This is a genomic window from Methylobacterium sp. J-090 (assembly GCF_022829345.1).
GTDB lineage: Bacteria > Pseudomonadota > Alphaproteobacteria > Rhizobiales > Beijerinckiaceae > Methylobacterium.
In genome coordinates this window covers 1-57,671 of the sequence record NZ_JAKSXV010000044.1, presented here as the reverse complement: position 1 = coordinate 57,671, position 57,671 = coordinate 1, and the positions used below count along the sequence as shown (strand labels likewise).

The 57,671-nt window shown below is 70.1% G+C and carries 43 protein-coding genes (1 of these 43 running past the window's edge); 15 read left to right on the top strand and 28 right to left on the bottom strand.

Annotation, left to right across the window (positions count from 1 at the left end; translation table 11 throughout):
• Positions 1-5: the 3' end of a manganese-binding transcriptional regulator MntR gene (gene mntR, locus MKK49_RS07325; RefSeq protein ID WP_244027418.1), read on the top strand. The gene continues 448 nt to the left of window position 1, outside the view; 5 of the gene's 453 nt are visible here — the last part of the coding sequence; its start codon lies off the left edge, out of view; it ends in the stop codon at positions 3-5.
• Positions 6-53: 48 nt separating this feature from the next.
• On the opposite strand, the gene MKK49_RS07320 is transcribed toward mntR, so the two are convergent.
• From MKK49_RS07320 to MKK49_RS07295, 6 genes are all read right to left on the bottom strand, one after another.
• Positions 54-1,355 carry an alanine racemase gene (locus MKK49_RS07320; RefSeq protein ID WP_244027417.1) on the bottom strand — a complete coding sequence of 434 codons (1,302 nt, stop codon included), beginning with the start codon at positions 1,353-1,355 and terminating at the stop codon, positions 54-56.
• Positions 1,348-2,850: an AMP-binding protein gene (locus MKK49_RS07315; protein WP_244027416.1), complete on the bottom strand. Its 1,503-nt coding sequence runs from the start codon at positions 2,848-2,850 to the stop codon at positions 1,348-1,350. The genes MKK49_RS07320 and MKK49_RS07315 overlap by 8 nt, the downstream gene beginning before the upstream one ends.
• Before the next feature lie 16 nt (positions 2,851-2,866).
• Positions 2,867-3,154 carry an acyl carrier protein gene (locus MKK49_RS07310; RefSeq protein ID WP_409565030.1) on the bottom strand — a complete coding sequence of 96 codons (288 nt, stop codon included), beginning with the start codon at positions 3,152-3,154 and terminating at the stop codon, positions 2,867-2,869.
• Between the two features lie 120 nt (positions 3,155-3,274).
• On the bottom strand, positions 3,275-4,192 hold the full coding sequence (locus MKK49_RS07305; protein ID WP_244027414.1) for a transglutaminase family protein: 918 nt from the start codon (positions 4,190-4,192) through the stop codon (positions 3,275-3,277).
• Positions 4,189-6,708, bottom strand: coding sequence for a circularly permuted type 2 ATP-grasp protein (locus tag MKK49_RS07300; RefSeq protein ID WP_244027412.1), 2,520 nt, complete (start codon positions 6,706-6,708; stop codon positions 4,189-4,191). The genes MKK49_RS07305 and MKK49_RS07300 overlap by 4 nt, the downstream gene beginning before the upstream one ends.
• Positions 6,705-9,974 carry a DUF2126 domain-containing protein gene (locus MKK49_RS07295; RefSeq protein WP_244027410.1) on the bottom strand — a complete coding sequence of 1,090 codons (3,270 nt, stop codon included), beginning with the start codon at positions 9,972-9,974 and terminating at the stop codon, positions 6,705-6,707. The genes MKK49_RS07300 and MKK49_RS07295 overlap by 4 nt, the downstream gene beginning before the upstream one ends.
• Positions 9,975-10,346: 372 nt before the next feature.
• On the opposite strand from MKK49_RS07295, the gene MKK49_RS07290 reads away from it, so the two are divergent.
• Complete coding sequence (locus tag MKK49_RS07290) at positions 10,347-11,507, top strand: putative zinc-binding metallopeptidase (RefSeq protein WP_244027408.1); 1,161 nt, start codon at positions 10,347-10,349, stop codon at positions 11,505-11,507.
• Between the two features lie 10 nt (positions 11,508-11,517).
• Here MKK49_RS07290 and MKK49_RS07285 read toward each other — a convergent pair whose 3' ends face one another.
• From MKK49_RS07285 to MKK49_RS07260, 7 genes are all read right to left on the bottom strand, one after another.
• Entirely contained in the window at positions 11,518-13,140 is a 1,623-nt protein-coding gene (locus tag MKK49_RS07285) for an ABC-F family ATP-binding cassette domain-containing protein (RefSeq protein WP_244027406.1), read from the bottom strand.
• A gap of 71 nt (positions 13,141-13,211) precedes the next feature.
• Complete coding sequence (locus MKK49_RS07280) at positions 13,212-13,631, bottom strand: acyl-CoA thioesterase (protein WP_244027404.1); 420 nt, start codon at positions 13,629-13,631, stop codon at positions 13,212-13,214.
• Positions 13,632-13,705: 74 nt separating this feature from the next.
• Positions 13,706-13,834 carry a hypothetical protein gene (locus tag MKK49_RS24480; protein ID WP_279595379.1) on the bottom strand — a complete coding sequence of 43 codons (129 nt, stop codon included), beginning with the start codon at positions 13,832-13,834 and terminating at the stop codon, positions 13,706-13,708.
• A gap of 191 nt (positions 13,835-14,025) precedes the next feature.
• The gene (locus MKK49_RS07275; RefSeq protein ID WP_244027402.1) at positions 14,026-14,319 is read right to left on the bottom strand and encodes a hypothetical protein; all 294 of its coding nucleotides are present in this window, start codon (positions 14,317-14,319) and stop codon (positions 14,026-14,028) included.
• A gap of 171 nt (positions 14,320-14,490) precedes the next feature.
• Positions 14,491-14,676, bottom strand: a complete 186-nt coding sequence (locus MKK49_RS07270; protein ID WP_244027460.1) for a YegP family protein — start codon at positions 14,674-14,676, stop codon at positions 14,491-14,493.
• 130 nt (positions 14,677-14,806) lie between these two features.
• Positions 14,807-16,300, bottom strand: coding sequence for a DEAD/DEAH box helicase (locus MKK49_RS07265; RefSeq protein ID WP_244027401.1), 1,494 nt, complete (start codon positions 16,298-16,300; stop codon positions 14,807-14,809).
• Between the two features lie 275 nt (positions 16,301-16,575).
• The gene (locus MKK49_RS07260) at positions 16,576-17,472 is read right to left on the bottom strand and encodes a LysR substrate-binding domain-containing protein (RefSeq protein ID WP_244027400.1); all 897 of its coding nucleotides are present in this window, start codon (positions 17,470-17,472) and stop codon (positions 16,576-16,578) included.
• A gap of 66 nt (positions 17,473-17,538) precedes the next feature.
• Between MKK49_RS07260 and MKK49_RS07255 the strand changes: the two genes are divergently transcribed.
• From MKK49_RS07255 to lpdA, 8 genes are all read left to right on the top strand, one after another.
• A complete protein-coding gene (locus tag MKK49_RS07255; protein WP_056092818.1) occupies positions 17,539-17,850 on the top strand; it encodes an FtsB family cell division protein in 312 nt (103 codons plus the stop codon).
• A gap of 149 nt (positions 17,851-17,999) precedes the next feature.
• On the top strand, positions 18,000-19,055 hold the full coding sequence (gene pdhA, locus MKK49_RS07250) for a pyruvate dehydrogenase (acetyl-transferring) E1 component subunit alpha (protein ID WP_244027399.1): 1,056 nt from the start codon (positions 18,000-18,002) through the stop codon (positions 19,053-19,055).
• Between the two features lie 49 nt (positions 19,056-19,104).
• Positions 19,105-20,541, top strand: a complete 1,437-nt coding sequence (locus MKK49_RS07245) for a pyruvate dehydrogenase complex E1 component subunit beta (RefSeq protein WP_244027398.1) — start codon at positions 19,105-19,107, stop codon at positions 20,539-20,541.
• Positions 20,542-20,622: 81 nt separating this feature from the next.
• Positions 20,623-20,898: a DUF5076 domain-containing protein gene (locus MKK49_RS07240; protein ID WP_056175852.1), complete on the top strand. Its 276-nt coding sequence runs from the start codon at positions 20,623-20,625 to the stop codon at positions 20,896-20,898.
• A gap of 13 nt (positions 20,899-20,911) precedes the next feature.
• Positions 20,912-21,511 carry a Uma2 family endonuclease gene (locus tag MKK49_RS07235; RefSeq protein ID WP_244027397.1) on the top strand — a complete coding sequence of 200 codons (600 nt, stop codon included), beginning with the start codon at positions 20,912-20,914 and terminating at the stop codon, positions 21,509-21,511.
• A 4-nt stretch (positions 21,512-21,515) separates the two neighbouring features.
• Positions 21,516-22,904, top strand: coding sequence for a pyruvate dehydrogenase complex dihydrolipoamide acetyltransferase (locus MKK49_RS07230; RefSeq protein ID WP_244027394.1), 1,389 nt, complete (start codon positions 21,516-21,518; stop codon positions 22,902-22,904).
• A gap of 182 nt (positions 22,905-23,086) precedes the next feature.
• Positions 23,087-23,503 (top strand): endonuclease domain-containing protein, encoded by a 417-nt coding sequence (locus MKK49_RS07225; protein WP_244027392.1) that lies wholly within the window; start codon positions 23,087-23,089, stop codon positions 23,501-23,503.
• A 9-nt stretch (positions 23,504-23,512) separates the two neighbouring features.
• Complete coding sequence (gene lpdA / locus MKK49_RS07220) at positions 23,513-24,952, top strand: dihydrolipoyl dehydrogenase (protein ID WP_244027391.1); 1,440 nt, start codon at positions 23,513-23,515, stop codon at positions 24,950-24,952.
• 95 nt (positions 24,953-25,047) lie between these two features.
• Here the strand turns inward: lpdA and MKK49_RS07215 are convergent, their stop codons facing one another.
• A complete protein-coding gene (locus tag MKK49_RS07215; RefSeq protein WP_244027390.1) occupies positions 25,048-25,488 on the bottom strand; it encodes a PRC-barrel domain-containing protein in 441 nt (146 codons plus the stop codon).
• 243 nt (positions 25,489-25,731) lie between these two features.
• Here MKK49_RS07215 and lipA point away from each other — a divergent pair, with 243 nt between their 5' ends.
• Together lipA and MKK49_RS07205 are read left to right on the top strand one after the other, a co-directional pair.
• Complete coding sequence (gene lipA, locus MKK49_RS07210; protein WP_244027389.1) at positions 25,732-26,706, top strand: lipoyl synthase; 975 nt, start codon at positions 25,732-25,734, stop codon at positions 26,704-26,706.
• Between the two features lie 56 nt (positions 26,707-26,762).
• The gene (locus MKK49_RS07205; protein WP_244027388.1) at positions 26,763-27,221 is read left to right on the top strand and encodes a type II toxin-antitoxin system RatA family toxin; all 459 of its coding nucleotides are present in this window, start codon (positions 26,763-26,765) and stop codon (positions 27,219-27,221) included.
• On the opposite strand, the gene MKK49_RS07200 is transcribed toward MKK49_RS07205, so the two are convergent.
• From MKK49_RS07200 to MKK49_RS07165, 8 genes are all read right to left on the bottom strand, one after another.
• On the bottom strand, positions 27,203-27,796 hold the full coding sequence (locus tag MKK49_RS07200) for an HAD family hydrolase (protein WP_244027387.1): 594 nt from the start codon (positions 27,794-27,796) through the stop codon (positions 27,203-27,205). The two genes, MKK49_RS07205 and MKK49_RS07200, sit on opposite strands and share 19 nt — an antisense overlap.
• On the bottom strand, positions 27,793-29,724 hold the full coding sequence (locus tag MKK49_RS07195) for a lysylphosphatidylglycerol synthase transmembrane domain-containing protein (RefSeq protein WP_244027386.1): 1,932 nt from the start codon (positions 29,722-29,724) through the stop codon (positions 27,793-27,795). The genes MKK49_RS07200 and MKK49_RS07195 overlap by 4 nt, the downstream gene beginning before the upstream one ends.
• 9 nt (positions 29,725-29,733) lie before the next feature.
• The gene (locus MKK49_RS07190) at positions 29,734-31,491 is read right to left on the bottom strand and encodes a hypothetical protein (protein WP_244027385.1); all 1,758 of its coding nucleotides are present in this window, start codon (positions 31,489-31,491) and stop codon (positions 29,734-29,736) included.
• Positions 31,488-32,327, bottom strand: a complete 840-nt coding sequence (locus MKK49_RS07185) for a hypothetical protein (RefSeq protein WP_244027383.1) — start codon at positions 32,325-32,327, stop codon at positions 31,488-31,490. The genes MKK49_RS07190 and MKK49_RS07185 overlap by 4 nt, the downstream gene beginning before the upstream one ends.
• Entirely contained in the window at positions 32,324-34,279 is a 1,956-nt protein-coding gene (locus MKK49_RS07180; protein ID WP_244027381.1) for a methyltransferase domain-containing protein, read from the bottom strand. Before MKK49_RS07180 ends, MKK49_RS07185 begins: the two co-directional genes overlap by 4 nt.
• A 63-nt stretch (positions 34,280-34,342) precedes the next feature.
• A complete protein-coding gene (gene glpK, locus MKK49_RS07175; RefSeq protein ID WP_244027380.1) occupies positions 34,343-35,866 on the bottom strand; it encodes a glycerol kinase GlpK in 1,524 nt (507 codons plus the stop codon).
• A 24-nt stretch (positions 35,867-35,890) separates the two neighbouring features.
• Positions 35,891-37,414, bottom strand: a complete 1,524-nt coding sequence (locus MKK49_RS07170) for a glycerol-3-phosphate dehydrogenase (protein WP_244027379.1) — start codon at positions 37,412-37,414, stop codon at positions 35,891-35,893.
• A gap of 128 nt (positions 37,415-37,542) precedes the next feature.
• Positions 37,543-37,788 (bottom strand): hypothetical protein, encoded by a 246-nt coding sequence (locus MKK49_RS07165; protein WP_244027378.1) that lies wholly within the window; start codon positions 37,786-37,788, stop codon positions 37,543-37,545.
• A gap of 389 nt (positions 37,789-38,177) precedes the next feature.
• Between MKK49_RS07165 and MKK49_RS07160 the strand changes: the two genes are divergently transcribed.
• Complete coding sequence (locus MKK49_RS07160) at positions 38,178-39,071, top strand: SMP-30/gluconolactonase/LRE family protein (RefSeq protein WP_244027377.1); 894 nt, start codon at positions 38,178-38,180, stop codon at positions 39,069-39,071.
• Positions 39,072-39,146: 75 nt separating this feature from the next.
• Here MKK49_RS07160 and MKK49_RS07155 read toward each other — a convergent pair whose 3' ends face one another.
• From MKK49_RS07155 to MKK49_RS07140, 4 genes are all read right to left on the bottom strand, one after another.
• A complete protein-coding gene (locus MKK49_RS07155; protein WP_244027376.1) occupies positions 39,147-40,754 on the bottom strand; it encodes a PepSY-associated TM helix domain-containing protein in 1,608 nt (535 codons plus the stop codon).
• 18 nt (positions 40,755-40,772) lie between these two features.
• Positions 40,773-43,073: a TonB-dependent siderophore receptor gene (locus MKK49_RS07150; protein WP_409565029.1), complete on the bottom strand. Its 2,301-nt coding sequence runs from the start codon at positions 43,071-43,073 to the stop codon at positions 40,773-40,775.
• Between the two features lie 545 nt (positions 43,074-43,618).
• Positions 43,619-43,825, bottom strand: coding sequence for a hypothetical protein (locus MKK49_RS07145; protein ID WP_244027375.1), 207 nt, complete (start codon positions 43,823-43,825; stop codon positions 43,619-43,621).
• Positions 43,825-46,434, bottom strand: a complete 2,610-nt coding sequence (locus MKK49_RS07140) for an EAL domain-containing protein (RefSeq protein WP_244027373.1) — start codon at positions 46,432-46,434, stop codon at positions 43,825-43,827. The genes MKK49_RS07145 and MKK49_RS07140 overlap by 1 nt, the downstream gene beginning before the upstream one ends.
• A gap of 1,023 nt (positions 46,435-47,457) precedes the next feature.
• Between MKK49_RS07140 and MKK49_RS07135 the strand changes: the two genes are divergently transcribed.
• Positions 47,458-47,865 (top strand): helix-turn-helix domain-containing protein, encoded by a 408-nt coding sequence (locus MKK49_RS07135; protein ID WP_244027371.1) that lies wholly within the window; start codon positions 47,458-47,460, stop codon positions 47,863-47,865.
• 76 nt (positions 47,866-47,941) lie between these two features.
• Here the strand turns inward: MKK49_RS07135 and MKK49_RS07130 are convergent, their stop codons facing one another.
• Together MKK49_RS07130 and MKK49_RS07125 are read right to left on the bottom strand one after the other, a co-directional pair.
• The gene (locus MKK49_RS07130) at positions 47,942-49,312 is read right to left on the bottom strand and encodes an HlyD family type I secretion periplasmic adaptor subunit (protein ID WP_244027370.1); all 1,371 of its coding nucleotides are present in this window, start codon (positions 49,310-49,312) and stop codon (positions 47,942-47,944) included.
• On the bottom strand, positions 49,309-51,081 hold the full coding sequence (locus tag MKK49_RS07125; protein ID WP_244027369.1) for a type I secretion system permease/ATPase: 1,773 nt from the start codon (positions 51,079-51,081) through the stop codon (positions 49,309-49,311). The genes MKK49_RS07130 and MKK49_RS07125 overlap by 4 nt, the downstream gene beginning before the upstream one ends.
• A 452-nt stretch (positions 51,082-51,533) precedes the next feature.
• Between MKK49_RS07125 and MKK49_RS07120 the strand changes: the two genes are divergently transcribed.
• Positions 51,534-57,671 (top strand): beta strand repeat-containing protein (locus MKK49_RS07120; RefSeq protein ID WP_279595376.1); only part of this gene is annotated, 6,138 nt, incomplete at its 3' end.

The following is a 57,671-nucleotide window of genomic DNA, read 5'->3' as shown; positions in this document are numbered from 1 at the left end:
CCTAGAGCATCGTCTTTCCCCGAAAGCCGGAAGCCACCGTTCGGGACGAGGTTCTAGCGATCCGCCCCGGAGCGCCACGGCCCGATCGCCGTCGCCTGCCCGCCATCGACCAGGATCTCGGCCGGCAACGGGTGGCTCAGAAAGCCCGTCGGGCTCGCGGTGAGGCCGTAGGCGCCCGATTGCAGCACGGCGACGAGGTCGCCGGCGGCGAGATCGGGCAGGAGGGCGGCCCGCGCCAGCATGTCGAGGGGCGTACAGAGGGGCCCGACTACGGCGCAGGGCGTGCGCACGGCAGCCTCGGCCTCCAGGACGGCGACCACCGGATAGTCGCGCTTGACGATCTGTCCGAGGTTGCCCGAGGCGGCGAGGTGATGGTGCATGCCGCCGTCCGTGATCACGAAGCGCTGCCCGCGCGAGATCTTCACCGCCCGCACCCGCGCCACGTAGAGGCCGGCGGGTCCGACGAGATGGCGCCCCGGCTCCAGGACGATGCGGGCGCCGGCGAGTCCGGGATCGGCGGCGACCGTCGCCCGCAGGGCCGGGATGCCGGCGCGGATCGCCTCGAGGTCGAGGGGGACGTCGCCGGCGAAGTACGGGATGCCGAGACCGCCGCCGAGGTCGACGGTGTCGAGGGGACGCCCGATCCGTGCGGCGACCCGGGACGCCAATCGCAGGCCGTAGGCCCATTGCCCGAGGAGGACGGCCGCCGACAGTCCCTGCGTCCCGGCGAAGAGGTGGAGGCCGGTCAGGTCGAGGTTGGGCTCGGCCTCGACACGGTCGACGACGGAATCCAGATCCTCCTCGTCGAAGCCGAAAGGCGAGGGCTTGCCCCCCATCCGCATGGCGCCGCCCTGGGCGTCCGGCCCCGGATTGACCCGGATCGCCACGGCCGCGCGCCGCCCGTGACGCGCGGCGGCGGCGGCGACCCGCGCCATCTCCTCGGCATTCTCCAGGTGGATCTCGCCGATGCCGCCGGCCACGACCCGGTCGAGATCGGCGTTGCTCTTGCCCGGCCCGGCGAACAGGATTTTTCCCGGCGCGACGCCGGCGGCCAGGGCCGCCGCGAACTCGGCGCCCGAGGCGATCTCGGCGCCGGCGCCCTCGTCCGCGAAGACGCGGATCACGGCCGGGCACGGGTTGGCCTTGACGGAGTAATCCACCGCCGCGAAGCCCGCGACGGCCCGCGACAGGGCGCGGTAGGCCCGGCGCATGAGGGCGGCGTCGTAGACGAAGAGCGGTGTGCCGTGGGTCCGGGCGAGGTCGGACGGATCGAGGCCGCCGACCCGGATCGCCCCGTCCCGGCGGGGGAAATTCTCCGCGATCAAGCGTCGGGCGAGGTCGTCGGCCTCAGGCATTTCGGCGCTCCGCGGCGAGGCGCTTGTAATCGACTTTGCCGTTGGGGGTCACGGCGAGGGACGCCACCGCTTCGACGGAGCGGGGTACCATGTGCGGCGCCAGGGTTTCGCGCAGGGTCCGAAGGGCGGCCTCCGGCGCCGGACCGCCCTCGGCGGGGATGACGACGGCGTGGATGCGCTGCCCGAGGCTCGCGTCGGGCAGGCCGATGACCGCGACGGCCCGGAAGGCGCCCGTCGCCATCAGGGCCGCCTCGACCTCGCCCGGGCTGACGCGAAACCCCGACGTCTTGATCATGGCGTCGTCGCGCCCGACGAAAGTGAAGTAGCCGGCCTCGTCCTCGACCACGATGTCGCCCGAGCGGCACAGGGGCGGACCGTCGGGAGCCTGGGGATCGGGCACGAGCACCCGGATGGTGTCCTCGGGCCGGTTCCAGTAGCCGAGCGACACGGTGGGGCCGCGATGCATCAGGATGCCGGGCTCGCCCGGCCGCGTGCGCCGGCCGTCGGCGGCGATGGCGAAGATCTCGGTCTCCGGAATGGCGCGCCCCATGGAGCCGGGCCGGGACTCGAGTTCGCCCGGCGGGAGCCAGGTCGAGCGGAAGGCTTCCGTGAGCCCGTACATCAGGACGATGTTCGTCCGCGGCAGGGCGCGGCGCAGGCGCGCGACGGTCTCCAGCGGTACGGCCCCGCCCGAATTGGTGAGGTAGCGCAGGCTCGCGAGATCGGCCGTGGCCAGACGGGGGGCCGCCCGCGTCAGGAGGGTCCACAGGGTCGGCACCCCGGCGAGCCCGGTGATCCCGTGGGTCTCGATGGCGCGCACCACTTCGTCGCCGAACCGGACGTCGAGGAGAACGAGGCGGGCGCCCTGCTCGACGGCGGTGAGGAGCTGGTTCAGGCCGTAATCGAAGGCCAGCGGCAGCACCGACAGGATGCGCTCGTCCGGCGTGAGGTCGAGATAGGTCCGCACGATGCGGGTGCCGGCGAGCAGGTTGGCGTGGGAGAGCATCACCCCCTTGGGCAAGCCGGTCGACCCCGAGGTGTAGAGGATCGCCGCGAGATCGCCGGGCGGAGGTGGTCCGTCCCGTCCCGCAAGGGTCATGAGCCGCAGGTCGTCGTCGTCCCCCGACGCCTCGGACTCCACCGCGAGGGTCTCGCCGAGGGCGGCGCGCAGACCGGAATCGGTGACGAGGGCGCGGGCAGCGCAATCCTCGACGATGTGGCGCACCTGGGCCGGGCGCAGGCTCGGATGGATCGGCACGAAGGCGGCGCCGGCCCGCGCGACGGCGAACAGGGCCACGCATTCGCCGATGGATTTCGGCAGCCAGCCCGCGACCCGGTCGCCCGGCGCGAGGCCCGCCTCGATCAGCCGGGCCGCCAGGGCGGCGACGCGGATGCGGAAGGCGGCGTAAGTCAGGTGCTCCGCGCCGGCCACGAGGGCGATGCGGTCGCCGGCCGGCCCGTCGAGGAGGTCCTGGACCTGCGTCGGCGCGCTCATGGGGGTCCTCATGGCGTCAGGCTTGGTGCCGCCTCGACGCGACGTAGGCCGCCAGGGCGTCGATGCTCTCGAAATGCGCGAGGGCGAACGCGTCCTCCTCGATCTCGAAGCCGAAGCGGTCGCCCAGCTCCATCATCAGATCGAGGACGCCGATGGAATCGAGGGCGTCGCTGGTCACCAGGGAGGTCTGTCCGGTGACGGAATCCGGCGCGAGGCCGAGATTGCGCCCGAGGATGAAGGCGCGGATCGCCGCGCGCGCGTCACTCTGCAACGTGCCGTCGTGTGTCTCGACCAAGGTTTCCACTCCACCGGACGTCCGCCGGGACGCAAGCCGCGCTGCCGCAAGCCCTCCTGACGTAAGCCGCGCTTAAGCCATGCGGGGCGCGCGTGTCCATGCGGCCGCGGCGGTTCGCCGAGGGAGGGCTCAGGCCGGTTCCGCCTCGACGGCCGGGGCGTGCTCGGGCATCGGCTCGCCGTCCGGCACCACATCGACCTCGACCTTCAGCTTCTGCGCACCGGAGGAGGAGACGATCCCGTCGATGGGCGAGACGTCGGTGTAGTCGCGCCCGCGCGCCACGACGATGTGGTCGTCGCACATGCCGATCCCGTTGGTGGGGTCGAGGCCGATCCAGCCGTCGCCGCACCAGACCGAGACCCAGGCGTGGCTGGCGTCCGCCCCGCGCAGGCGCGGGCGTCCCACGGGGGGGATCGTCCGGAGATAGCCGCTGACATAGGCCGCCGGCACGCCGAGGCCGCGCAGGCCCGCGATCATGATGTGGGCAAAATCCTGGCAGACGCCGGCCCGCAGGGCGAAGGATTCGGCGAGCGGCGTCCGCACGGAGGTCGCCTTGGCATCGAACCGGAAATCGCCCCGGATGCGCTGCATGAGGTCGAAGGCGCCGCCATAGGCGCTGCGTCCGGGCGGAAAGCTCGCGCGCGCGTACTCCGTCACCTCGGGGACGAGGGGCACCCGGATGCTCGGAAACAGGTAGTGCACCGGCGCGTCGGGTGCGAGGGACCGCCGCGCCAAGGCTTCGTCGCGAACCCGCTCCCAGGACGGCCCGGATTCGGGAGCGGGCAGGGGCGGGCGCTCGACGAGAACCCGCGACAGCGATTCGACGCGCAGCTCCGTGTGGGGCGTGTCGATGGTCACCGCCACCACGTCGAGGCCGAAATAGTCGCGGCGCACCACGCGCTGGCGCGGTTCGGGCGAGATCGTGAGGGTACTCTCCAGAACCGTCTGGCCCTCGCCGTCCGTCGGCCTCAGCCGCAGGCCGCAGCGGGCGAAGCGCACGGGCCGGGCGTAACGGTAGGTGGTGAGGTGGCGCAGCGTGTAGATCACCCGAGCCCCACGAGCTTTTCCGGCCGCAGGGCGTGCGGGCCATTGGGGAAGTAGCGGGTCGCGATGGCGTCGGCCAGGCGCTCGAACTCGTTCTCCAGGCGCGCCAGGGCGGCCCCGTCGAACTCGGACGCCTCGCCCGTGGCGAATTCCGCGGCCAGCTTGGCGGCGAGGCGCTGATGCGGCTCGGGCAGGCCATCGACCCGCAGGATCGGCAGGCTGGCGAGATGGCGCTCGATGGCCTCGACCTGGAAGGCGACGGAGCGGGGGTTGAACGGATCGAGGAGCACCATGTCGCGCACGGGATCGAGGGCGGCGCCCTGCATGTAGCGGGCGCCGAAGGCGATGTGCGAATCGCAGAGCGACAGCATCACGCCGAAATCCTCCGCGGTCGCGGCGTCGCCGGCGAAGCGCGTCGCGAAGGCGCAGGTGTTGATCACCCGCTCGATGCGTCGCCCGAGATCGACGAAATGCCAACCGGCCGTCCGGTTCATGTTCTCCTGGGCCAGCCCCGCCAGGGCGGCGATGAGGCCAAGAGCCCGCTCGGCGAGGCCGACGAGTTCGGCCTCGGAATAGGGCCGCTCCGTGCCGATATCGAGGATGTCCTTGAGGTCGGCGAGCACCCGCCAGGCCTCGCCCGAGAGGCGTTCGCGCAGGATCGCGGCGTTGCTCCGTGCGGAGAGGCCGTGGCTGAGGGCCGAGCCGTAGACCTCGCGCCCGCTCAGCGCTTCCCGGGCCAGGGCGGCCGTGGGCAGATCCGGGGCGGAGATGGCGCCCCACTCGTCGAGGAGGGCGCGGATGCGCAGGGAGGTCGGCGAGTTGGCGTCCCCGGGCAGATCGGTGATGACGGCGGCGCCGACGCTGCCGAGATGCGCGATCACGAGGCGGATCACCGCCTCGGCCCGCTCGACGTAGCGGCCGAACCAGAACAGGTTGTCGGCGGCCCGCGACGGCAGGTGGCCGGCGATCCGCCGGACCTTCTGGGCGGCCGGCTGGATCAGGGGGCCCGATTCGACGGGCCCGTCGGACATGATCCACACGTCGGCGGCCTTGATGCCGGCGCGCATCTCGATGGGATCGATGTCGGCGCGCTCGGAGATGCGGCAGAAGCCGCCCGGCATCACCCGCCAGCCATCCGGCGTCAGGGCGGCGAACACCCGCAGGGCGAAGGGGCGCGGCACCAGGCGCAGGGTGCCCCCGGTCCGATCCCAGCCGGGCGTGGTCGCCAGGGGCGCGCGTTCCTGGGCGACGTAGTCGAACGGCCGGTCGCGCAGGGCCGCGACCACGCGCTCGCGGTCGGCCCCGAAGGCGAGCGGCCCCATGATCGCGTCGCGGGCCATGCCCTTGGGCGGCGTCGCCACGGGCCGCAGGGTGAGGGCATCGAGGTTGTCGCGCACATGGGCGAGGCTGTCGGGATCGCCGCACCACCACGTGCGCGGCCCCGAGAGCCGCGGCTCGGCCCCGAGGAACCGTCGGGCGATGCCCGGGAGGTAGGCGGCGAGCGCCCCCGATTCGAGGATGCCGGAGCCCGGCATGTTGCCGACGACGAGGCTGGCGTTGCGCAACCCGTCGATGAGACCGGGCACGCCGAGGCGCGAGGCGGGGTTCAGCTCCAGGGGATCGACGTAGTCGGAATCGATGCGCCGCCACAGGACGTCGGCCCGCTTCAGGCCAGACACCGTGCGGACGTGCAGGGCCCCGTCCTGCATCACGAGGTCGTCGCCCTCGACGAGGAGAAGCCCGAGGTAGCGGGCGAGGACCGCCTGTTCGACATAGGTCGAGCTGAACGGCCCGGAGGTGAGGAGGCAGATGCGCGGGTCGCTGCGCTGCGCGCCCAGCGCCAGCCCCTGCCGGAAGGCCTGGAAGAAGGGGGCCAGGCGCTCGACGTGGAGATCGGTGTAGAGATCCGGGAAGGCGCGGGTCAGCACCATCCGGTTCTCCAGGGCATAGCCCGGACCGGACGGGGATTGGGTGCGGTCGGCCAGGACCTGCCAGCGCCCGTCGGGCCCGCGCGTGACGTCCGCCGCGTAGAGCTTGAGGAAGCGCCCGCCCGGCGGCGCGATCCCGGCGACGGGCCGCATGAATTCCGGGCTCCCGGCGACGACGGCGGCCGGGAGCAGCCCGTCGGCCACGAGGCGGCCGGGGCCGTAGATGTCGGCGAGGATCGCCTCCATCAGTTCGGCCCGTTCGACGATGCCGGCGCTCAGATCCTTCCAGTCGGCCGCCTCCACCACGAAGGGGAGGGAGCCGAGCGGCCAGGCGTGATCGCGCTTGTCGCCGTAGATCCGGTACGAGATTCCGGTGTCGCGGATGTGGCGCACGGCCGAGACGAAGCGGGCGGCGATGTCCACTTCGGTGAGGTCGCCGAGACGGTCGAGAACCCGAGTCCAGGCGGCCTGCGGCGTGCCGGCCTCGTCCATGAACGCGTCGGGAACCCCCGGATGCGGCCGGTAGCCGGAGGTCCAGCGCGCCAGCCGTTCCGCCCGCCCGGAGACCTCCGCCTCGGCCGCCTCACTCATCGCGGGCCTGGGCTCCGCAAGTCGAGGGTCATCGGGAACTCGCGGTTGGTCTCCTCCACCGGCATCTCGATCCGGCCGGCGGTGTGGCCATGGGCCTGGAAGCGGGCGAGGCGGCGCCCCTCCGCCTCGTAGGTGTTGACCGGGAAGGTCTCGTAATTGCGCCCGCCCGGATGGCTGACATGGTAGCGGCAGCCGCCGAGCGACCGGCCGCTCCAGGCATCGAGGATGTCGATGGTGAGCGGTGCGTGGGCGGGAATCGTCGGGTGCAGCGACGAGGCCGGTTGCCACGCCTTGAACCGCAGGCCCGCCACCGCCTCGCCGGAGACGCCGGTGCCGGTCATCGGCAGGCGTCGGCCGTTGCAGGCGATCACGTGCCGGCCGGGGACGAAGCCCTCGACCTTCACCTGCAGCCGCTCCACGGAACTGTCGACGTACCGCACGGTCCCCCCGATGGCCCCCTCCTCGCCCAGCACGTGCCAGGGCTCCAGGGCCTGGCGCAGCTCCAGCTTCACGCCGCCATGCTCCACGGTCCCGAACACGGGGAAGCGGAACTCGCGCTGCGCGACGAAGGCGGCGGGGTCGAAGTCGTAGCCGGCGGCCCGGAGATCCTCCAGCACGCCGAGGAAGTCGGCCCACAGGAAGTGGGGCAGCATGAAGCGATCGTGCAGGCCCGTGCCCCAGCGGACACAGCCGCCCTCCTGCGGCTCGCGCCAGAGCCACGCCACGATGGCGCGCAGCAGCAATTGCTGCGCGAGGCTCATGCGCGGGTCCGGCGGCATCTCGAAGGAGCGGAACTCGAGCAGCCCGAGGCGGCCCGTGGGACCGTCCGGCGAGTAGAGCTTGTCGATGCAGATCTCGGAGCGGTGGGTGTTGCCCGTCACGTCGACGAGGATGTTCCGGAAGATGCGGTCCACCAGCCAGCGCGGGATGTTGGGCTCGTCGGGTTTGGGCACCTGCGCCATGGCGATCTCGAGCTCGTAGAGCCCGTCGTGGCGCGCCTCGTCCATGCGCGGGGCCTGGCTCGTCGGGCCGATATAGAGGCCGGCGAACAGGTACGACATGGCCGGATGGCGCTGCCAGTACAGCACCAGGCTCTTCAGCAGGTCGGGCCGGCGCAGGAACGGCGAGTCGTTGGGCGTCGCGCCGCCGAGCACCACGTGATTGCCGCCGCCGGTGCCGGTGTGGCGCCCGTCGGTCATGAACTTCTGCGCGCCGAGACGGATCTGGCGGGCGTCCTCGTAGAGGTCGGTGGTGATGGTCACCGCGTCGCGCCAGGACGGCGCGGGGTGGACGTTGACCTCGATGACGCCGGGGTCCGGCGTGACCTTGATGACGTTCATGCGCGGGTCAAAGGGCGGCTCGTAGCCCTCGATATGCACGGCCTGCTTCAGCTCGGCCGCCGCCGCTTCGAGGTGGCCGAGCAGTTCGAGGTACTCGTCGACCCGCTGCAGGGGCGGCATGAACACGTGGAGCACGCCGTCGCGCGGCTCGACCGCGAGGGCCGTGCGGACGGCGACCCCGGTGACGCCGGAGCCGTTGACCGCTTCCGTGCCCGGATGGCCCTCGGGCAGGGCATCGCGGTCTTCGAGAGGATCCTGCGGCTGGTAATAGGGATAGTTCGCCGACGGCACGTAGGGCAGGGACGACAGGGGGAGACGGTAGCCGACGGGGGAATCCCCGGGGGTGAGGAAGGCGTGGCCGCGCCGGAACTCCCAGGCCTCCGAGATCCACACCCGATCCGCGGCGCCATCCTCGCCGACGGGCAGGCTCGCCAGGGGAAGGGCGTAGCCGGCGGCCTCGCCGAGCCCCCGCTCGAACACCCGCGCCATCCGGGCATTGGTCTCGGGATTCGGAAACATCGGTTCCGACGTGGTGACGTTGATCGGCAGCTCGTCGCGCTTCTCGGTCCAGTAGACCGGGTCCTCGAAGGCGGGGAACACGTAGGGCCCGAGGCCGAGACGCCCGGCGACGCCGTCGATGAGGGCCTTGGCCTGGGTCGAATTGGCGGTGCGCGGGCCGTCCTCGGCGGCGATGAGGCCGGCATCCTTCCAGACGGGCACGCCGTCGCGGCGCCAGTACAGGGCGAACGCCCAGCGCGGCAGGCTCTCGCCCGGGTACCACTTGCCCTGGCCGTAATGCAGCATGCCGCCGGGCGCGAAGCGGGTGCGCAGGCGGCGGATGAGCTTGTCGGCGAGACCGCGCTTGGTCGGCCCCACGGCGGCGGCGTTCCATTCGGCCGATTCGAAATCGTCGATGGAGACGAAGGTGGGCTCGCCGCCCATGGTCAGGCGCACGTCCTGCTCGGCGAGGTCCACGTCGATGCGGTCGCCCAGCGCGTCCATGGCCGCCCAGACCTCGTCGGAGAACGGCTTGGTGATGCGCGGCGCTTCGGCCACGCGGGTCACGGTCATCTCGAAGCCGAACTCGACCTCGGCCGGCTCGGCGAGGCCCGAGATGGGCGCCGCCGAGTTGTAGTGCGGCGTCGCGGCCAGCGGAATGTGGCCCTCGCCGCAGAGGAGCCCGGAGGTGGCGTCGAGGCCGATCCAGCCGGCGCCGGGCAGGTAGACCTCGGCCCAGGCGTGCAGATCGGTGAAATCGGTGGCGGTGCCGACGGGGCCGTCGACGGCGGTGGTGTCGGGGACGAGCTGGATGAGGTAGCCGGACACGAAGCGGGCGGCCATCCCGAGGCGGCGCAGGATCTGCACCATCAGCCACGCCGAATCGCGGCACGAGCCGCTCTTCAGGGTCAGGGTCTCGGCGGCGGTCTGAACGCCCGGCTCCAGGCGGACGCCGTAGGTGATCTCGCCCGCCACCTGGGCGTTGAGGGCCACGAGGAACAACACCGTGTTCGGCTCGGCCGGCAGGCGGGTGAGGAATTCGTCGACCTCGGGCGCCATGGCGTCGTCGAGGACGAGGTAGGGCTTGAGCTCCGCCGTCAGGTCGTCGGCGTAGGTGAACCCCCGCGCCTGGGCATACTCCTCCACGAAGAAGTCGAACGGGTTGATCACCGACATGTCGGCGGTGAGATCGACCTCGATCTTCAGCTCGCGGGTCTTCTCGGGGAAGATGAGCCGGGCCAGCCAGTTCCCGTTCGGATCCTGCTGCCAGTTGATGAAGTGGTTCTCGGGCAGGACCTTCAGGGAATAGGCCGGCACGGCCGTGCGCGTATGCGGCGCCGGCCGGAGTCGGATCACCTGCGGTCCCAGCGCGATCGGCCGGTCGTAGGTGTAGTGCGTGACGTGGTGCAGGGCGGCTTTGATCGACACGGGGACTCCCGCAGTACCAGGGCGTGGAGCCGCGCGGGCGATGGAACGCCCGTTGCGGCTGCGAGGGGCCGGGCCACCGCCCTGCGGTGCACCCGGGGATGCAGTCTTCCAGCCATACGCCAACGGTGTCCCGCGGGCGATGGGGTCGGCGGCGGTGCGCCGTCGCGTCGTGCTGGCGGCGCGAGAGCACCGCCGCACACCGACGTCGCATCGAAGCGACTCCGTAAGCAAGTTCCATGCATGATCGGACCACAACGAACCGCGCGGGAACTTAGCCGGATGGGACGGCTTTCCTCCCGTTGCCGGGGGCGGAGCACCCGCGGCGGCACGCGGCGCGCAAGGGTGGTAGGGTTCGGGCATCGAGACGGCAGCATGAAGATCTTCCAGTGCCAGGCCTGCGACCAGCCGGTCAGCTTCGAGAGCACGGATTGCGAGAGCTGCCAGCGGCGCCTTGGCTACGTCGGCGAGCTGCACGAGATGTCGGCGCTGGAATCCGTGGGCACGCACTGGCACGCCTACGCCAATCCGGCCCGGAAATACCGATTCTGCGCCAACGCCGCGCACGGGGCCTGCAACTGGCTCGTGCCCGACGACATGCCGGAGGCGTATTGTACCGCCTGCCGTCACAACCGCGTGGTGCCCGACCTCGGCATCACCTGGAATCTCACGCGCTGGCGCCAGATCGAGGCGGCCAAGCACCGGCTGTTCTACTCGCTCCTGCGCCTGAACCTGCCGCTGATGACCCGGGCCGAGAACCCCACCACGGGTCTCGCCTTCGATTTCCTCGTCGATCCGTCCGAGAGCTACCGCATCGGGCCGCCGGTGCTCACGGGCCATCGCGGCGGGGTCATCACCCTCAACATCGCCGAGGCCGACGACGTCGAGCGCGAGCGTCGGCGGACGCTGTTCGGCGAGTATTACCGCACGCTCCTGGGGCACTTCCGCCACGAGATCGGGCATTACTTCTGGAACGTGCTGGTCCGCTTCGACCAGAGCCTGTGGACGTTCCGGTCCCTGTTCGGGGACGAGCGCGACAATTACGGCCGGGCGCTCCAGCGGCACTACCGGGACGGTGCGCCGGAGAACTGGGAGGAATCCTACGTCAGCGCCTACGCCACCAGCCATCCGTGGGAGGATTTCGCCGAGACCTGGGCGCAGTATCTCCACATCGTCGATACGGTGGAGACGGCCGGCACCTTCGAACTCCACGTGCGGCCGCGCCTGCGCAACGGCCCGGCGGATTCCGTGGTGATCGACTACGATCCCTACCAGATCCCGGATTTCAGCCGCCTGGTGGAAGCGTGGCTGCCCCTCACCTACGCGGTGAACTCCCTGAGCCGGAGCATGGGACAGCCGGCGCTCTACCCGTTCAAGCTGACGCCGGCGGTCATCGCCAAGCTGTCCTTCATCCACGAGCGCATCGTGTCCATGCGCTCCATCGGGCACGGGATCGACAGCGACGAAGCCGGCTCGGAGATCCTGAAGGCGGTCATCACCGGCCTCCGGAAGCGGGTGGCGGCGCCGAACGTGTGAACTCCCGGCGTCAGCTCCGCAGACCCGGCGCCTCCTGGCCGGTCCGGGCGACGTATTCCGTGTAACCGCCGCCGTACTGGTGGATGCCCTCGGGGGTGACTTCGAGCACCCGGTTCGACAGGGCGGCCAGGAAGTGGCGGTCGTGGCTCACGAACAGCATCGTGCCCTCGTAGGCCGAGAGCGCGGCGATGAGCATCTCCTTGGTGCCCATGTCGAGGTGGTTGGTCGGCTCGTCCAACACGAGGAAGTTCGGCGGGTCGAACAGCATCAGGGCCATGACGAGGCGGGCCTTCTCGCCGCCGGACAGCACCCGGCAGCGCTTCTCGACATCGTCGCCGGAAAAGCCGAAGCAGCCGGCCAACGCCCGGAGCGAACCCTGCGCCGCCTGCGGGAACGCGTCCTCCAGGGTCTGGAACACCGTGCGCTCGCCGTCGAGCAAGTCCATGGCGTGCTGGGCGAAGTAGCCGAGCTTGACGCTGCCGCCGACGGAGACGGTGCCGTCATCGGCCTGGGTCGAGCCGGTGACGAGCTTCAGCAGCGTCGACTTGCCGGCGCCGTTGATGCCCATGACGCACCAGCGCTCCTTGCGCCGGATGGCGAAATCGAACCCCTCGTAGATCCGGCGGCTGCCGTAGCTCTTGTGGACGTTCTTGAGCATCACGACGTCGTCGCCCGAGCGGGGCGGGGCCTGGAACTCGAACGCCACCGACTGGCGGCGCTTCGGGGGCTCGACGCGCTCGATCTTGTCGAGCTTCTTCACCCGGCTCTGCACCTGCGCGGCGTGCGAAGCCCGGGCCTTGAAGCGCTCGATGAACTTGATCTCCTTCGCCAGCATCGCCTGCTGGCGCTCGAACTGGGCCTGCTGGTGCGTCTCGTTGAGCGCCCGCTGCTGCTCGTAGAAGACGTAGTCGCCCGAGTAGGTCGTCAGCGTCCCGCCGTCGATCTCCACCACCTTGGTGACGATGCGGTTCATGAACTCGCGGTCGTGCGAGGTCATCAGCAGGGCGCCCTCGTAGTTCTTGAGGAAGGCCTCGAGCCAGATCAGGCTTTCCAGGTCGAGGTGGTTGGAGGGCTCGTCCAGCAGCATCACGTCGGGGTTCATGAGGAGGATGCGGGCGAGCGCCACGCGCATCTTCCAGCCGCCCGACAGCTTGCCGACATCGCCGTCCATCATCTCCTGGGAGAAGCTCAGGCCCGCCAGAACCTCGTAGGCCCGGCCTTCGAGGGCGTAGCCGTCGAGCTCCTCGAAGCGCGCCTGGACCTCGCCGTAGCGCTCGATCAGCGCCTCCATCTCGTCCATGCGATCGGGATCGGCGAGCCCCGCCTCCAGGGCCTTCAACTCCGTGCCGACGACGCTCACGGGGCCCGCGCCGTCCATCACCGCCGAGACCACGGAGCAGCCGGACATCTCGCCGACATCCTGGCTGAAGTAGCCGATGGTGATGCCCTTGTCGGTGGCGACCTGCCCCTCGTCGGGCTCCTCCTCGCCGGTGATCATCCGGAACAGCGTGGTCTTGCCGGCGCCGTTGGGGCCGACGAGCCCGACCTTCTCGCCCTTCTGCAGGGCGGCGGACGCCTCGATGAAGACGATCTGCCGGCCGTTCTGCTTGCCGATTTTTTCGAGGCGGATCATGCGGGCACGGGACCTTGGCTACGGTCCCGCGCCTTTACGGCATGGCGCGGCCAAGCGGAAGGGAAGGGCGCTCAAACATCGGGCGCCGGCCCGTCGACCGGGCGCGGCCGGCCGGCGTCGTCGATGGCGACGAACGTGAAGGTCGCCTCCGTCACCTTCTCGCGGACCTGCGTGCGGAAGCGCCGGGCCCAGGCCTCGACCTCGATCTTCATGGAGGTGCGGCCGACATGGCCGACGCGGGTGTAGACGCACAGGACGTCACCGACGCGCACCGGCCGGATGAACGTCATCGCCTCGACGGCCACGGTGACGACGCGCCCCTGGGCCCGGTCGACGCCCGCGATCCCCCCGGCCTGATCCATCTGCGACATCACCCAGCCGCCGAAGATGTCGCCGTTGGCATTGGTATCCGCCGGCATCGCGCTGGTGCGGACCGTGAGCTCTCCACGCGGACCGCCGCCCTCCTCCTGCGTCGTTTCCTGCACCGTCATTCCGTCCCACCCCGCGATTCGTTCGGACCGACCCTACGCGGATTCGCCGGCGCCGCGAGGCGGTATCCGAACCCTCAGGGGAGAAGGCCGGCGAGCTTGAGGCCACCCGCGAGGATGATGGCCGCGACGGAGACGAGAAGATCGAGGGGAACCGACCGCCAGAGATCGCGCGGCGGGGCTTCGGTGGCTGCGAGTTCGGTCATGGCGTGCCTCCGGGGAGCCCAGGGATGCGGCTCGCGGTGACCAGAACTACAGCAACATTGTGCACTCCTTCAAATCAGAAGATGCATTTTCTTGCACAAAAGCCTGGCACTCCGGGGGAGTGCCAGGCTTTTAAGCAGGATTGGCTCTCGCCGCAGCGCGGTGCCGCCCGAAGCGGCACCGGACCGAGGTCTCAGTAGTAGAAGCGGCGCGGGCCGTAGAACCGACGCGGACCATAGAAACGGCGCGGGCCGTAGAACCGACGCGGGCCGTAGAAGCGGCGGCCGTAATACGGACGACGGTAGAAGGGGCGCGGGCCGTAGAAGCGACGGCGGTAGCCGTAATACTGCACGGTCTGCGCGACGGCCGGCGCAGCTTCGCTCTGAAGGGCGAGGGCGGGACCGATGGGAGCGGCGGAGGCGCCTTGCGGTGCCGTCGCGGCAAATCCTAAGGCCAGCAGCGCGGCCAGCACGAGTTTCCTCAGCACGTTCTCAAACTCCTTGAGATTCAGTCGGCGGGACGTGAGGAGCCGACGGTTCCGGGCACGGGTCCGGGTCTTGCCCGGTCGCATCAAACGCACGACGGCGCGAAGCGTTGCCGGTCCGGCTCGTCTCACCGGAAATTGAGTCAACGAAGGCCGGCGGGCGGTCGCGACCCGTCAGGCGATCCTGAGGGTCATGTCCACAATGGGCGCGGCCTGGCTGCCCTTCACCAAGGCGATGCCGTGCTCGCAATCCTCGCGTCGCCCGTAGCCTTCGGCGGAGTCGGCCACCACGTTGCCGTTGGTCGCCCGCAGGCGCCAGCGCCATTCGCCCGCCGCGTCCCGGTAGAGTTCGAACCGCATGCTGTCCTCGCGCATCGACGTCGCCCCTTGAGATGGCGCGCCGCACCGGTGCGGCAATGGGGTGTCCCGCAAACGAAAACGCCGTCCCGGAGGTCCGGGACGGCGGCATGGTCATGACGGGATGGAAGGCTCAGCGCGGGAAGCGATCGAGCCAGCCGATGGCGCGGCCCTCACCGGCGCCGGCGCCCTGCGGACGCGACGTCCGTTGGCGGTTCTCGCCGCGCGGCTCGGACCGGTTCTCACCGGCTCCGGCCGGACGACGCTCACCGCGACCGTCCTGCGGCCGGGCGGCCCCATCGGGACGGGCGTTGCGGCCGGGCGCGCCCTGTCCGCCGCGACCACCCTCGTTGCGGCCCTGGCCGGGGCGTCCGCCACCGGGACGGCCGCCGCCGGGGCGCTGGCCCTGGCGCTGACCGGGCCGCTGGCCCTGGGGCGCCGGACGGCGCTCCTCGGCCTGGGCGGCATCCATGGCCTCCTGGCGCGACGGGGGCGTGAAGCCCTCGGGGAAGGCGCCGACGGGGATTTTCTGGCGCGTGGTGCGCTCGATGTCCCGCAGGTAGGCCTTCTCCTCGTCGTTGCAGAACGAGATCGCGAGGCCGTTGGCGCCGGCGCGCGCCGTCCGACCGATGCGGTGGACGTAGCTCTCCGGCACGTTGGGCAGGTCGTAGTTGATGACGTGGCTCACGGCCTCGACGTCGATGCCGCGCGCGGCGATGTCGGTGGCCACCAGCACCCGGCACGAGCCGTCCTTGAAGGCGGCCAGTGCCCGCTCGCGCTGCGGCTGGGACTTGTTGCCGTGGATGGCGGACGCGTTGATCGTCACCTTCTCCAATCCGCGCACGACGCGGTCGGCGCCGTGCTTGGTGCGGGTGAAGACGAGGACGCGCTCGATCTTCGGATCGCGCAGGATGTGGTTGAGGAGCGCCTGCTTCGCACCCGTATGGGCGAAGATGACCTCCTGGGTGACGCGCTCGGCGGTGGTCGCCACCGGCGTCACGGCAACCTGCACCGGATCGCGCAGGTACTGGTCGGCGAGGCCCGCGATGTTCTTCGGCATGGTGGCCGAGAAGAACAGGCTCTGGCGCTCCTTCGGCAGCATCTTCACGATGCGCTTGAGGGCGTGGATGAAGCCGAGGTCGAGCATCTGGTCGGCCTCGTCGAGGACGAGGATCTCGACGGCCTCGAGGGTCAGCGAGCGGCGCTCGATGAGGTCCATGAGGCGGCCCGGGGTGGCGACGAGGATGTCGACGCCGCCCGCCAGCGCCTTCTCCTGGCGGGAGATGGTGACGCCGCCGAACACCACGGTGTTGGTGAACGAGAGGTGCCGGCCGTAATCCGAGAAGCTCTCGGCGATCTGGTTGGCGAGCTCGCGGGTCGGCGAGAGCACCAGCACGCGGCAGCCGCGGCGGATGGCCTTGCGCGGGTTCTGGGCGAGGCGGTGGAGGATCGGCAGCGCGAAGGCCGCCGTCTTGCCGGTGCCGGTCTGGGCGATGCCGCAGAGGTCGCGGCCTTCCATGGCGGGGCGGAGGGCCTGGGCCTGGATCGGGGTCGGCGTCTTGTAGCCGGCCTCCTCCAGCGCCCGCAGCACGGGCTGGGCGAGGCCGAAATCGGTAAACTGGGTCAAGTCGAATCTTTCAAGGCAGCGGGACCGTGGCGCACGCCATCCAACGATGGTCGGTGCGCAGATCGAGAGGAATCGGTCCGTTGAGCTGGAGCCGCCCGCGTGCCGGGGCAGTCCGGGTGCATGCACGTTGAAGAGAGGGGCTCAGGTCGGTCGGAATTCGCGCATGGCGACCCGTCGATCCGTCACGCAGCCCTCTCAAGCGGAACCATGACGGCCGCTGACGCTGCAACCGCCATATGCGACTTCGCAAGTGCGAAGTCAATCATCGAATCCGATCAGGCTGTCGGCGGCGCGCGCAGATGCGCGACGAAGTCCCGTGCGAAGGCGGGGAGGGCGGCGAGCGCGCGCACGCAGATGGTCAGATCGCGCACGGCCCAGGGGTCGAGGAGCGGCACCACCGCGATGGCCATGGTGCGCGCCGCCCGCGCCGCCGTGGTCTCGGGCACGATGCCGAGGCCGACGCCGCACTCGACGAGGCGGCAGACGGCATCGAAGCTGCGCAGCTGCACCCGCAGCCGCATGGGCCGCCCGGTGCGCGCGGCCTTGTCGGCGAGGAAGCGGGTCAGGGCGGAGGTGCGGTCGAGGCCGACGAGGTCGTGCTCCAGAACGTCGGCGAAGGCCACGGACGGGTGGGTGCTCACCGGATGGCCGGCGGCGGCCACGACGACGAAGCGGTCCTGCCGGAACGGGTAGGTCTCCAGCGCGCCGGTATCGACGGTGCCGGCGACGATGCCGAGATCGGCGCCGCCCTCCGCCACGAGGCCGACGATCTCGTCCGAGGTCCGCTCCTCGATGTCGACGCTGACCCCGGTCTGGCGGGCGAGGAAGGCGCTCAGCACCTCGGGCAGGAATTCGGTCAGCGCGTTGGTGTTCGACAGGACGCGGATCTGCCCGACGGTGCCGCCGGAGAAGGCGGCGAGCTCGCCCTGCATGCGGTCGATCCCGTCGAGAAGATCGCGGGCATGAGCGAGCAGCGCGCGCCCGGCGGGCGTCGTCGCCACGCCCTGGCGGCCTCGGGTGAGCAGGGCGGCCCCGAGGGACACCTCCATGGCGCGGATGCGGGCGGAGGCGGCGGCCAGCGCGAGGTTGGCCCGCGCCGCCCCGTGGGTGATGGACCCGGCCTCGACCACGTGGCGGAAAAGGCCGAGATCGACGAGGTCGAACCGCATCATCGCGGGGCCCCCGCGAGACGACGCGTTGAAAGGACTTTCTTAACCGTGCGGCGCGATGGTCTGGCCATGGTGATCCGTCGTCGCGTCCGTTCCGTGCTGATGCCCCTGGCGTTGTACGCCGTCTCGGGGCTCGTGGTCGGCTATTTCGTCCATCAGGCCGAGGGCGGCAATCGCGGCCTCGAAGCCAAGCGCGCCCTCAAGATCCAGGCCTACGGGCTCAACCAGGAACTCGCCGCCGTGAAGGCCGACCGGGCCGAGTGGGAGCATCGCGTCACGCTCCTGCGCAGCGACCAGATCGACCGCGACCTCCTGGAGGAGCGCGCCCGCGTGGTCCTCGGCCGGGTGCACGCCAACGACGTCGTCATCATCAACCCGTGATTCCGGCACGCCGTGCGTTTCGGCCCGGATCGGCGGCGATCCGGCGCACCTGACAACGGTCCCGATCTGTCGGCGGGCCGGCCTCGCTTTCGTGAAATCGCTGTCCTAGAACCTCGGGGGAGAACAGACGGTCCCCGGGGAGAGAGCCGATGGATTCCGCAACCGAGGCGGGCCAGACCAAATCCGACCTGACACCGTCGGAGGCCGCCCACGCGCCGGCACCGAACACACCGCAATTCACCCGCGACGAAGACCTCCACGCCTACCACGAGATGCTGCTCATCCGCCGCTTCGAGGAGAAGGCGGGGCAGCTCTACGGCATGGGCCTGATCGGCGGATTCTGCCACCTCTACATCGGCCAGGAAGCCGTCGTCATCGGCATGCAGATGGCCTCCATCGACGGCGATCAGGTCATCACCGGCTACCGCGACCACGGCCACATGCTCGCCTGCGGCATGGAGCCGAAGGGCGTGATGGCGGAACTCACCGGCCGCCGTGGAGGCTATTCCCGCGGAAAAGGTGGGTCGATGCACATGTTCAGCCGCGAAAAACAGTTCTTCGGCGGGCACGGCATCGTCGGCGCCCAGGTGTCCCTCGGGACGGGCCTCGCCTTCGCCGACGCCTACAAGAAGAACGGTCAGGTCAGCCTGACCTATATGGGCGACGGCGCGGCGAACCAGGGCCAGGTCTACGAGAGCTTCAACATGGCGCAGCTCTGGAAGCTGCCCGTGGTCTACGTCATCGAGAACAACCGCTACGCCATGGGCACCTCGGTGGCCCGCGCCTCGGCCCAGACGGATTTCTCCAAGCGCGGCATCTCGTTCGGCATTCCGGGCGAGCAGGTCGACGGCATGGATGTGCGCACCGTGCGGGAGGCCGCCGCCCGTGCCATCGAGCATGCCCGCTCGGGCCAGGGGCCGTACATCCTCGAGATGCAGACCTACCGCTATCGCGGGCACTCCATGTCCGATCCGGCCAAGTACCGGACGAAGGACGAGGTCTCGAAGATGCGCGACGAGCACGACCCCATCGAGATGGTGCGCAAGCGCCTGATCGAGGCGCACGGCGTGCCCGAGGCCGATCTGAAGGCCACCGACGCCAAGGTGCGCGAGACGGTCAACGACGCGGCCGAGTTCGCCACCCACGATCCCGAGCCCGATCCCGCCGAGCTGTGGACGGACATTCTGCTGGAAGCGCGCGCCTGACACGCGTCCGAACGGACCGCGCCCCCACCACTCGATCGACGAGTCTTTCATGGCGACCGACATCCTGATGCCCGCCCTGTCTCCGACCATGGAGGAGGGCAAGCTGGCGAAATGGCTGAAGAAGGAGGGCGACCCGGTCAAATCCGGCGACGTCCTCGCCGAGATCGAGACCGACAAGGCGACCATGGAGGTCGAGGCCATCGACGAGGGCGTCCTCGCCAAGATCCTGGTCGCGGAAGGCAGCGAGGGCGTGAAGGTCAACACGCCCATCGCGATCATCGCGGCCGAGGGCGAGGACGTGTCGGCCGCCTCCGCGCGCAAACCCGCCGCCGACGCGCCCGCTCAGGCGGCCCCGACGCCGACCATGCAGGCCGAAGGACAGGCGGGCGCACCCGCCGCGACGGCGAAGACCGGCGACGACGCCCCGAAGGCGCCGGCCTCGCCTGCCACCATCACCAACAAGACGCCCGCTCCGGTGATGGCCGAGTTCCCGGAAGGGACCGAGATGGTCAGCATGACCGTCCGCGAGGCCCTGCGCGATGCCATGGCGGAGGAAATGCGCAGCGACGAGTCCGTCTTCGTCATGGGCGAGGAAGTGGCCGAGTACCAGGGCGCCTACAAGATCACGCAAGGGCTTCTGCAGGAATTCGGCGCGCGCCGTGTGGTCGACACCCCCATCACCGAGCACGGCTTCGCCGGCATCGGCGTCGGTGCGGCGTTCACCGGCCTGCGCCCCATCGTCGAGTTCATGACCTTTAACTTCGCCATGCAGGCCATCGACCACATCATCAACTCGGCGGCGAAAACCCTGTACATGTCGGGCGGCCAGCTCGGCTGTCCCATCGTGTTCCGCGGCCCCAACGGCGCGGCGGCCCGGGTCGGCGCCCAGCACAGCCACGACTACTCGGCGTGGTACTCCAACGTGCCGGGCTTGAAGGTCATCGCGCCCTACACGGCGTCCGACGCCAAGGGCCTGCTCAAGGCCGCGATCCGCGACCCGAACCCGATCATCTTCCTCGAGAACGAGATCCTCTACGGCCAGAGCTTCCCCGTGCCGAAGCTCGACGATTTCGTCCTGCCCATCGGCAAGGCCCGCATTCACCGCCCCGGCACGGATGTCACCATCGTGTCGTTCTCCATCGGCATGACCTACGCCCTCAAGGCGGCGCAGGCGCTGGCCGAGCAGGGCATCGAGGCGGAGGTCATCGACCTGCGCACCCTTCGCCCCATGGACACCGACACAGTGGTGGAATCGGTGAAGAAGACCGGTCGCTGCGTCACCGTGGAGGAGGGCTTCCCGCAATCCGGCATCGGCGCCGAGATCGTCGCGCGCCTGATGGTCGATGCCTTCGACTACCTCGACGCCCCGGTCCTGCGGGTCACCGGCAAGGACGTGCCGATGCCCTACGCCGCCAACCTCGAGAAGCTGGCGCTCCCCAACGTCGCCGAGGTGATCGAGGCGGTGAAAGCGGTCTGCTACCGGTAGCGCGCTCGGGATCATCATCGCCGTCCCATCCCTCGGGGTGAGGTCGGGGCGGACAACCCCTTCGTTCGGACGCGACAGGACATGACGAAGACCTTCGTGGAACTCTCCGCCCCGCCCGACGCCATCGAGAATGGCGGCATCGAGGTTCTGCGCGCCGCCGTCGTGGACGGCGCGGTGAGCGTGGCCCTGCGCCGCTCGTTCGACGATCCGGCGACCTGGGGCCGGCTGCTCATCGATCTCGCCCGGCAGGCGGCGCGGACCTACGCCCTGGAGACCGAGATGTCGGACGAGGAAGCCTTCGAGCGCATCCGCGCCGGGTGGGAGGCCGAGGGCCTCGATCCCGGCGACCTGAACTAGCGGGGGACCCACCATGGCCGAGGCCGCCTTCCGCCGGGCCACCTACGCCGACCTCGAAGCCGTGCCGGATCATCTCGTGGCCGAGATCATCGACGGCGCCCTGGAGACCCATCCGAGACCGCGCCCGCGGCATGCGATGGTGGCGATCGGCTTGGCCGGTGAACTCCAGCCACCCTTCGGTCACGGACGCGGGGGACCGGGTGGCTGGATCTTCATGGTCGAGCCGGAACTCCATCTCGGTCCCCACGTCGTGGTGCCGGACCTCGCCGGCTGGCGCCGCGAACGGCTCTCCGCCGAGCCCGAGACCGCCTATGTCGAGACCCCACCGGACTGGGTTTGCGAGATCCTCTCGCCCGCCACCGCCCGGCTCGATCGCGGCCCCAAACGCCGCATCTACGCGGAGGCCGGTGTCGGTCACCTCTGGCTCCTCGATCCGAGTGACGGCGTGCTCGAAGCATTCGCGCTCGCCGGGCGCCAGTGGCTGCTTCTCGGAACGGTCGAGCGCGGCGAAACCGTCGGCCTCCCGCCCTTCGACGCCGTGACGTTCCCCCTCGACAGCCTGTTCCCCTTCGACGATCCGGCCGCCCCGCCGTCCCCCTCGCTCGAGACCTGATGCCATGCCCGTCAACGTGCTGATGCCCGCCCTGTCGCCGACGATGGAGAAGGGCAACCTCGCCAAGTGGCTGAAGAAGGAGGGCGACGCGGTGAAATCCGGCGACGTCCTCGCTGAGATCGAGACCGACAAGGCGACCATGGAAGTCGAGGCCATCGACGAGGGCATCCTCGCCAAGATCCTGGTCCCCGAGGGCACGGCCGACGTTCCGGTCAACGACCTCATCGCCATCATCGCGAGCGAGGGTGAGGACCCGGCGAGCGTCCAGGTCGGCGGCGCCCCGAAGGCGGAGGCGCCGACAGCGCAAGTTACGAAGGACCCCGTCGGCGAGAACGCGACGCCCGGCGGCGGCCAGATGTCCTACGCTCGGGTGAACGAAGCGCCGGACGGCGCCGAGCCGGCTCCCGCCCAGGGGGAGGGGTCCCGCGTCTTCGCCTCGCCGCTGGCCCGCCGCATCGCCAAGCAGGAGGGGGTCGATCTGGCCTCCGTGAAGGGGTCCGGCCCGCACGGCCGCGTGATCGAGCGCGATGTCCGCGCCGCGAAAGCCGCCGGCCCGGCACCCGCCAAGGCATCGGCATCCGCCGAGGCCCCGAAGGCTGCGCCCCAGCCGGCCCAGGCCACGGCGCCCGCCAAGGCCGCGAGCCCCGCCGGTCTGTCCGTCGATCAGGTGCGCGGCTTCTACGCCAAGGGCACCTACGCGGAAGTGCCCCTCGACGGCATGCGCAAGACCATCGCCAAGCGCCTGACCGAGGCAATGCAAGTGGCCCCGCATTTCTACCTCACGGTGGATTGCGAGCTCGACGCCCTCATGACCCTGCGCGAACAGCTCAACAAGAGCGCCGGCATGACCAAGGACGGCAAGCCGCTGTTCAAGCTCTCGGTCAACGACTTCGTCATCAAGGCCATGGGCCTCGCACTCATGCGGGTGCCGGCAGCCAACGCCGTCTGGGCCGAGGACCGCATCCTGCGCTTCGACAACGCCGAGGTCGGCGTGGCGGTCGCCATCGACGGCGGGCTGTTCACGCCGGTGATCCGCCGCGCCGACCAGAAGACGCTCTCCACCATCTCCAACGAGATGAAGGACTTCGCGGGCCGCGCACGGGCGAAGAAGCTCAAGCCCGAGGAGTACCAGGGCGGCGTGACCTCGGTGTCCAATCTCGGCATGTTCGGCATCAAGCACTTCACGGCGGTGATCAACCCGCCGCAATCCTCGATCCTCGCCGTGGGTGCAGGCGAGAAGCGCATCGTGGTGCGTGACGGTGCCCCGGCCGTGGCTCAGGTGATGACCGCGACGCTCTCCTGCGACCACCGGGTGCTCGACGGGGCTTTGGGCGCCGAACTGATCTCGGCCTTCAAGGGTCTGATCGAGAGCCCGATGGGGATGTTGGTGTGATCGAACCTGCGTGGTGCACGCGCCTCTCCTCCCCCTTGCGGGGAGGAGCCGGAGGTGGGGGTGGTGTCGGAAGAATCCGTGTCGGTGCCTTCTGCACCACCCCCACCCTGACCCTCCCCGCAAGGGGGAGGGAAGCGCCTGATTCTCCAGCGATCGCGGATATTCGACTTTAGGGACGTTTGATGTCCTGGAATGCGTCATCCATCAAGACAGTCACGACACAGGCGACGAAGAATGCCAAAGTTCTTCGTCGATCTCTGACGACCGCAGAACGACGTCTCTGGTGGCACCTCAAGTATCGGCTACCTCTAGAAGCGTCTCACTTTCGGCGCCAAGTTCCTCTTGGCCCTTACGTGACGGATTTTTGTTGTCTCCCTGAACGGCTGATCATCGAAGTCGATGGCCATCAGCATGGCTTCGACTGCAACATCGACTACGACCGACGGCGCGACGCATTCCTGCGAGCCAATGGCTACCGCATCTTACGGGTCACCAACTCCGACGTGATGCACCAGATCGATGGCGTCCTCGATACGATCCGGGCCGCCCTGACGATCCCCCTATCCTCCACCCACACCCTCGTCGAAGACGAGGCGTAGGAGCGCACAATGGCCGACACCTACGACATCCTCGTCATCGGCGCGGGCCCCGGCGGCTACGTCGCGGCGATCCGGGCGGCGCAGCTCGGGTTCAAGACGGCGGTGATCGACCGCGAGCACCTCGGCGGCATCTGCCTGAACTGGGGCTGCATCCCAACGAAGGCTCTCCTGCGCTCGGCCGAGATCTACCACTACATGCAGCACGCCTCCGATTACGGCTTGTCGGCCGAGAAGGTCGGGTTCGATACGGCCGCCATCGTCAAGCGCTCGCGCGGCGTCTCGACCCGCCTCAACGGCGGCGTCGGCATGCTGCTGAAGAAGAACAAGGTCGACGTGATCTGGGGCGAGGCCACTATCGAGTCGGCAGCGAAAGGCAACCAGCCCGGCACGGTGACGGTGAAGGAAACCACCCGCGCCCCGGCGCCGAAGGGGGCGCTGGCGGCGGGCTCCTACAGCGCCAAGCACATCATCGTGGCGACGGGCGCGCGCCCGCGCGCGATCCCGGGCATCGAGCCGGACAAAAAGCAGATCTGGACCTACTACGAGGCCATGGTGCCGGAGACGATGCCCAAATCGCTCCTCGTCATGGGCTCCGGCGCCATCGGCATCGAGTTCGCCTCGTTCTACCGCACCATGGGCGCCGAGGTGACGGTGATCGAGCTGCTGCCGCAGATCCTGCCCGTCGAGGATGCCGAGATCGCTGGCCTCGCCCGCAAGCGCTTCGAGAAGCAGGGCATCACGATTCTCACCGGCGCCAAGGTGACGAAGGTCGAGAAATCGGCCGAGTCCGTCACCGCCACCATCGAGACCGGCGACGGCAAGAGCCAGAAACTCACGGCGGAGAAGCTGATCTCGGCGGTGGGCGTCGTCGGGAACATTGAGGGGCTCGGCCTCGACACGGTCGGCGTCACCCTCGAGCGCGGCCTCGTCGTCACGGACGGGTTGGGCCGGACCAACGTGCCGGGCGTCTACGCCATCGGCGACGTCGCCGGGCCGCCGATGCTCGCCCACAAGGCCGAGCACGAGGGCGTGCTGTGCGTCGAGACCATCAAGGGACTGCCCACCCACGCCATGGACAAGGCCAAGATCCCCGGCTGCACCTACTGCCAGCCGCAGATCGCGAGCGTCGGCCTCACGGAGGCCAAGGCCAAGGAGCTCGGGTTCGCCGTGAAGGTCGGCCGCTTCCCCTTCGCCGGCAACGGCAAGGCCATCGCGCTCGGCGAGCCGGACGGCCTCGTAAAGACGATCTTCGACGCCAAGACCGGGCAACTCCTCGGCGCCCACATGGTCGGTGCGGAAGTCACCGAACTGATCCAGGGCTACGTCGTGGCGATGAACCTCGAGACCACGGAGGAAGACCTCATGCACACGGTCTTCCCGCATCCGACCTTGAGCGAGATGATGCACGAGAGCGTGCTCGACGCCTACGGCAAGGTCATCCACTCCTGATCAGAGACGGGCGAAGGCCGCCCAAGCTCACGCCTGGGCGGCCTTCATCGGACGAAATCCAAGGCGCGCGGGGCGCGCCGTATCGGCGATACGCCTTACTTCTTCTTGGAGTACTGGAAGGCCGGGGCGGACTTGAGCGTATCCTTGTCGGTGTCGATCAAGGCGCGCAGCGTGTTGTCCTTCTTCGCCAGGGTGATGCTCGACGGGCTGACCGAGACGTAGCGCTCGCCCATGCCGAGGAAGCCGCCGACGCCGAGGATCACGGCGCTCACGGTCTTGCCGTCGACGATCACCAGATCCTCGATCTCGCCGACGGACTCGTTGGCGTTGTTGTAGACGTTGAGGCCGATGAGCTTGGACGACATCACGTCGGCGGGCTGCGCCGTCACGTAGGTCACCTTCACGGTGGCCTTGTCGGCCATGGTCATGCCGCCCGTGGTCGCGGCGGGGGCGGCCGGCTTCACGGTCTCCTGGGCGAAGGCGAGCGAAGGCAGCGCCGCCACGAGGGCAGCGGCGAAAATGGTCTTCAGGGCCATGGGGTTAACCTTCTCGGGCAGCTCGCGGCGCTCATCGCCGCGGAAACGCGGTTTGTAACGGGATTGTCCCGGGTCGGTTCCCCCGTTTGACGGCGATCTGCATAGGGATTGTGCAGCGATGCGCGACTGACAGATCGGCCCGGGCGTTTGCGAAGCCGCCGCCCTCGGTTTGCGATCGCACCGGCGACCCCTTAAGTCTGGCCCGTGGCACCCGCCGTCGCGGGCGCACCCTGTTGGTGTGAGATGGCCGTCGTCCTCGATCTCCTGCGCAACGACCAGCGCCCCCGGCACCCGGAGAAGGCGCACCGGCCGGACAAGCCGATCCAGCGCAAGCCCGACTGGATTCGCGTCAGGGCGCCGGGCTCCCCGGGCTGGGCCGAGACCAGCCGGATCGTGCACGAGCACGGCCTCGTCACCGTGTGCGAGGAGGCGGGCTGTCCGAACATCGGCGAGTGCTGGGAGAAGCGCCACGCCACCTTCATGATCATGGGGGACACCTGCACGCGGGCGTGCTCGTTCTGCAACGTCCGCACGGGTCTGCCGAAGGGCTTGGATGCCGACGAGCCCGAGAAGCTCGCGGATTCCGTGGCGAAGCTCGGCCTGCACCACGTCGTCGTCACCTCGGTGGACCGGGACGACCTCGCCGACGGGGGCGCCGAGCATTTCGCCCGCACCATCCGGGCGATCCGCCGGATGAGCCCCGCCACCACCATCGAGATCCTGACGCCGGATTTCCTGCGCAAGGACGGCGCCCTGGAGGTGGTGGTCGCGGCCCGCCCCGACGTGTTCAACCACAACATGGAGACGGTGCCGGGCAACTACCTCACCGTCCGCCCGGGCGCGCGCTACTTCCACTCCGTGCGCCTGCTGCAGCGGGTGAAGGAACTCGATCCGACGATCTTCACCAAGTCCGGCATCATGGTGGGCCTCGGCGAGGAGCGGAACGAGGTGGTCCAGCTCATGGACGACCTGCGCTCGGCCGACGTCGATTTCCTCACCATCGGCCAGTACCTCCAGCCGACGAAGAAGCATCACGAGGTGGTGCGCTTCGTGCCGCCCGACGAGTTCAAGGGCCTGGAGACCACGGCCTATTCCAAGGGCTTCCTCCTCGTCTCGGCCACCCCCCTGACCCGCTCGTCGCACCATGCCGGCGAGGATTTCGCGCGCTTGAAGGCGGCGCGGCTCGCCCGTCTGGCGCCGGAGGCGGTGAACGCTTGACGCATCGGCCGGAAAACCGGTTCCCACCCTCGGGAGCGATGCTGTAGAAGCCCCGCATGCCGTCCTTCCGTATCGACCGCCTCGTGCGGCACAGCCCGCGCGCGATGTACGACCTCGTCGCCGACGTGGAGCGCTACCCCGAGTTCCTGCCGCTCTGCGAGTCCCTGCGCGTCCTGCGCCGGCAGCCGGGGGAGGGCGGGACCGAAATCCTCGTCGCCGAGATGGGCGTCGGCTACAAGGCGATCCGCGAGCGTTTCACCACGCGGGTGACCCTCGACCCGGCGAACCTGAAGATCGTCGCCGAGTACATCGACGGCCCGTTCCGCCACCTCGAGAACCGCTGGCTGTTCAAGGAGGCGGACGGGACCGGCTGCAACGTCGATTTCTTCATCACCTACGAGTTCAAGAGCCGGACCCTCGGCCTCCTCATGGGGACGATGTTCGACCGGGCGTTCCGCAAGTTCACCGACGCCTTCGAGGCGCGGGCCGACAGGGTCTACGGCGCCACGGCCTGAACCGCCGTCCGGGCCGGGTGGACGACCCGGATCACCCGGGCGCCGAAGCGCCGGGCCGCCGTGAGCCCGGCCGGAGAATCCTCGAACACCAGGCACGATTCCGGCGCGACCCCGAGCAGCGTGGCCGCGCGCTGGTAAGCCTCCGGGTCCGGCTTGTGGCGCGCCACGTCGTCGCCGGTGACGACGCAGTCGAACAGGCCGGTGAGATCGGGACGGGCGAGGTAGCGCAGGGTCGAATCCCGCGCGGCGGTGGTCACGAGCCCCGTTCGGCAGCCCCCGTGGTGGCGCCGCAGCAGGGCCACCAGGGGTTCGTTCACGGCCGCTTGCCCCACCCGCGCGCCGTAAAGGGTGCGCTTGCGGGCGGCGATGGCCGCGGCATCGCCCTCCGGCCCCACGAGGGCGGGCAGGAAGTCGCGCCAGCTCCGGCCATGGGCGAGGGTGCGCAGGTGTTCGGGCGCGACGATCCGGCCGGTCTCGGCCAGGGCCGCCGCGTAGGCTTCCGCGTTCAAGGCCTCGGTGTCGGCGAGCGTCCCGTCGAGATCGACGAGGAGGGCGGCGATGCGGGGAGGGCTCATACGGCGTACCGCGCCCGGTAGCGCCGCAGGAGCAGGAGCGTCGCACCGGCGAAGACGAGGCCTTTGTGCGGATTCTGGCGGATCTTGTAGGGCGTCAGGCGCAGGTAGTGCACGATCTCGTGGAAGTAGACCTCGCGCAGTCCGTCGGGGCCGAAGCGCGCCACGATCTCCGCCTCCAGCACCCCGTGCAGCTCGGCGTAGCGCTGGGAGCGGATCAGCGGGACGACGAGACCGGCGGTCTCGGCGCGCGGCAGCAGCCGGTTGAGGGTCTCGTAGCCGAGGTGAAGCGACTGCATCAGCTTCGCCCAATCGATGAGGGGCGTGTTGAACAGGTTCTCGGGGTTCGGATCGATGAGGTAGTAGCCCTGGGGTCGCGTCGGCGTGGCGATGACGTTGTCGATGGTGAGGTCGCCATGGACGTCGGCGCTGTCCAGGCGGGCGATCTGGGCGCGCAGCCACGCCGGATCGGCCAGGGAATCGAGGTCGGACAGGGCGGCCGCCGCGCCGTTGAGGTGGAAGGCGGCACCCACGCGGGCGCGCAGGAAATCCACCAGGATGGCGTGGTTCGCCACCGCCTTAGCGCCGAGGTAGGCATGGATGTCGCTCTCCCCGGCCGGCTTAAGGCTCGCCCGATGGTGGGCCTCGACGCGGTCGATGAGGGCGCGGAGCAGGGCCGTGGAGACGCCCGCTTCGCCGGTGTGGATGAGGTCGTAGAATTCGTTGGCCGGCACCACCAGGGGCATCTCGTAGCGCAGGCCGTCGGCCCGGGTCTCGGGGCCGGTGCAATCGGTGACGCTGAGGCCCGCCGCGCGGGCGCGGTCGAGCCAGGCCACCTGTTCGCGAAGTTTGTCGGCGGCCGCGCCGACGGCGTACTTGACGATGCGCAGGTGGCCGTCCTGCTCGATCAGCCCGGTGACGGCGTCGGACCCGCCGTTGAAGAAGCGGTGGACCACCGCCGTGTCGGACAGGGTCAGGCTGAAGCGCGTCGCGAGGGTGCCGCGCCCGGAGAACAGGTCGTCGAGGAAGGCGTCGTAGGCGCCCTGCTCGCGGTAGCGCTCGCGCGGCGCCCGCAGGCGATAGCGCGCCGCCCGCTCCGGCGGCCGCGACCGCTCCAGGCGGGCCTCCACGGCCCGCGCGCCGGTGGTCAGGCCCTGGCGCAGGGCGTCGGCGCCGACGACGAGGATCGCCACCACGGGGACGAGGGCGAAGGCGGCGATCATGCCCATTTGGCCGAGGTCCGGCCCCTTCGCCGAGCCCTCGGCCACCCGGGCCAGCAGGGGTGTCAGGGGGCTGCCCAGGAACAGGACGACCGTGTCGGCGGCGCTCTCACGGGTGGCGAGGGCGAGGGCTCCGTAGGCCACGAGGTAGATCGCCCACATGAGCAGCGTGGCGGCGAGATAGCGCGGCCGGAAGAAGATGCGGCGGGAGACGGCGTGCCCGAATTCCCAGGCGCAGTGGGCCAGGGCGAGGCGCAGGGCGTGATTCAGCGGCAGGGTCGCCTGCCACACGACGCGGCGCGCCCCGGCCGACCGGTGCAGGACGAGGCCGAACCCCGCGAGGCCAGTGCAGGCGAGCACCATCACGAGGGGAAGCGTCGGGCCGGCGCCGGCCACGAGGAGGATCGCGGCGGCCACGGGCAGGTCGGTCATCCGCTCGACGAGGATGCTGGCGACGATGCTGGCGAACGCCTGGTCCTTGCGGCCCTCGCCGCACCGGAGGGTGACCATCACGGCCCGCAGGCCCTCACCGATGCGAAACGGCAGCAGGGCGTTGGCGGCGTAGCCGACGGCGAGGCCGAGGAGGAGATCGAAGCGCGAGGCCCGCGCCCGATCGGGCAGGAGCAGGCTCCAGCGCAGGACCCGGACCGCGTGCCCCACCGTGAGGGCGACGATGGCCAGGGCGAGGGGACCGGCGAAATCGAGATCCATCGCCCCGCCTCAGGGAGCGGGGCGGGCGCGGTGTGCCGCGTAGCCCGCGAGGTAGGCCTGGTAGCGCCGGTGGACCCGCTCCGCGTCGCAGCCGCCGAGCGCGTCCGTGGCGATGGTGCAGGCGAGGGCCCGTCGCTCCGCCACCGCGTCCGCCGAGAGGGCGACCGGGATGATGGTCTCCTTCGCCACGGGGTTCGGATAGGCGGTGCGCAGGGCGGTCTGGACCGGATCGAAGCTGCGCAGTTCGGGGCCGAGGAGATCGAAGCCCGTGAGGGTGGTCTTCGGCACCGCGGTCAGGGGGCAGCGCGCCGCCTCCAGGACGGAGATCGCCCAGATGAGGTCGCGGGAGCCTTCCACGCGCTGGTAGGTCTTGTCGACGGGGATGATCGGAATCGCGCGGTCTCCCCGGCGATAGATCGCCACGGCATCGCAGGCCGTGCCATCGGGTGATGTCTCGGCGTAACCACGCGCCCGCAGGATGTACTTGAGGAGATACTCCTCGTTGAAGTGGGCCGTGAGGAACGTCGTCGTTCCGGGCCTCGCCTCCGCCGCCTCGACCTGCGCGACGTACCGCGTGCGCGAGGCTTCGACGGAGCGCTGCCACAGGCGGGCCTGCTGCGGCAGGGCCGCGAGGCCGAGGAGCGGGCGCGGTCCGTCGATCATGGCGATCACGGGTGGTGCGAACAGCACACCGACGAGGACGACCGCCACGGGCCAGCGCAGGGACGGACGGGCGCGCCCCAGGACGCCGAGGCCATGGGCGACCACGGGCACCAGGACGACGGAGGCGAGGGAATAGAGGTAGCGCGGCACCACGGCGCCGGCGAACCCCGCCGCCAGGATCAGGATCGCGGCCACGCAGGCGAGCGCCATGGCGCGCTGCCGCGGATCACCCCGGGCCTCGGCGTAGGCGAGGCCGAGCAGCAGGGTCGCCGGCACACCGACGGCGGCGACGTAGACGGCGAAGCGATAGGATACCGGGCCGTGGAAGATCATGTTCGTCACGCCGAAGGCGGACGAGATGCCGAGGCTGGTCACGAGGTCGAACCCCGTGAGCCACCGCGTCGCGAGGCAGACGGCGAGGAAGCCGAGGCCCTGCAGGGCGAGGGCCTTCGCGGTGCCGGCGGCCGTCCGCCGATCGAGCCAGGCCAGGATCGCGAGGGCCGGCGCCAGGAGCAGCGTATCGATGCGCACGGTGACGGCGAGGCCGAACAGCAGGCCGGCGGCGAGATGTCGTGCCGCGCCCAACCGATCGGCCGGCGCCATGTCCGGTCGGGCGGCGCGGGCCAGCACCGCGACGCCGAGGGACGCGAAGGCGGTGGCGACGACGTTGTCGTTGAAGCTGTAGCCCAGCGACACCGGTCCGGGCAGGAACACGACGGCCCAGGCCAGGGTCCAGGGTGCCGGCGGCACGGCGCTCCACACCCGGGCGCAGTGCCAGCCCGCGCCGATGATGGCGAGGACGCCGCAGCCCGCCAGGACGCGGTAGGACAGGTCCGGCGCACCGGTCAGGGCGTTCAGGGCACGCAGGAGCACCACCACGCCGGTGCGGGTGGCGAAGATGAACTCCGGCACGGCGGGCTGGCGCGGGTTCTGCGCGTAGATGGCGTCGCCGAAGCCGGAGAGACTGAGGCTCGCGGTGGAGTACGAGACCGCCTCGAAATGGTTGGCGGTCAGGACGGGCAGGAGCATCCAGGCCAGGAGCGCGAGGCCGAGGACCAGCAGGATCGTCTCGGCACGCGCGGATTTCGCCGACGCATCGCTCACGGCGCGGCCTCGCGCAGGTGTGGCCCCAGACGCGCGAACAGGGCCGGCCGGTCGAGGGTCTCGAGTTCCGCCGGGGTGCCGAAGCCGGCCTGCAGGGTCGAGGGTTCGAGGGCGACGGGCACGCCCGCCGCGATCATGGCGTCGAAGATGCCGCTGACGAAGGTCTCGGGATAGGGGCAGGCGCGGCGGTAGGCCTCGAACGCGTCCGGGAAATCGCCGGCCCGGCCGAAACCGTAGCAGCCGGCGAGGGCGTGCGGGCTCGCCGCCCGCTTCTCCACGGTCCCGGTGAGGCGGCCCTGCGCGTCGAGGACCGCGTAGCTGTAGGCCGGGTTGCCCCGGCCCGGAAACGTGGTGAGGACCCCGCCGCCGGTTCCGCGGGACGCTTTCAGGGCCGCCCGCAGGCCCGGCACCACCACGGCGACGTCGCAATCGGCCAGGATCAGTGGATTTTCGGCGATCCCCGGAATGTCCAGCACGGCGCGAACCCCGTGATACGCGGTCTCGGCGGCGCCGCCGGTCATCGCATCGAGGACGACGAGGCGGGCCTGCGGGACCCGGGCCAGGATCTGCCGGTCGATACCGTGGCGGGCGACGTGCTCGGCCCGGACCACGCAGACGATGGTCGTCACGCTCAGCGACGCCTCGATGCCGGCGAGCGCCCAGGCGAAGAACGGCGCGGGGCCGAGGGGCAGGAGTGGCTTGGGCAAGAGGGGATTGGGCAGGTCTAGGCCAGGGGCGGCGAAGCGCGATCCGGCCCCGGCCATGGGCATCACCAGGGTGACGGGCATGGCTTGGGTGACGGGCATGGACTGGCTGACGGGTCCGGCCGCACTCATGCCGCCGCCCGCCCATCGGCGTGCAGCAGGCGAAGACCCGGGCGAAGGGCCGCGAGACCGCGCGCGATCTCGTCGCCATGGGCCCCGCCGTTGATCACCACGATGTCGTCCGGCGTCAGGATTTCGGGGCCGTGCACGCGCAGGCCGGTGCCGTAGAGGGTGCGACCCTGCTTGATCGGGGCGTTGTCGACGAGGCCGAGGCAATTGTCCGGCAGGCCGCCGGCCAGGAGGGCCTGGGCGTAGATGCTGGCCGGGGTGAGGTAGTAGGGCCTTCCGTCGAGGGCCGCCGCCACGGCACGGGCCTGCGTGCGAAAGCTTTCGGCGTAGGCGCCGAGGCGCCGCCGGGTGTCGTCGGCATCGCCGCGCGGGATGACCGGCGCCAGGCCGTCGCGGCGCTCGAAGGCGGCGAAGAGCGAGTGGCCCGGACCGTAGGCCTCCCGCGCGACGAGGGCGAAGCCCGCCTCCTGAAAGGCGGCCACGAGGGTGTCGAAGCGGCAGAAGATCGTGTGTTCCCAGTTGATGGCTCCGGGGACGCCGCGGTCGATCCAATCCTCGAGGTCCGGCCAAGCGATGACCACGCGCCGCCCCGGGGCCAGTCCGGCGGCGAGGTGGCGCAAGCTTCCGGCGATGTCGGGCAGATGCTCGAGACAGTGGCAGAACAGGACGGTGCCGGTCTCGGGCGGGATCGGCGTGTCCGGGCCGAAGAAGCCCTCGCGATAGGTCAGGCCGGCGATGTCGGGGCCGCTGCGCACGGGGTTCGGCTCGACGATGCACCACGGCCGGACCGGACCGGTCTCGATGCGGCGGACATGCCGGGCGAGGTTGCCGGCCCCGCCACCGTACTCGACGATGGCGCCGTGGCTGTGGGCCTGGAGGAAGGCGGCCAACCGCGCGTGGTGCGCGTCCCAGGCCGCGCCCAGGCCCGTGGCGTGTCCGCCCTGGTAGACGAGGGCGACGGGCAGGGGGTTGGCGACCTGGCCCGATCCGCAGGCGGCGCAGGTGTCGAACCGCAGGGTGGCGACCCGCTGCTCCGAGGCCGGGACGTCGCGCGGCACGCAGCCCTGATAGGCCGGAAGCGCGAAGGCGACGTCCGTGGGTCGAAGTGCCGCCGAACCGCAGACGGCGCAGTGCGTCCGGCGTTCTTCCACTGGTGACGTGCCCTCGGCGGCGATCCGGGCGGTGTAGCTTTCCGCCGGAGCGTTCTGTCCCGGGCCGCGCGGCGGCGCCAAACCCATGGCATGGGCGGCCAGGATCTTCAGGATGCGCGAGGATTGGCGGACCAGCTTGGCGTTGGAGACCTGATCGTCCTCGCGCCAGTCCACCGGAACGTAACGCAGGTCGCGCCCGCGCGCGATCAGGGTGATGAGCAGGTCGCAGTGGAAGGTGAGGTCGTCGCAGGCCGAACGCTCGTCCTCGGCCGCGAGGATGCGCGGCCCGTAGATGTTGAGGCCCGAGCCGAGATCCTGGATCGGCCGGCGGGTGGCGAGGCGGAACAGGGCGTTGAAGACGTGGTTGCCGAAGATCCGGAAGCGGCCATACCCGGTCAGGCGCGAGCCCGGCATGAACCGGCCGCCGAGGACGGCATCGTGGGTGCGGTGAAGCCCGGCGGCCAGGGGATCACGAAAGTTCGCGGGCGCCGCCTGATCGTCGCCGTGAACGACGAGGACGTGGCTGTAGCCGTGCGCGCGCGCATACGCGAAGGCGACCTTGTGCGAGCCGCCGAGGGACACGTTGCGGTCGTTGACGAGGATTGTCCAGGCGGGCAGGCGGCTCGCCGCAAGGGCCTCGCGGGCGCGGGCCACGGTGTCGTCGGGGGAGCGGTTGTCGATGACGAGGACGTGGGCGACCTCCGGAAGCGCGGCCTCGTCCAGGCGCGCCACCACCCGGCCGATCTGGTCGGCGCAGCGGTAACACGGGATGAGAACGAGGATGCGGGCCCGCCCATCAGCCATGCCTATGCCCCTCGCTCCGCGCCGGGCCGGCGGCCCACCACCCCGGGCATTAACCAAGAACCCTTAAGGCATTATGGTCTCGGGCGGCGCCACCGGAGCCCGCATGCCGCGCAAGGCCCGCACGGCCCGGTGCCAGCCATCGAGGCGCCGGGCCCGGTCGGTCTCCGGCATCGCCGGCGTGAACCGGCGCTCCAGGCTCCAGGCCCGCGCGAACTCCGCCGGCTCGGGATAGAGCCCGGCATTCCAGCCGGCGAGATAAGCGGCGCCAAGGGCCGTGGTCTCCCGCACCATCGGCCGGTCCACCGGGACGCCGAGGAGATCGGCGAGGCGCTGCAGGGTCCAGTCCGAGGCGGCCATCCCGCCATCGGCCCGCAGGACGGTTCCGGTCTCGGGGCTCGGCCAGTCGGCCCGCATGGCTTCCAGGAGATCGTGGGTCTGGTAGCAGACGCTCTCCAGGGCCGCGCGGGCGAAATCCTTCGGGCCCGTATCGCGGGCGAGGCCGAACAGGGCGCCGCGTACGTCGGGCTCCCAGTAGGGCGCGCCGAGGCCGACGAAGGCGGGCACGAGGTAGACGTCCGAGGCGGGATCGGCCCCCGCCGCCAGCGGCCCGCTCTCGGCGGCGTCGCGGATGAGGCCGAGGCCGTCGCGCAGCCATTGGACGGCCGCACCCGCCACGAAGATCGAGCCTTCGAGGGCGTAGGTGCGCTGCCCGGCGAACTGGTAGGCGATGGTGGTGAGGAGCCTGTTGCGGGAGGCGCGCGCCTCCGGGCCGGTGTTGAGGAGTGCGAAGCAGCCGGTGCCGTAGGTGGCCTTGACCATGCCGGGCGAGAAGCACGCCTGCCCGATGGTGGCCGCCTGCTGGTCGCCGGCCACCCCGCGGATCGGGATCGCGGCGCCGAACAGATCGGGCCGGGTCGCGCCGAAATCCCCGGCGCAGTCGCGGACTTCCGGCAGCAGGGCGCGGGGGATCCGGAACAGGGCGAGCAGGTCGTCGTCCCAGGCGCCGCGATGGATGTCGAACAGGGCGGTGCGGGCGGCGTTGGTGGCGTCGGTGGCGTGGAGGCCGCCGGTGAGCCGCCACAGCAGCCACGAATCCACGGTGCCGAAGGCGAGGTCGCCGCGCTCGGCCCGGGCGCGGGCGCCCGGCACGGCGTCGAGGAGCCACGCGATCTTGGTGGCCGAGAAGTACGGATCGAGGATGAGGCCGGTGCGGGCGGTGACGAGCGGCTCGTGGCCCTCCGCCTTCAGGCGCGCGCAGAGGTCGGCCGTGCGCCGGTCCTGCCAGACCAGGGCCGGATGGATCGGCGCACCGGTCGCCCGGTCCCAGATCACGGTCGTCTCGCGCTGGTTGGTGATGCCGAGCGCGGCCACCGACGCCGCCGGCACCCCGGCCCGCGCCAGCACGGCCCGCACGGTGGTGAGCACGCTGGCCCAGATGCCCTCCGGATCGTGTTCGACCCAGCCCGAGGCCGGATAGGCCTGCGCGATCTCGGCCTGCGCCACGTCCGCCACAGACAGGTCGGGCCGGAACAGCATGGCCCGCGTCGAGGTGGTGCCCTGGTCGATGGCGAGAACGAACGTCGTCATGCGGGGCGGGCCTCCGTTCCGGATTCAGGCCGCGCAGGTCGCGCGGGCGAGATGGGCCTCGAGGGCGGCGATCTCGGCGGGCCGGAAGCGCAGGCCGAGCTTCGAGCGGCGCCACAGCACGTCGTCGGCGGTACGCGCCCATTCGCGGGCCACGAGGTGATCGACCTCCGCCCGGGTCAGGTCGGCCCCGAGGACGCCGCCGAGGTCGGCGAGACTCGTCGCCTCCCCGAGGATCGCGGCGGCGCGGGTGCCGTAGGCGCGCACGAGCCGCGCGGCGTGATCCGGCGCGAGCCAGGGATAGGCGTCGCGGAGGCCGTCCACCACGGCGCGAGACCCGTCGCGGGGAAAGTCGCCGCCGGGCAGCGGGCTTGCGGCGGTCCAGGGGGCTCGCCCCAGGCAGGGGAGGTGGGGCGCGAGGCGCGCCAGCGCGTGCTCGGCGAGCCGGCGATAGGTCGTGATCTTGCCGCCGAAGATCGACAGGAGCGGTGCCAGGCCGTCCGGCCGTTCGAGGTCGAGGACGTAGTCGCGCGTAGCGGCCTGCGCCGCGCCGGCGCCGTCGTCGTGGAGCGGGCGCACGCCGGAGAAGCTCCAGACCACGTCCGGCACCCGCACGGGTGCATCGAAATACTCGCTCGCGGCCGCGCAGAGATAGGCGATCTCCTCGGGGCCGGCCCGGACCTGGGCCGGATCGCCGACATAGTCCCGGTCGGTGGTGCCAATGAGGGTGAAGGCGCCCTCGTAGGGAATCGCGAAGACGATGCGCCCGTCGCGGTTCTGGAAGAGGTAGGCCTGATCGTGCGTGAACAGGGCCGGCACCACGATGTGGCTGCCTTGGACGAGGCGGATGCCGGCGGCGGCGTTGCGCCCGGCGATCCGCGACGACACGTCGGCGACCCAGGGGCCGGCGGCGTTGACGAGGGCGCGGGCCCGCACGTCGCCGGTCGCGCCGTCCGCCGCGCGGGTCGTGACGGTCCAGAGGTCCCCATCGCGCCGGGCCCGCACCACCTTCGTGCGGGTGCGGATCGCGGCACCGCGCTCGGCGGCGTCGACGGCGTTCAGGACGACGAGGCGGGCATCGTCCACCCAGCAATCGGAATACGCGAAGGCGCGCGACAGGCCGACCCTCAGGGGCGTCCCGGCCGGATCGCGGGTGAGATCGAAGGTGCGGGTCGGGGGCAGGTGCCGGCGGCCGCCGAGGTGGTCGTAGAGGAGCAGACCGAGTCGCAGGAGCCAGGCCGGGCGCCGCCCCGGCATCTGCGGCAGGACGAAGCGCAGGGGCCGGACGATGTGCGGGGCCATCCCCCACAGGACCTCGCGCTCGACGAGGGCTTCGCGCACGAGGCGGAACGACCCGTGTTCGAGGTAGCGCAGGCCGCCGTGGATGAGCTTCGTCGAGGCCGAGGAGGTGGCACCCGCGAGGTCGCCCTGCTCGAACAGGACCACCCGCGCGCCGCGCCCGGCCGCGTCGCGGGCGATGCCGCAGCCGTTCACCCCGCCGCCGATGATGGCGAGGTCGTAGGGATCGGGCAGGTCGGCGGCAGCCGTCACGAGCGCTCCGGGCTGGGGCGGTCCCTTCGGCCGGCATCACTCATGACGAGCCCGGGACCGCGCCGCATCCTTCCATGCGGAGCGCGCGGTCGTCCACCGGGAAGAGCCTGGTCTCGGAAAGCCCGGTCTCAGGCGGCGAGGGGCAGGGCCGCCGCATCGCGCTCGACGGGCGGCGCGGCCACGGCGGCGCGGGGCCCGAAGAGCTGCGCGTAGAGCGTCGTCGGGCTGTGGCTGCGGCCAGCGGAATCGACGATGCGGACATCGGACATGCCGGCGGTGAGGAGGGACAGCCCCTGCTCCAGGGCACTGACGATCGAACCGTGCTGATAGGAGAGCGCGCGCAGCGAAACCCGCGCGTGGACGGTGAAGCTCACGGTTCAGATCCTGTGGTTGCCGCCAAGCCGACGCAGTGCCGGGCCGGATGCGGACGATGACGACGATCGGGGGAGGGAGGTGCATGCCGGCCGGTCCGATCCCGCAGGATCGTCTCGGTGGCCGGCTGAGCGTATGGTTTGCAATAATGTCCAAGTCTTGACGGAGTGTTAGCCAAATCGCGACGAGGCCCGGCAAGACTTCACAAAGGGCGGTTTTTGTCAGGGTCCCGGCATGGGGTGAGACGCCGCGCCGCCCGCAATCATGGGACTTTCGCCCCCTTTCGAACGTGTTCGGCCCGATGCAACCGTTCGGCCTTTCGTCCTGATCGCAAAGGAACTTTCGCCGGCACGCGGGCGTCATCGACCGCGGATCAGACGGGGAGATGGATGTGACGGCCGAACCGACGATCCGCGTTCTCGATGCCCCCCGGTGCCACCTCGGGGAGGGACCGAGCTACGATCCGGCGACGGACACGGCGTGGTGGGTCGATATCCTGGAATGCCGCCTCTACGAGCTGCCGCTCGCCGAGGGCGCCGGTCCCGCCAGGGTCCACGACCTCCCGTTCATGGCGAGCGACATCGCCGCCATCGACGGCGCGCGCCAGCTCCTCGCCGCCGAGGACGGCCTCTACATCCGCACCCTCGCGGACGGGCGCCTGACGCGCCACTGCGCGCTCGAAGCGGACGATGCCGGCACGCGCGCCAATGACGGTCGAGTCCACCCGAGCGGCGCCCTGTGGATCGGCACCATGGCGCGCGACGCCGAGCGGGGCCGCGGCGCGATCTATCACGTCGCCGGCACCCGGGTGACCCGGCTGTGGGCCAACATCACGATCCCGAACGGCCTCGCGTTCTCGCCCGACGGCGCGACCGGGTACTTCGTGGATACGAAGGCGGGCGTCCTCCAGCGCGTCGCCGTCGATCCGGCCACGGGCCTGCCGACGGGCGAGCCCCGGATGCACTATCACCACGGCGACGGACCCGGCGGCATCGACGGGGCGGCGGTGGACGAACGGGGGCTGATCTGGACGGCGCGGTTCGGCGCCGCCTGCCTCGACGCCTACAGCCCGGCCGGCGACCGGGTCCGCACCGTCCCGGTACCGCCGCGCCAGCCGACCTGCCCGACCTTCGCCGGGCGCGACCTCGACCACCTCCTCGTCACCTCCGCCTACGAGGGCATGGACGACGACGCGCGCGCCGCCGACTCGGCGCACGGACGCACCCTCCTCGTCGGCATCGGCGCGCGCGGCCTGCTCGAACCCGCGTTCCGCCTGACCGCCTGATCCGATCCGTCCTTCCACCGCCCCGCGACCCGGCCGGCCGCCGGAGGGCGCCCGATCGGGTCACGACGGGTCAGGTCACGACAGGGAAGTCATCGCCGGCCGCCGCTCGGCGGGTGCCGCACGGGCGCGAGGCGCCTCGGCGGGCGATGTCCGCCGCTTCGGGCGCGGTCCCTCGTAGCGGGCGATCTTGCGGGCGCAGACGGCGAACAGGGCCGCCAGGGCGACGAGGACGCCGTCGAACCACAGGAACAGCGCCGGCTCGCCCAGTCCGAAGCGAAGGGGATGGGCGGGGATCGTCAGGACGTCGATCACCGGCACCGCGAGGGTAAGGGCGGCCAAAGCCGCCATCGCCTCGACCCAGGCCCGGCGCTGCGGTCGCGCGAGGGGAAGCAGGGCGGCGAGGATCCAAATCGCGAAGAACGCGCGGATCTCCCAGTCGGCCCGGTCCGCGAAGGCGACGGGCAGGAGCCGGTTGGCGAGGAAGTAGGCCGCGATGCCCCCCGGAAGGCCCGTCACGGTGCCGATGTTGAGGGCCTGGACGATCCGCAGGCCGAGGAACGGCCGCGTCCCGGGTTTGGGCAGGCGCGCCACCGACCACAGGATCAGGCCCGACGCCACCATGGCGCAGCCCATGAGCCCGCACAGGAAGAACAGCGCCCGCAGTGCGGTGCCGGCGAAGTGCGCCTCGTGCAGGCCGACCAGGGTGGTGAAGGTCTTGGCGGCCGGCTTGAGGCCGCCCTGCAGGACCTCCACGACGGCCCCGGTGGTGCCGTCGAAGGCGATCTGCGGATGGGCGTGCGACAGGCCGTGCGGCTCCTCGAACACCGCCACCACCGTGGCGTTGGCGTCCTTCGGGTTGACGACGGACAGGCGCTCGAGGGGCTCGGGCACCATCGCCACGGCCCGGGCCACCATCGGCCCGATGGGCGCGAGTTGCCCCGGCCGGCCGAGGGCGGGACGCTGGGCGGTGATCTGGCCGCTCTCGGCGTAGAAGGTCTGGTTGTCGCCGCGATAGGCCGTGGTGACGCCCCACGGCATGTACATCACCGCGAGCGTGACGACGCCCGTATAGGTGATCATCAGGTGGAACGGCAGGGCGAGGACACCCGTGACGTTGTGGGCGTCGAGCCAGCCGCGCTGGGCCGCCTTGTCCCGCCGCAGGGTGAAGAAATCCGAGAAGATGCGCCGGTGCGTGATGATGCCGGAGACGATGGCCACCAACATGATCATGGCGCAGATGCCGACGATCCAGCGGCCCCAGAGGGGCGCCATGTGAAGCTCGAAGTGGAAGCGGTAGAGGAAGTCGCCGCCCTTGGTGTCGCGCACCTGCGCGGGCGCGCCCGTCCGCGGATCGAGGACCGCGTGGCCCGGCGGGGTGCCGGGCTTCGTGCGCCAGAACAGGTCGAGGACCGGGCTCTCGGCCCGGGGCAGGCCGATGAACCAGGTCCGCGCATTGCCCGCGTGCTCGACCATGTGGGCGACGCCGATCTCGGCGGCCCGGGCCAGGGAGACCGGATCGGTGGCGGCCGGGGCCTGATGCAGTTCCGGCCGCATCCAGTGCGAGATGTCGGCGCGGTAGTAGCTCGCCGTGCCGGTCACGAACACCGCCAGCAGCACCCACCCGACCACGAGGCCGGCCCAGGTGTGGAGCCAGGCCATGGATTGGCGAAAGCCGTTCTTCATGCTTGGCCCCCTGCACCCTTACCAGCGGTAGCGCAGGGTCGCGTAGACCGTGCGCGGCAGGCCGTAATAACAGCTCGTGTAGCCGTTGCAGCCGCTGACGTAGCGCTCGTCGAGGAGGTTGGTGGCGTTCACCTGCATGGAGAAGCCCTGGAGCTTGGGATCGAGGTACTTCAGGTCGTAGGAGGCGGTCGCGTCGACGAGCACGCTCTCGGGCACCTTGAAGGTGTTGGCGGCGTCCCCCCAGGACGGTCCGAGGTAGCGCACGCCGCCGCCGATCTCGAGGCCGAGCATCGGCCCATCGAGGAAGCGGTAGGTCGCGAGCAGCGAGGCGGTCTTGTCCGGCACCAGCACCGGGCGGCGACCCTCCAGGGCCACATTCTGCTGCGTCAGGTCGTTCAGGGTCCGGCCGTCGTCGCGAACGTTGCGGGCGTCGAGAACCGAGAAGCCGCCGATCAGGGTCAGCCCCTCCGCGAGGTTCGCCCGCGCCTCGAACTCGACCCCCTGCACGCCGACCTGGCCGGTCTGCAGGACGAACCCGGGCGCACGGCCCGCCGTCGTGTCGGCCGTCGTCCGGTTCGACTGGCGGATGTCGAAGGCCGCCGCCGTGAGCAGGATGTCCGTGCCGGGCGGCTGGTACTTGATGCCGGCCTCGTACTGATCGCTCAATTGTGGATCGGGAATGCGGCCGACGGTGCCGAAGGCGGTGTCGAAGACCCGGCCGGCGACGATGGGCTCGAAGGCCTGACTGTAGGAGACGTACGGCGCCACGCCGGAATCGAACAGGTAGAGCAGGCTCGCCCGGCCGGTGAGGGCATCGGCCGGCGCATCCTGAAGGGTCAACGTGCTCGTGTTGGCCGCGAGGTTGAAGGTCCGGGTCGGACCGGTCTGGCTGGCGACGTCGTAGCGTCCGCCGACGGTCAGGACGAGACGATCGAACTTCGCCTGATCCTGGAAGTACACGCCGGTCTGTTGCGCGTCGACGCGGGACGCCGTGTTGAAGGCCGGGAACGCGATATTCATCGCATAATCGGGTGCCAGGGCGTTGAGGCTCGGCGCCGTCGGGAATGGCGTTCCGAGGGTCCGCGTACTGAAGGTGCGGTGGTCCACGCCGAGCAGCGCCGTATGGGCGATGAAACCGGTATCGAAGGTGGCCACCGCATTGGTGTCCATCGTGAAGGCTTCGGCATCGACGTTGGTGCCGATGACCGCGCGGGGCAGCAGCGGGCCGGAGGCCGTCGGCCCGTTGAGCGGACTGAAAGCACTGTAGACGCTGCGATAGTCGCCCTGGGTGCGCAGGTATCGACCGGCCGAGTGGAACCGGAGGTTCTCGTTGACGCGATGGTCGAACAGGTACTCGATGGACGCCTGGGTCCGGTCGGAACGCTCGATGTTGCGGTCGCCGTCATAGAAATTCACCGGCAGGCGACCGATGACGCCGCTGCCGAAGTTGCGCGGGAACACGGTGCCCACCGCCGGGAAGCCGCCGTAGAAGCCCGAGAACGGGTCGCGCTGATAGTTGCCGATGATGGTGAGCGAGGTGTCGCTGGAGGGGCGCCAGGTCACGCTCGGATTGATCAGCACGCGCTCGACCCGCGTCGTGTCCACGGGGCCGTCGCCGTTCCAGCCGAAGCCGACGATGCGGTAGGCGAACTGGTCGGCGAGGCCCGGCACGTCGGAATGGATCGGTCCGCCGACATCGACGCCGCCGCGCACCTCGTTGAAGCCGCCGCCCTGCACGAAGATCTCGCCGTGCTCCACGAAGCGCGGCACCTTCGAGACCAGATTGACGATGCCGCCCGGGCCCGACTGGCCGTAGAGCACCGAGGCCGGTCCCTTGATGACGTCGATGCGTTCCAGGCGGTAGGGGTCGACGGACGCGTTGGCGTCGCGCCCTCCGAGGAGCGCCATTCCGTCGAGGAAGACCGGGGCGCTGAAGCCGCGGATGAGGAACTGCTCCAGGCGGGTCGATCCGGCGCCGCCGCGCTGCTCGGTGGTGACGCCCGGGGTATAGCGCAGGGCCTGGTTGATGGTGAGCGCGTTCCCGTCCTCGATCTGCTTGCGCCCGATCACCGAGATCGACTGGGCCGTCTCGAGGATCGGCGTGTCGGTCTTCGTCGCGACGGTGCTGCGCGAGGCGACGTAGCCGGGCACTGCGCCGAGGGGACCGCCCCGGTCGGTTCCGGCGACGCTCGGACCACGCCCGACGCCTTCGACGGACAGGGTGTCGAGGGTGACGGTCTGGGCAGCGTCCTGCGCCCCGGCCGATCCGGCACCGAGGCCACAGATCGCCACACTCGACAGCAACGCTAAAACAACCAAGCGTTTATCGCTGTGTCGGGAGGAAAACGCGCAAGACTTCGCGGGAATGTTAGGCACGGGATTGGTGACTCACATTGGGATTCATCATTCGTCGCACCGCATTAGAAATGTTCCACTTTCTCATCCGGCGCACTCAACTCATTGGCAAAGAGCTGCGGAGGGGCGCAAGAACTATGTTCTGGATTTATTCTAAGTCCATAAGTCGTCGATGGCCCACGAACGGCGCCGCGGATTAATCCAGCGCCGGTCATTTTTCGGGAGCGCCGCCGAACGGACGCCCTTCCAAACCGATGCCGGACCACCGATTCCGATGGTGGGCCTCGAGGAAGGTCCGGTTTGACGGCGGGGGAGCCATGCCCAGCCTGCCTGCACCCCAAAGGCGAGTTCGCGCAGAGCCGACAACGCCACGACGCATGAGAGGCGAAAAGCGGAATCCGGATTTCCCGCCGGGCGATGCGTTTATGCATCGCATCGCCGTGCCGGATACGATGCCGGCGATGTGGACAACTTGGCCGTGAGGGGTTCCGACGTCGGAAATCGGGGCGTCAGGGATTTGGACGTCGGCGATTTGGACGACCGGTTCCGGCATCGCGGGTGTCGGCGAAGGGCCGGGCGGCCGCCGCGTCGGTGCGGTCGCGGGGTGCGCGCGCCGCGATGGAGAGGTTGAGCCGCCGGCCGTCGGAGCCGGCCCGGCGGAACCGGACGGTGAGACCGCTGCCGGGACCGCCGCCCCGATCGAACGGCGACCGCATCAGGCGGCCCGGCGCGAACGTCCGTTCTCGAGCAGATTCACGATGTCCCGGGCCGGCAGGGGCGGGCTGAAGAGGTAGCCCTGGACGTCGGTGCACCCCGCCGCTCGGACGAAATCCAGCTGCTCGCGTGTCTCGACCCCTTCGGCGGTCACGCGGGCTCCGAGGTTCGCGGCCAGCGTCACGATGGCGCGCATGATGGTCGCGGTCTTCGGGCTCGCCATCGCGACGACGAAGGACCGGTCGATCTTGACGGTGTCGATGGCGAACTGGTGGAGGTAGCTCAAGCCGGAATAGCCCGTTCCGAAATCGTCGAGGGCGATGCGGATTCCGCTGTGTCGCAGGCGCCGGATCGTCCGGATGAGCGCCTCGGTCTTCTGCATCAGGGTCGTCTCCGTGATCTCGAGTTCGAGCCGGTGCGGCGGCAGTCCCGAACCGGCCAGAGCGCGCAGGACCGTTTCCTCCATGCTGATCTGCTGGAACTGGATCGCCGAGACATTGACCGCGATCCTGAGGTGGCCGGGCCAGGACGCCGCCTCGCGGCAGGCTTCCTTCAGGACCCAGGCCCCGAGGGCGATGATCAGGCCGGTCTCTTCCGCCAGGGGAATGAATTCGCTCGGGGCGATCTCACCGCGGAGCGGATGCACCCACTGCAACAGGGCCTCGAACCCCGCGATGGCGCCGGTCTCCAGCTCGACGATGGGCTGGTAGAGAAGCTGGAAGTCGCCGCGCTTCATCGCCTCCTTCATCTCGGACTTCAGCGACCCGGGTACCGCCGGATTCGTGCCGGCCGCGGGATCGTGGAAGCGGTAGGTGTTCTTGCCGGCGGCCTTGGCCTGATACAGGGCGGTATCGGACTGCCGGAAGAGCGCGACGGCATCGTGGGTGTCCCCGGCTCCGAAGGCGATGCCGACGGAGGCGCCGACGCTCACGCTGTGGCCGTTGACCGCCACGGGCCGGTTGACCGCCTCGATGATGCGCGTGGCCATGGCGCCGGCATCGTGGACGTGCCCGATCCGGCTGAGGATGATGGCGAACTCGTCGCCGCCCAGGCGCGCCACCGTATCGGCCTCGCGAACGACCGCGAGGAGCCGGGTCGCAACGGTCTGCAGCAGCAGGTCGCCGACGGGATGGCCGAAGCTGTCGTTGACGCCTTTGAAGCCGTCGAGATCGCAGGTGAGGATCGCGAAGCGGGTGCCGTGCGCCGTCGCGTGACGGATCTCGTCCGTCAGGCGCTCCCAGAACAGCGTCCGGTTGGGCAGATCGGTCAGGGAATCGTGCAGGGCGAGATGGGCGATGCGCCGCTCGTCGGTCTTGCGCCGGGTGATGTCGATATGCGTGCCGACGACGCGCAGGGGAACGCCGTCGGCGGTCCGGCTGACCACCTTGCCGCGGGCGAGGATCCAGATGTAGTGGCCGCCCTTGGCGCGCAGGCGATACTCGCACTCGAAGGCGGCGGTCCGCCCGTCGAAGTGATCGGCCAGGGTCCGGCGCGAGCGTTCGACGTCGTCGGGGTGGATGAGCGTGTACCAGGAGCTGATGTCGGGCACGATCTCGTCGCGGTCGTAGGCCAGCATCGACGCCCAGTGATCGGAGAGCTTGACCTCGCCCGTCACGACATTCCAGTCCCACAGGCCGTCGCTGCCGCTGTTCAGGGCGAGGGCGAGGCGTTCCTCGCTCAGGCGCAGGGCATCCTCCACCGCCTTGCGCTCGGTGATATCCCTCAGGGAGGTCACGTAGCCGGTGGGACGGTTGGTGATCGGATCGCGGGCGAGGCTCTGGGACACCTCCATGGTGACCCACGCGCCATCCTTCCGGTGGTAGCGCTGGCAGGTGGAGGCCCGATCGATGCGGGCCTGGGTCAGGTCGTCGAGGACGCGGCCGTAGGCTTCGACGTCCTCGGGATGGACGAAATCGAGGGGCTTGGTTCCGAGGAGTTCGTCGGGCTCGTAGCCCAGCACCGTCCTGATCGAGGGCGAGACGTAGCGCCGGGTGGTGTCGAGATCCGACCAGATGATCACGTCGGTGCTGGTCTCGGCCAGCAGGCGAAAGCGCTGCTCGCTCTGCCGCAGGGCGCCTTCCGCGTCGCGTCGCCGGGCGGCATCCGCCTCGCCCGTCACCCGGGCCTCGTGCAGGCGCAGGTGGGCCTCGACGATGAGGGCGAGGTCCCTGAGCAGCCGCGTCTCGCGCTCGGCGAAATCGGGCCGGGGCGTCCGGTCCATGATGCAGAAGGTGCCGAGGTTCAGCCCTGAGCGCAGGGCCAGGGGCACCCCGGCGTAGAAGCGCGCGAGGGGTTGCCCGACCACGAGGGGGCTCCCGGCGGAGCGCGGATCGCCGAGCAGATCGTGAATGACGAGGGGGACACCGGCCTGCCCCTGGATCGTGAGGTCGCAGAACGCCCCTTCGCGGGCGATCCCCTCGCCCTCGACGCCCCATCGGGCCTTGAACCAGATCCGCGTCTCGTCCACCAGCAGAACCAGGGCGATCGGCACGTCGAACAGCGCGGCGGCGGTGCGGCAGACCGCATCGAGGTGCGGTTCGGGCGTCGAGCCGAGGATGCGCAGGCCGCGCAGGGCATCCAGTCGCGCCTGCTCGGGGGTGGGATGGGCCATGGAACCGAACTCCCGCCTTGCACGGCTTGCAGCCGGAACACAGCCTGCACGCGAACTGCCGTCAGTGAGTGGATGGGGGGATGATAGTGTGGAGACCCATAAGAATAACTCGCCTCTCAGTTGATTTTTGAATGTGGTTTCGAAGTCGCTAACACGTCGTTTCCGCAGAAGGCCGTCACGCGCGTGCCGGCGGGCACGACGGCTTCCGGCCAGTGCGGGTCGAGGCATGGCAGATCGTGAGCTGGCAGACCGTGAACTCGATCGACCGGCCTACGCAGTTCGCCGCATACCATCCGAGTTGTCGTGAGGCACAGCCCTGTCGCCGAGTCCTGACCTCACGGCCATCCATCTAGCAAACGTTTTGCAAAACCAGACATCACCAGAAAAAATGATAAATATGGCTGCGAAAGCAAAATCAAGCAGAGATGTTTATCTGATTGACCAGATCGATTATCATCGCAATACTAAGATATAGATAAATTTCATATTGCTATCATTCAAACAGGCAAAAACAACATCGTCGTTCGTATAAATTTATCTGCGGTTAAGCAGAAAAGTAAATACAGGAATCAACAGCATCGCCGAAGCTCAATAATCAGCGCTCATCAATGCCAATATTTCCCTCATGCCACCATCCATATCAGCAATAAGACGATATCTTCTTCGTAATACCGCATAGCGCCTACAAATTTGCTGCATGAATTCGAAGCGGATGTTTTGTCGATGTATAGACCGGCCACAGCCTTTCACCTGGTATCGATCAAATCTCGGGTGAGCAGTTGATAAAAAAACCCCGGAGATCGCTTCACGGCCGCTTTTGTCCGTTCGTCGACTTGGGGTATGATCGCTCACGCAAACGCGAACAATTTAACGTGACAGACGAGGTGGATTGGCGGCCGATCGTATTTCGCATAAACAGGCGAGCGATTCGCCTCGTGTGAGGAGATGCGAGGGCGCGGACGACCTGGGCGAAGCCGTTCGGTTCACCCCGACGTCGTTCATAAGATCAATAGATCAATGATCATGAAGAAGATCGAGCAAGACGTGATGGCCGAGCCGAGCAGAGACAATGCCACGCGGGAGATCGGTCCCCGTATCAAGTCCCTGCGCCGTTCGGCGGGCCTGAGCCAGGCCAATCTCGGCAGCGCGCTCGGCGTCACCTTTCAGCAAGTCCAGAAATACGAGAGCGGCCGGAGCCGGATCGCGGCGGACAAGCTCCATCAGATCGCCCAGACGATGGGCGTCGACATCAGCTATTTCTACGACACCAAGCCCGAGGGAAGCGCGCCCGAGAAGGGGACTCCGCCGGCGGTCGGCCGGGCGGAAGACAGCATCTTCAAAGAGGCCTTCGACAGGATCAAGGACCCCCGCGCCCGCTATCTTCTCTCCGAACTGGCCCGGGTCATCTGCGAGATCGAGGCCGGAAAGTAGGCTCCCGCGCGTCAATTGCCCGCCTCGCGGAGCGATCGGCGGACAATCGTATGACGCACCGCGCCGGATCGAGGCCTCAACGCTCCCGCCACGCCTTGGCGATCTGATCGGCCAGGGGCTTGAGGAGATACGAGAGAACCGACCGCTCGCCGGTCTGGATATAGGCCTCCACCGGCATGCCGGGGACGAGCCGTACCTTTCCGAGGCGATCGCGCTGGGCCTCCGGCACGCGGATGCGGGCGGTGTAGTAGCTGAGGCCCGTCTTGATGTCCTGACTCACATCCGCCGAAATCCGTGTGACGATCCCGTCGATCTCGGGTGTGACGCGCTGGTTGAACGCGGGAAACCGCAGCACGGCGTCCTGATCGAGATGGACGTTGTCGATCTCCTGCGGCTGAACCCGGACCTCGACGGCGAGGCTGTCGGAATCGGGCACGATCAGCATCGCCGGCTCGCTCGGCACCACGAGGCCGCCGACCGTGTGCACGGTCATCTGGTGCACCACGCCGTCCTGGGGCGCCCGCAGGTCCGTGCGCTTGAGCTGGTCGAGGGCCGCGACCCGCTTCTCGGCGAGTTCCGACCAGCGTCCGCGAATGTCGGCGAGTTCCTTGCCGACCTCGCCGCGCATGTCCTGGTCGATCTGGAGAATCTGCAGCTCGGTCTCGGTGATCTTGCCGCGCGCCTGCGCCTGGGCGGCCACGAGTTGCCCGCGCTCACCGTGGAGACGGGCGGCATCGCGTTCCAGGGCCGTCACCCGCGAGAGGGCGATGAGATTCTTCGCCCGCAATTCCCGCACGCCGACCAGTTCGTCACCGATGAGCGCGATCTCCTGCGCCTTGGCCTCGGCCTGCTCGGTCAGCCCGGCGATCTCTTGGCGGATCTGCAGGACGCGCTGCTGAAGCTGGGCCTTCTGGCCGTCCCGTCCGGTCCGGCGGGTCTCGAACAGCCGCCTCTCACCGTCGAGGAGTTGCGCGACGACGGCGTCCGAGCCCCGGCGCTCCCCGAGATCGGCGGCAAAGGCGATGGAGGCGGCCCCGTCGCGCTCGGCCTCGTTCCGGGCGCGCCGGGCGCTCAGCTCGTCCATGGCCTTGAGGACGATGTCGAGGTTCGCCCGGATCTGGGTCTCGTCGAGGGTGATGAGGACGTCCCCGGCCGAAACGCGCGATCCGTCGTGGACCCGGATGGTGCCGACCACGCCGCCGGTGGGATGCTGGACCTTCTTCACGTCGCTCTCGACGACGAGTTGGCCGGACGCCATCACGGCCCCGTGGATCTGGGTGACGGTCGCCCAGCCCCCCATGCCGAAGACCAGGACGGAGATCACGGCCGACACGCTGAGGAGGTGCAGACCGATGGAGCGGTCCGCCTGGAACGGCCGCGCCGTGGGAGCGATGGGGGAGAGGAGGACGGGCGGATTGACGGCGGAGGAGTTGACGGCGGAGGTCATGCGCGTGCCTTCAGGTTCGCTTTGGGAGCCGGCTCCGCCTGCCCGGTGACGGTTCGCTTGGGAGCCCGGACGCTGGGGACGGCCGTCGGGCGCATGATCTGCTTCATGATCTCGTCCTTGGGGCCGAACGCCCGGGCCCGGCCCTCCTCCATGACGAGGAGGAGATCGACGGCCGCGAGCGCGCTCGGGCGGTGGGCGACGACGACGACGATGCCGCCGCGCTGGCGCACGCCGAGCATGGCGCGGGTGAGGGCGAGTTCGCCCGGCTCGTCGAGGTTGGCGTTGGGTTCGTCGAGGACGACGAGGAACGGGTTTCCGTAGAGGGCACGCGCCAGGCCGATCCGCTGACGCTGACCGGCCGACAGGCTCGCCCCGCCCGGGCCGATCAGCGTCTCGTAGCCCTCGGGCATCCGCAGGATCAGGTCGTGCACGTCGGCGTTGCGGGCGGCAGCGATCACCGCCTCCGCGTCGGGGGAGGGGGCGAGCCGGGCGATGTTCGACGCGATGGTTCCGGCGAAGAGCTCGGCTTCCTGGGGGAGATAGCCGATATGGCGGCCGAGGCTTGCCGCCGACCATTGGTCGAGGGTGGCGCTGTCGAGGCGCACCGACCCGCGCACGGGGGTCCACACCCCCACGAGGGCGCGGGCGAGGGTCGATTTGCCGGAGGCGCTCGGTCCGATGATGCCGACGCCCTGACCGGCCTTGAGGCCGAAGCTCATGTCCGAGACGACCACGCGCTGGGTTCCGGGCGGCACCAGGGACGCCTGCTCGACGGTGAGCGACACCGAGGGGGCGGGGAGTTCGAGGGCGTCCGTCTCCGGGCCGAAGCGGTCGAGGATGTCGTTGAGCCGACCCCAGCCCTGCTGGGCCGCGACGAACCCCTTCCAGTGGGCGATGGCGATCTCCGCCGGTGCCAGGGCCCGGGACACGAGGATCGACGAGGCGATGATGATGCCGCCCGTGGCCTGCCCCTGGATCACCAGATACGCGCCGAGGGCCAGGACACCGGACTGCAGGATCATGCGGAAGACCTTCGAGACGGTTCCGAGGCTTCCGGCGATGTCCGCGACCCGGCGCTGACGATCGAGGTAGGACCGGCTCTCCGCAGTCCAGATCCGGGCGAGGTTCTGCTGCATGCCCATGGCGTGCAGCACTTCGGCGTTGTGGCGCCCGGCATCCGAGATCTCGTTGCGGCGGGCGCCGTGCCGGGTCGCCTCGCGCTGGGGCCGACGGGTCAGGCGATCGGTCAGGAGGGTCAGCAGAGCGAGGATCACGGCACCGGCCAGGGCCGCGAGGCCGATGAGCGGATGGAACAGGAAGCAGATCGCCAGGTAGATCGGAAGCCAGGGCAGGTCGAAGAACGCCGTCGGCCCGAGGCCGGAGAGAAAGCCCCGGATCTGATCGAGGTCGCGCAGCGGGAGAAGCCCGTCGCCGCCGGCGGGTGATTTCAGCGGGTAGCGCACCACTGCATCGAAGACGCGATGGGACACCGCCTCGTCGAGGGAGCATCCGATGCGGGCGAGAACTCGCGCCCGGATGACCTCGATCACCCCCTGGAAGAGGAACAGCGCCAGGGCCAGGGCGCCGAGGCCGATGAGCGTGGGGATGGAGCGAGCCGGGATCACGCGATCGTAGACCTCCAGCATGAAGAACGAGCCCGTCAGGTAGAGCACGTTCACGACGCCGCTCATGACCGCGACACCGAAGAACGCCCGTCTGCACCGCAGAAGGGCGTTCTTCAGATCGGAATTCCTGTGAACCGGTCGCATCGGAGCTCGCCTCTCGTCGGGATGTATACGGCTGTCAGGCGATAATATTCGCCTCCAAAGCCCTTAATGTGCAGCTAATGGTAGAGTTGTTCTGCCGAAAGGAAGCCTTCTCGAATTACCACCGCCAGCGAAGCGTTAAGCGAACCTTAACGACCGGCGCCAATCGGCGACTAAATTTGCTTCGTTTTGCACTCGATGTCCAAATTTTACGGTTTGCTAACGATAAAATCGGCTGATGACGCCGATTTCGCAGTTGAAGCTGCAAAATAACCGCCCGGCGTCGGATCGCCTCTTGAGGAGCGCCTGTTCTTCTGTAGGTTGATATATGCAACCCAGCCGGCGGAACGCGCCGGCCCCTCGACACGAACATTAGATCCATCGGGCACGAAGCCGGCGCGCGGAGCTCCCTCCGCGTCATGCGCGGGCGCTTGCCGAAACCATGGGAAACGCAGATGGCCGGTACGCTCGCTCCCCTCGTTCTCGGCCTCTCGCCGTTGAGCGACACGGGTCTTCCCCTCGACGGCCTCACCCGGCGCAACGGCGTCGACATCACCATCCTGGGGCTGAATGCTCTCGGTGGTCCGATCACGATCTTCGATGACCGGGACGGCAACGGCGTCCCCGGTTCCGGCGAGATCCTGACGACGGTCCCGGCCGGTCTCCTCGGGACCTCGCTCGGCGCCGTGCGCGTCAATCTGGCGGAGGGGACGCACAACCTGCGGGCGACCCAGACGACCCCGCTGCTCGGCACCAGCACGTCCCTGCCGCTCCAGGTCCGCATCGACAACACCGGACCGACCATCCTGGCGGTGAGCCAGCTCGACACGCCCGATCCCCTCGGGCTCCTCGATCTCCTCGGGGTGCTCCGCTACGAGGTCACCTTCTCCGAACCGGTCCTCGGCCTCTCCGCCGACCTGTTCCAGGCGACGGGGACGCTCCCGGGCATCCACCTCGTCACCCTGCTGCCGTCTCTCACCAAGCCCAACACCTACATCGTCAGCGTCGGCCTCGGCCTCGACGGCATCAGCTTCGACCAGCGCGCCGGCACCCTCGGCCTGGCGCTCAACCCCTCGAATCTGTCCGGCGTCACCGACCTCGCCGGCAACGGCCTGCGCGGCGCCGACTTCGCCCTTCTCGCCCCCGTGAACATCGGTCCGGCGCGCGAGACCGCGACGGCGGACTTCAACGCCGACGGGCTCGGTGACGCGGCCTTCCTCGTCAACAACACCGTGGTGGTGACCCGCGGCACCGGCACCGGCTCCCTCGGAGCGACGCAGACCGTCTCCGTCGCGGCCGGCCAGAACACCATCGCGACGGGTGAGGTCACGGGTGATGGCCTCGTCGATATCGTCACCGCCGGCAACGGCACCGTCCAGATCCTGAAGCAGGGGACCGACGGCACCTTCACGGTCACCAGCCGCGCCACCTCGGGCGCGGACGGCGCCCTGATCGCGGACGTCAACGGCGACGGCTACGCCGACATCGTGATCAAGAGCCTCTCCGGAACCTCGGCCACGGTACTGACCAACAACGGCTCCGGCAGCTTCAGCGCAGGGAGCGCCCAGTCCTTCGGCGTCCGGCCGGACGCCTTCGTCTCGGGCGACTTCAACGGCGACGGACGCGTCGATCTCGCGGCCCTGGCCAATGGCGGTACGCAGCTCGCCGTTCTCACGCAGGCGGCCAACGGCACCTTCACGCGCTCGACCCTCACGGTCGGTGCCAGCGCGGGCGGCCTCGCGGCCGGCGATCTCAACGGCGACGGACGCGCCGAGATCGTCTCGGCCGGCACGGCGGGCACCCTCGAGATCCGCGGCTCCACCGCCGCCGGCGCGGCCATCCAGACGACCCTGCAGGCGGGTGCGGCCGCCACCGACATCCGCATCGGCGACGCCAACGGCGACGGCAAGCAGGACATCCTCTACGCCGGCACGGACGGAAACGTGCGGGTCGTCTACGGCGACGGCGCCGGCAACTTCTCCGCCCCCGTGGTCCTCGAGACCCAGGCCGGCCTCGGCGCCCTCGCCCTCCTCGACATCAACGGCGACGGGCGCCAGGATCTCGCGCTGGCCAGCGGCACGACCGGCACGCTCCAGGTCGGCACCGGTATCCCCCTCGCCGGGGTGCTCGGCACGGCCTACGACATCGTCGCCCCGGCGCCCGTCCAGACGGTCACCGCCGTGCGGGTGGCGGGCGACAACATCGTCAACATCGCCGAGGCCGCGGCCGGAGCCGTGCCGGTCACCGGGACCCTCTCCGGGCCGCTCGGCACCGGCGAGTCCCTGGCCGTCCGGATCGGCGGGACCGTCACGCCGCTCGCCGGCGCCGTCGTCGTCACCACCAACGGCGCCACCACCTTCACGGGCACGATTCCCGCCCTCCAGGCCTCGGGCGATGTCGCGGTCCTCGTCCAGCGCACGGACGGCGCCGCCTCCGTCGCCCTGACCCAGGCGGTCACCGTCGACCTCGCGGCACCCGCCCTGGTGAGCGTCACCTCACCGGACGGCGCGTTCACCAAGGATACGGTGATCGACTTCACCCTGACCTTCTCGGAGCCGGTCACGGGCCTGACGGCGGCCAATCTCGGCCTCACCGGCACGGCGGCCGCCGGCCTCGTCCCCACCGTCACCACGACGGATGGCGGGCGCACCTACCTCGTTACGGTGCCGGCCGCGACGGCCGAAGGCACCCTCGGCCTCACCTTGAATCCCGCCGGTGTCCGGGACGCGGCCGGTAACCTCCTGCCCGGCATCGGGGTCCCGGCCCCCGTCGGTCCCGTCCTGACACTGGATCACACCGCCCCCGTCCTCACCCTCCAGCCGATCACCGGCGACGGCATCGTCTCCCAGGCGGACATCGCCGGCGGCGTGGTGCTCGCCGGAACCGCCATCGGTCTCGAGGCCGGCGCCAGCGTGATGGTGACGGTCACCAACGCCACCGGCACCCCGGTCCTGACCACGACGGCGGCCGTCGCCAACGGCACGTTCTCCCTGCCCCTGACCGGCAGCATCGGCACGACCCTCACCGACGGGGCCTACGTCGTCTCCATCGCCGCCATGGACGCCGCCGGCAATGTCGCCGCGCCGGCCGTGGCCAACCTTACCGTGGATCTCACGGCCGATGCCGGGGCACCCGTCGCCATCGCCCTCGGCAACGGTCGGCCCATCGGACTCGCGGGCGTCGCGGCCGTTCCGCTGGCGGTGACCGGCCTCGATGCCGGTGCCACGGCCATCGTCACCTTCACGGATGCGGGCAACCACGTCGTCACCAAGACCGTCGGGGTGAACGGCAGCGCGTCCGTCGATCTCAGCGGCCTGAACGGCGCGGTGACCTCATCGATCCACATCACCGACACGGTCGGCAACACCGCGACCCTGCCGGGTCCGGCCGCGCTCATCGACACCGTCGCGCCCCTCGGCACCGGCCTCCTCACCCCCGTGCAGCTGCCCGGAACGGTGCAGTTCGACGTCACCTTCCCCGAGGCCGTAGCCGGCCTCGACGCCACCGACTTCCAGGTCGTCGGAACCGGCTCGATCCTCGGCAACGTCGTCCAGGCGGTGGCGAACCCGGCCGGCGGCTACACCGTGGTGATCGGCAACCTCTCGGGGGCCGGCACCCTTGGCCTCGCCCTGTCGGCGACGTCCAACATCACCGACGCCGCCGGCAATGCGGCGACCCTCGGTCCCGTCACGCCGGTGGCCCTCGACCTCGTCCCGCCGCCGATGCCCGTCATCACCGGCCTCGTCAGCGACGGCGGCGTTCCGGGCGGCTTCCTCACGGCGGACACCACGCCCACCCTCGCCGGCACCGCCGAAGCGGGCAGCACCGTGACGGTGAGCTACCAGGGGCCCGCCGGCACGACCGGCACCCTCACGGCGGTGGCCGGCGTGTCAGGCGCCTGGACCGCGACGGTGCCGGGAGCCCTGGCGGACGGGTCCTACGCCTTCACGGCGACGGCCGCGGATGCCTCGGGCAATGTCAGCCTGCCGGCGTCCACCAAGGTCGTCACCATCGAGACGGCGACGGGCATCCCGTTCACCCTCGCGGTCGGCTTCGGCGACGGGCTCGTCAACGGGACGGAGGCGGCGGCGGTCACCTACACCCTCGGCGGATTGCCGGCCGGCGCGAGCCTGTCGGTGATCTTCACGGATGCCGACGGAACGACCGCCTCCGCCCTCCTCACCGACCAGGGCGGAACCCTCAACCTGTCGACCCTCGACGGTCCGGTCACCTCCACCCTGACCTACGTTCCGCCCGCCGGGCAGACGGTGACCCTCGGCGGCCCCGGCGCGACCTTCGACACCGTAGCGCCCGTCGCACCGGCCATCCTGGGCTTTGCCAACGCCGGCAACCTCCCGGCCACGATCACGAACGACGCGACCCCGATCCTCATCGGCACCGGTGAGGCCGGGTCGACCGTGACCGTGGAGGTGGGCGGCCAGTCCCTCTCGGCCATGGTCGATGCCAGCGGCACCTGGCGCATTCCGGTGACCACGCCGCTCACCGATGGAACCGTGACGCTCACCGCCTCCGCACAGGATGCCGCCGGCAACAGCAGCGCCGTCCTGCCGGGGGTGCCGGTGACCATCGACCTTCAGGTCGATGCGGGTGCGCCCATCCTCGTCGGCCTCGCCCTGCCGGCGGACCGTCTCCTTAACGCTGTCGAGGCGGCCGCCCTCACGGGCACCGTCACGGGCATTGATGCCGACGCCACCGCCACCCTCACCTTCACGGGTTCGAGCGGGACCGTGACGGTCCCCCTCGCCAACGGTCCGCTCGCGGCCACCGACCTTTCCGGGTTCAGCGGAACGGTGACGGCGAGCGTTGCCGTCGTCGACCTCGCCGGCAACCGCGCGACCCTGCCCATCGGCCATTTCACCGTCGATGCCACGGCACCGGCTGCCACCATCGTGGCCGCCCCGGCCGCCGCCGCGGCCACGAGCGCCACCTACACGGTCACCTTCCCGGAGGCGGTGGCGAACCTGACCGTCGACGATTTCGCCCTGACCGGCACCGGCACGGCGGCCGGCACCCTCTCGACCGTCACTGAGGTCGGCGGCGTCTACACGGTGACCGTCACGGGCATCACCGGGACGGGCTCCCTCGCCCTCGGCCTCGCGGCCGGATCGAACATCGCCGATCTCGCCGGCAATCCCGCCATCGTGGCCCAGGCCGGCCTGCACCTCGTCAACATCCCCGTCGTGGTCCCGCCGGAGAGCCTCCCGGTCATCACGGGCATCACCGAGGACACCGGCATCGCCGGCGACTTCGTCACCCACGATGCCAGCCCGCTGGTGAGCGGCACCGCCCTGGCCGGCGGCACGGTCACGCTGACCTACACCGGCCCGACGGGCATCCCGGGGAGTCTTTCCACGACGGTGGACGCGGCCGGACAATGGTCGGTCGCGCTGCCCGTCCTCGGGGACGGACCCTACACCCTGTCGGCGACTCTGACCGACGGCGCCAACACCGTGCTCGGCGTCTCCACCAACCACGCCCTGGTGATCGACACCACCGCCGACGCGGGCGCCCCCGTCGTCCTCGCCGTCTCCGGAACGGCCGACAACCTGGTCAATGCCGCGGAGGCGATGGCGGTGTCCTACACCGTGGCCGGACTCGACGCCGGCAGCACGGCGACCGCCCACTTCGTCGCCGGGGCCCTCGTCAAGGATGTCCCGGTCGCGGCCGACGGCACCTTCACGGTGGACCTGTCGGGCTTCGACGGCGTCGTCGCGACGAGCCTGATCGTCGGCGATCTCGCCGGCAACGTCGCGACGATCCCGGGCAATTCCATCCGGGTCGCGACCGCCGTCACCACGCAGCCCAGCGTGGCTGCCGTCCTGAACGACACCGGTGTGGACGGCGACGGGATCACCAGCGAGACCACTCCGGTCCTGTCCGGCACGGCGGAGGCCGGGTCCACGGTCTCCGTCGTGGTGAACGGTCCGGCCGGGCCGGTGACGGTCCAGACCACGACCGGTCCCGGCGGGGCCTGGACCGCATCGGTCCCCAACCTCGCCGACGGAGCCTACACGGTCACCGCTTCCGCCACCGGTGCCAGCGGCCTGCCGAGCCCCGCCTCCAGTCCGTTCGCGCTCACCATCGACACGAGCGCGGACACGGCCCCGCTCGTCGCCGTCCAATTCGCCTCCGCCGACACCCGCCTCGGGGCGGGCGAGGCCGGCAACGTCGGCTTCACCCTCACGGGCCTCGATACCGGCTCCTCGGGCACCATCGCCTTCACCGACGGCGTGACCACCGTCTCCGTCCCCGTCGGCACCAACGGGACCTACACGGCGGACCTCTCGTCCCTGTCCGGCTCCGTCACCGCCAAGGCGATCCTCGCCGATGTCGCCGGCAACACCGTCACGGCGGACCTCTCTCTGCCGGCGGGCCTTACGGTGGACACCGTCGCGCCTCTGGGCTCAGCGGTGGCCGACCTCGCCGGCGGACCCACCGTCGCGAGCTTCACCTACGCGGTCGGCTTCTCCGAGACGGTCGCCAACGTCACGGCAAACGACTTCGTCCTGACCGGCACGAACGGCGTCACCGCTGAGGTCACGTCGGTGACGGGGTCGGGCGGCAGCTACGTC

Bases quoted from the DNA above. Each gene is read 5' to 3' on its own strand.
- MKK49_RS07320 (WP_244027417.1), bottom strand. From the start codon at position 1,355: ATGCCTGAGGCCGACGACCTCGCCCGACGCTTGATCGCGGAGAATTTC.
- MKK49_RS07315 (WP_244027416.1), bottom strand. From the start codon at position 2,850: ATGAGCGCGCCGACGCAGGTCCAGGACCTCCTCGACGGGCCGGCCGGC.
- MKK49_RS07300 (WP_244027412.1), bottom strand. From the start codon at position 6,708: ATGAGTGAGGCGGCCGAGGCGGAGGTCTCCGGGCGGGCGGAACGGCTG.
- MKK49_RS07290 (WP_244027408.1), top strand. From the start codon at position 10,347: ATGAAGATCTTCCAGTGCCAGGCCTGCGACCAGCCGGTCAGCTTCGAG.
- MKK49_RS07285 (WP_244027406.1), bottom strand. From the start codon at position 13,140: ATGATCCGCCTCGAAAAAATCGGCAAGCAGAACGGCCGGCAGATCGTC.
- MKK49_RS07280 (WP_244027404.1), bottom strand. From the start codon at position 13,631: ATGACGGTGCAGGAAACGACGCAGGAGGAGGGCGGCGGTCCGCGTGGA.
- MKK49_RS24480 (WP_279595379.1), bottom strand. From the start codon at position 13,834: ATGACCGAACTCGCAGCCACCGAAGCCCCGCCGCGCGATCTCTGGCGG.
- MKK49_RS07270 (WP_244027460.1), bottom strand. From the start codon at position 14,676: ATGCGGTTCGAACTCTACCGGGACGCGGCGGGCGAATGGCGCTGGCGC.
- MKK49_RS07260 (WP_244027400.1), bottom strand. From the start codon at position 17,472: ATGATGCGGTTCGACCTCGTCGATCTCGGCCTTTTCCGCCACGTGGTC.
- MKK49_RS07255 (WP_056092818.1), top strand. From the start codon at position 17,539: ATGGTGATCCGTCGTCGCGTCCGTTCCGTGCTGATGCCCCTGGCGTTG.
- pdhA (WP_244027399.1), top strand. From the start codon at position 18,000: ATGGATTCCGCAACCGAGGCGGGCCAGACCAAATCCGACCTGACACCG.
- MKK49_RS07245 (WP_244027398.1), top strand. From the start codon at position 19,105: ATGGCGACCGACATCCTGATGCCCGCCCTGTCTCCGACCATGGAGGAG.
- MKK49_RS07240 (WP_056175852.1), top strand. From the start codon at position 20,623: ATGACGAAGACCTTCGTGGAACTCTCCGCCCCGCCCGACGCCATCGAG.
- MKK49_RS07235 (WP_244027397.1), top strand. From the start codon at position 20,912: ATGGCCGAGGCCGCCTTCCGCCGGGCCACCTACGCCGACCTCGAAGCC.
- MKK49_RS07230 (WP_244027394.1), top strand. From the start codon at position 21,516: ATGCCCGTCAACGTGCTGATGCCCGCCCTGTCGCCGACGATGGAGAAG.
- MKK49_RS07225 (WP_244027392.1), top strand. From the start codon at position 23,087: ATGTCCTGGAATGCGTCATCCATCAAGACAGTCACGACACAGGCGACG.
- lpdA (WP_244027391.1), top strand. From the start codon at position 23,513: ATGGCCGACACCTACGACATCCTCGTCATCGGCGCGGGCCCCGGCGGC.
- MKK49_RS07215 (WP_244027390.1), bottom strand. From the start codon at position 25,488: ATGGCCCTGAAGACCATTTTCGCCGCTGCCCTCGTGGCGGCGCTGCCT.
- lipA (WP_244027389.1), top strand. From the start codon at position 25,732: ATGGCCGTCGTCCTCGATCTCCTGCGCAACGACCAGCGCCCCCGGCAC.
- MKK49_RS07205 (WP_244027388.1), top strand. From the start codon at position 26,763: ATGCCGTCCTTCCGTATCGACCGCCTCGTGCGGCACAGCCCGCGCGCG.
- MKK49_RS07200 (WP_244027387.1), bottom strand. From the start codon at position 27,796: ATGAGCCCTCCCCGCATCGCCGCCCTCCTCGTCGATCTCGACGGGACG.
- MKK49_RS07195 (WP_244027386.1), bottom strand. From the start codon at position 29,724: ATGGATCTCGATTTCGCCGGTCCCCTCGCCCTGGCCATCGTCGCCCTC.
- MKK49_RS07185 (WP_244027383.1), bottom strand. From the start codon at position 32,327: ATGAGTGCGGCCGGACCCGTCAGCCAGTCCATGCCCGTCACCCAAGCC.
- MKK49_RS07180 (WP_244027381.1), bottom strand. From the start codon at position 34,279: ATGGCTGATGGGCGGGCCCGCATCCTCGTTCTCATCCCGTGTTACCGC.
- glpK (WP_244027380.1), bottom strand. From the start codon at position 35,866: ATGACGACGTTCGTTCTCGCCATCGACCAGGGCACCACCTCGACGCGG.
- MKK49_RS07155 (WP_244027376.1), bottom strand. From the start codon at position 40,754: ATGAAGAACGGCTTTCGCCAATCCATGGCCTGGCTCCACACCTGGGCC.
- MKK49_RS07145 (WP_244027375.1), bottom strand. From the start codon at position 43,825: ATGCGGTCGCCGTTCGATCGGGGCGGCGGTCCCGGCAGCGGTCTCACC.
- MKK49_RS07140 (WP_244027373.1), bottom strand. From the start codon at position 46,434: ATGGCCCATCCCACCCCCGAGCAGGCGCGACTGGATGCCCTGCGCGGC.
- MKK49_RS07135 (WP_244027371.1), top strand. From the start codon at position 47,458: ATGAAGAAGATCGAGCAAGACGTGATGGCCGAGCCGAGCAGAGACAAT.
- MKK49_RS07130 (WP_244027370.1), bottom strand. From the start codon at position 49,312: ATGACCTCCGCCGTCAACTCCTCCGCCGTCAATCCGCCCGTCCTCCTC.
- MKK49_RS07125 (WP_244027369.1), bottom strand. From the start codon at position 51,081: ATGCGACCGGTTCACAGGAATTCCGATCTGAAGAACGCCCTTCTGCGG.